The 57,671-nt window shown below is 60.7% G+C and carries 47 protein-coding genes, 4 tRNA genes and 1 pseudogene (2 of these 52 running past the window's edge); 43 read left to right on the top strand and 9 right to left on the bottom strand.

The window, feature by feature from the left end; genetic code table 11:
* Positions 1 to 476, top strand: the end of a protein-coding gene (gene gltX / locus TVD_RS10800) for a glutamate--tRNA ligase (protein ID WP_047251594.1). Its footprint begins 955 nt before the window's first position; only the last 476 of its 1,431 coding nucleotides appear in the window; the start codon falls outside the window, past its left edge; its stop codon occupies positions 474 to 476.
* Between the two features lie 50 nt (positions 477 to 526).
* On the opposite strand, the gene folD is transcribed toward gltX, so the two are convergent.
* Both folD and TVD_RS10790 read right to left on the bottom strand, forming a co-directional pair.
* On the bottom strand, positions 527 to 1,390 hold the full coding sequence (gene folD, locus TVD_RS10795; RefSeq protein WP_018144036.1) for a bifunctional methylenetetrahydrofolate dehydrogenase/methenyltetrahydrofolate cyclohydrolase FolD: 864 nt from the start codon (positions 1,388 to 1,390) through the stop codon (positions 527 to 529).
* A 122-nt stretch (positions 1,391 to 1,512) separates the two neighbouring features.
* On the bottom strand, positions 1,513 to 2,388 hold the full coding sequence (locus tag TVD_RS10790) for a GGDEF domain-containing protein (RefSeq protein WP_018938842.1): 876 nt from the start codon (positions 2,386 to 2,388) through the stop codon (positions 1,513 to 1,515).
* Between the two features lie 173 nt (positions 2,389 to 2,561).
* On the opposite strand from TVD_RS10790, the gene TVD_RS10785 reads away from it, so the two are divergent.
* The 5 genes from TVD_RS10785 to TVD_RS14630 all read left to right on the top strand — a co-directional run bounded on the left by TVD_RS10785 (position 2,562) and on the right by TVD_RS14630 (position 8,580).
* Positions 2,562 to 2,638 (top strand) — tRNA-Pro (locus tag TVD_RS10785).
* Between the two features lie 189 nt (positions 2,639 to 2,827).
* A tRNA-Arg gene (locus TVD_RS10775) sits at positions 2,828 to 2,901 on the top strand.
* 180 nt (positions 2,902 to 3,081) lie between these two features.
* Entirely contained in the window at positions 3,082 to 4,467 is a 1,386-nt protein-coding gene (locus TVD_RS14400) for a tyrosine-type recombinase/integrase (RefSeq protein ID WP_082119122.1), read from the top strand.
* On the top strand, positions 4,464 to 7,880 hold the full coding sequence (locus TVD_RS14635; RefSeq protein WP_156167550.1) for a hypothetical protein: 3,417 nt from the start codon (positions 4,464 to 4,466) through the stop codon (positions 7,878 to 7,880). Before TVD_RS14400 ends, TVD_RS14635 begins: the two co-directional genes overlap by 4 nt.
* On the top strand, positions 7,861 to 8,580 hold the full coding sequence (locus TVD_RS14630; RefSeq protein WP_156167548.1) for a hypothetical protein: 720 nt from the start codon (positions 7,861 to 7,863) through the stop codon (positions 8,578 to 8,580). Before TVD_RS14635 ends, TVD_RS14630 begins: the two co-directional genes overlap by 20 nt.
* A gap of 369 nt (positions 8,581 to 8,949) precedes the next feature.
* Here TVD_RS14630 and TVD_RS10755 read toward each other — a convergent pair whose 3' ends face one another.
* Positions 8,950 to 9,192 carry a helix-turn-helix domain-containing protein gene (locus TVD_RS10755; RefSeq protein ID WP_018145164.1) on the bottom strand — a complete coding sequence of 81 codons (243 nt, stop codon included), beginning with the start codon at positions 9,190 to 9,192 and terminating at the stop codon, positions 8,950 to 8,952.
* A gap of 105 nt (positions 9,193 to 9,297) precedes the next feature.
* Between TVD_RS10755 and TVD_RS10750 the strand changes: the two genes are divergently transcribed.
* From TVD_RS10750 to TVD_RS10710, 10 genes are all read left to right on the top strand, one after another.
* The gene (locus tag TVD_RS10750; protein ID WP_047251591.1) at positions 9,298 to 10,449 is read left to right on the top strand and encodes a hypothetical protein; all 1,152 of its coding nucleotides are present in this window, start codon (positions 9,298 to 9,300) and stop codon (positions 10,447 to 10,449) included.
* 268 nt (positions 10,450 to 10,717) lie between these two features.
* Positions 10,718 to 10,939, top strand: coding sequence for a nucleotidyltransferase family protein (locus TVD_RS10745; protein WP_018145166.1), 222 nt, complete (start codon positions 10,718 to 10,720; stop codon positions 10,937 to 10,939).
* 874 nt (positions 10,940 to 11,813) lie between these two features.
* Positions 11,814 to 13,793 carry a type I restriction-modification system subunit M gene (locus tag TVD_RS10740; RefSeq protein WP_047251590.1) on the top strand — a complete coding sequence of 660 codons (1,980 nt, stop codon included), beginning with the start codon at positions 11,814 to 11,816 and terminating at the stop codon, positions 13,791 to 13,793.
* Positions 13,790 to 15,199, top strand: coding sequence for a restriction endonuclease subunit S (locus TVD_RS10735; protein WP_047251589.1), 1,410 nt, complete (start codon positions 13,790 to 13,792; stop codon positions 15,197 to 15,199). Before TVD_RS10740 ends, TVD_RS10735 begins: the two co-directional genes overlap by 4 nt.
* The gene (locus tag TVD_RS10730) at positions 15,196 to 16,149 is read left to right on the top strand and encodes a GIY-YIG nuclease family protein (protein WP_047251588.1); all 954 of its coding nucleotides are present in this window, start codon (positions 15,196 to 15,198) and stop codon (positions 16,147 to 16,149) included. The genes TVD_RS10735 and TVD_RS10730 overlap by 4 nt, the downstream gene beginning before the upstream one ends.
* Before the next feature lie 345 nt (positions 16,150 to 16,494).
* Positions 16,495 to 18,948: a DEAD/DEAH box helicase gene (locus TVD_RS10725; protein ID WP_240472312.1), complete on the top strand. Its 2,454-nt coding sequence runs from the start codon at positions 16,495 to 16,497 to the stop codon at positions 18,946 to 18,948.
* 186 nt (positions 18,949 to 19,134) lie between these two features.
* Complete coding sequence (locus tag TVD_RS10720) at positions 19,135 to 22,329, top strand: type I restriction endonuclease subunit R (RefSeq protein WP_047251587.1); 3,195 nt, start codon at positions 19,135 to 19,137, stop codon at positions 22,327 to 22,329.
* A 230-nt stretch (positions 22,330 to 22,559) separates the two neighbouring features.
* Positions 22,560 to 22,937: a DUF4160 domain-containing protein gene (locus TVD_RS14395; RefSeq protein ID WP_082119121.1), complete on the top strand. Its 378-nt coding sequence runs from the start codon at positions 22,560 to 22,562 to the stop codon at positions 22,935 to 22,937.
* A gap of 82 nt (positions 22,938 to 23,019) precedes the next feature.
* Positions 23,020 to 24,165, top strand: coding sequence for a hypothetical protein (locus tag TVD_RS14625; RefSeq protein ID WP_156167546.1), 1,146 nt, complete (start codon positions 23,020 to 23,022; stop codon positions 24,163 to 24,165).
* Positions 24,166 to 24,258: 93 nt separating this feature from the next.
* On the top strand, positions 24,259 to 27,585 hold the full coding sequence (locus TVD_RS10710) for a hypothetical protein (protein WP_047251585.1): 3,327 nt from the start codon (positions 24,259 to 24,261) through the stop codon (positions 27,583 to 27,585).
* Here the strand turns inward: TVD_RS10710 and TVD_RS14390 are convergent.
* A pseudogene (locus TVD_RS14390) lies at positions 27,525 to 29,574 on the bottom strand (ATP-dependent DNA helicase). The gene TVD_RS10710 and the pseudogene TVD_RS14390 overlap by 61 nt on opposite strands.
* Complete coding sequence (locus tag TVD_RS10695) at positions 29,571 to 30,020, bottom strand: VPA1267 family protein (RefSeq protein ID WP_047251582.1); 450 nt, start codon at positions 30,018 to 30,020, stop codon at positions 29,571 to 29,573. The pseudogene TVD_RS14390 and the gene TVD_RS10695 overlap by 4 nt, the downstream one beginning before the upstream one ends.
* Positions 30,021 to 30,509: 489 nt before the next feature.
* On the opposite strand from TVD_RS10695, the gene TVD_RS10690 reads away from it, so the two are divergent.
* The 3 genes from TVD_RS10690 to TVD_RS10680 all read left to right on the top strand — a co-directional run bounded on the left by TVD_RS10690 (position 30,510) and on the right by TVD_RS10680 (position 31,328).
* Positions 30,510 to 30,585, top strand: a tRNA-His gene (locus TVD_RS10690).
* Positions 30,586 to 30,603: 18 nt separating this feature from the next.
* Positions 30,604 to 30,679: transfer RNA gene (locus tag TVD_RS10685), tRNA-Lys, on the top strand.
* 193 nt (positions 30,680 to 30,872) lie between these two features.
* Positions 30,873 to 31,328: an RT0821/Lpp0805 family surface protein gene (locus TVD_RS10680; RefSeq protein ID WP_047251581.1), complete on the top strand. Its 456-nt coding sequence runs from the start codon at positions 30,873 to 30,875 to the stop codon at positions 31,326 to 31,328.
* A gap of 127 nt (positions 31,329 to 31,455) precedes the next feature.
* Here the strand turns inward: TVD_RS10680 and soxB are convergent, their stop codons facing one another.
* From soxB to TVD_RS10665, 3 genes are all read right to left on the bottom strand, one after another.
* Positions 31,456 to 33,264, bottom strand: a complete 1,809-nt coding sequence (gene soxB, locus TVD_RS10675) for a thiosulfohydrolase SoxB (RefSeq protein ID WP_019568063.1) — start codon at positions 33,262 to 33,264, stop codon at positions 31,456 to 31,458.
* Positions 33,265 to 33,374: 110 nt separating this feature from the next.
* Complete coding sequence (locus TVD_RS10670) at positions 33,375 to 34,817, bottom strand: M48 family metalloprotease (RefSeq protein WP_047251580.1); 1,443 nt, start codon at positions 34,815 to 34,817, stop codon at positions 33,375 to 33,377.
* A gap of 55 nt (positions 34,818 to 34,872) precedes the next feature.
* Entirely contained in the window at positions 34,873 to 35,226 is a 354-nt protein-coding gene (locus TVD_RS10665; RefSeq protein WP_018144011.1) for a hypothetical protein, read from the bottom strand.
* 198 nt (positions 35,227 to 35,424) lie between these two features.
* Between TVD_RS10665 and TVD_RS10660 the strand changes: the two genes are divergently transcribed.
* The 23 genes from TVD_RS10660 (at position 35,425) to TVD_RS10550 (ending at position 55,886) form a co-directional block, all read left to right on the top strand.
* Entirely contained in the window at positions 35,425 to 35,754 is a 330-nt protein-coding gene (locus TVD_RS10660) for a rhodanese-like domain-containing protein (RefSeq protein ID WP_019563460.1), read from the top strand.
* 136 nt (positions 35,755 to 35,890) lie between these two features.
* Positions 35,891 to 36,121: a sulfurtransferase TusA family protein gene (locus tag TVD_RS10655; protein ID WP_018144009.1), complete on the top strand. Its 231-nt coding sequence runs from the start codon at positions 35,891 to 35,893 to the stop codon at positions 36,119 to 36,121.
* Between the two features lie 187 nt (positions 36,122 to 36,308).
* Positions 36,309 to 36,983, top strand: a complete 675-nt coding sequence (locus TVD_RS10650) for a 4Fe-4S dicluster domain-containing protein (protein ID WP_017941141.1) — start codon at positions 36,309 to 36,311, stop codon at positions 36,981 to 36,983.
* A 43-nt stretch (positions 36,984 to 37,026) separates the two neighbouring features.
* Positions 37,027 to 38,433 carry a heterodisulfide reductase-related iron-sulfur binding cluster gene (locus TVD_RS10645; RefSeq protein ID WP_018168413.1) on the top strand — a complete coding sequence of 469 codons (1,407 nt, stop codon included), beginning with the start codon at positions 37,027 to 37,029 and terminating at the stop codon, positions 38,431 to 38,433.
* Positions 38,434 to 38,456: 23 nt separating this feature from the next.
* Positions 38,457 to 39,485: an FAD-dependent oxidoreductase gene (locus TVD_RS10640; RefSeq protein ID WP_018168414.1), complete on the top strand. Its 1,029-nt coding sequence runs from the start codon at positions 38,457 to 38,459 to the stop codon at positions 39,483 to 39,485.
* Positions 39,424 to 40,296 (top strand): hypothetical protein, encoded by an 873-nt coding sequence (locus TVD_RS10635; RefSeq protein ID WP_018951141.1) that lies wholly within the window; start codon positions 39,424 to 39,426, stop codon positions 40,294 to 40,296. The genes TVD_RS10640 and TVD_RS10635 overlap by 62 nt, the downstream gene beginning before the upstream one ends.
* A gap of 49 nt (positions 40,297 to 40,345) precedes the next feature.
* Positions 40,346 to 41,062: a 4Fe-4S dicluster domain-containing protein gene (locus tag TVD_RS10630; RefSeq protein WP_018938848.1), complete on the top strand. Its 717-nt coding sequence runs from the start codon at positions 40,346 to 40,348 to the stop codon at positions 41,060 to 41,062.
* The gene (locus TVD_RS10625; protein ID WP_018144004.1) at positions 41,055 to 41,966 is read left to right on the top strand and encodes a CoB--CoM heterodisulfide reductase iron-sulfur subunit B family protein; all 912 of its coding nucleotides are present in this window, start codon (positions 41,055 to 41,057) and stop codon (positions 41,964 to 41,966) included. Before TVD_RS10630 ends, TVD_RS10625 begins: the two co-directional genes overlap by 8 nt.
* A gap of 111 nt (positions 41,967 to 42,077) precedes the next feature.
* Positions 42,078 to 42,524 carry a biotin/lipoyl attachment domain-containing protein gene (locus TVD_RS10620; RefSeq protein WP_018168416.1) on the top strand — a complete coding sequence of 149 codons (447 nt, stop codon included), beginning with the start codon at positions 42,078 to 42,080 and terminating at the stop codon, positions 42,522 to 42,524.
* Positions 42,525 to 42,532: 8 nt separating this feature from the next.
* A complete protein-coding gene (locus TVD_RS10615; RefSeq protein ID WP_047251967.1) occupies positions 42,533 to 42,940 on the top strand; it encodes a DsrE family protein in 408 nt (135 codons plus the stop codon).
* Positions 42,941 to 43,015: 75 nt separating this feature from the next.
* Positions 43,016 to 43,414 (top strand): glycine cleavage system protein H, encoded by a 399-nt coding sequence (locus TVD_RS10610; RefSeq protein ID WP_018144001.1) that lies wholly within the window; start codon positions 43,016 to 43,018, stop codon positions 43,412 to 43,414.
* A gap of 105 nt (positions 43,415 to 43,519) precedes the next feature.
* Complete coding sequence (locus TVD_RS10605; RefSeq protein WP_047251579.1) at positions 43,520 to 44,701, top strand: radical SAM protein; 1,182 nt, start codon at positions 43,520 to 43,522, stop codon at positions 44,699 to 44,701.
* Positions 44,694 to 45,785, top strand: a complete 1,092-nt coding sequence (locus TVD_RS10600; protein WP_047251578.1) for a lipoate--protein ligase family protein — start codon at positions 44,694 to 44,696, stop codon at positions 45,783 to 45,785. The genes TVD_RS10605 and TVD_RS10600 overlap by 8 nt, the downstream gene beginning before the upstream one ends.
* Before the next feature lie 25 nt (positions 45,786 to 45,810).
* Positions 45,811 to 46,893, top strand: a complete 1,083-nt coding sequence (locus TVD_RS10595; RefSeq protein WP_047251577.1) for a geranylgeranyl reductase family protein — start codon at positions 45,811 to 45,813, stop codon at positions 46,891 to 46,893.
* Between the two features lie 54 nt (positions 46,894 to 46,947).
* Complete coding sequence (locus TVD_RS10590) at positions 46,948 to 48,120, top strand: radical SAM protein (RefSeq protein WP_018938853.1); 1,173 nt, start codon at positions 46,948 to 46,950, stop codon at positions 48,118 to 48,120.
* A gap of 284 nt (positions 48,121 to 48,404) precedes the next feature.
* Entirely contained in the window at positions 48,405 to 49,649 is a 1,245-nt protein-coding gene (locus TVD_RS10585) for an OmpP1/FadL family transporter (protein WP_047251576.1), read from the top strand.
* 204 nt (positions 49,650 to 49,853) lie between these two features.
* Complete coding sequence (locus TVD_RS10580) at positions 49,854 to 50,810, top strand: hypothetical protein (protein ID WP_047251575.1); 957 nt, start codon at positions 49,854 to 49,856, stop codon at positions 50,808 to 50,810.
* Positions 50,811 to 50,964: 154 nt separating this feature from the next.
* Positions 50,965 to 51,393, top strand: a complete 429-nt coding sequence (locus TVD_RS10575; RefSeq protein WP_018143994.1) for a hypothetical protein — start codon at positions 50,965 to 50,967, stop codon at positions 51,391 to 51,393.
* A gap of 3 nt (positions 51,394 to 51,396) precedes the next feature.
* Positions 51,397 to 52,440, top strand: coding sequence for a lipoate--protein ligase family protein (locus tag TVD_RS10570; RefSeq protein ID WP_018143993.1), 1,044 nt, complete (start codon positions 51,397 to 51,399; stop codon positions 52,438 to 52,440).
* Positions 52,441 to 52,479: 39 nt separating this feature from the next.
* Positions 52,480 to 52,863, top strand: a complete 384-nt coding sequence (locus TVD_RS10565; RefSeq protein WP_047251574.1) for a hypothetical protein — start codon at positions 52,480 to 52,482, stop codon at positions 52,861 to 52,863.
* A 53-nt stretch (positions 52,864 to 52,916) separates the two neighbouring features.
* Positions 52,917 to 54,122, top strand: a complete 1,206-nt coding sequence (gene proV / locus TVD_RS10560; protein WP_047251573.1) for a glycine betaine/L-proline ABC transporter ATP-binding protein ProV — start codon at positions 52,917 to 52,919, stop codon at positions 54,120 to 54,122.
* A gap of 1 nt (position 54,123) precedes the next feature.
* Positions 54,124 to 54,966, top strand: coding sequence for an ABC transporter permease (locus TVD_RS10555; RefSeq protein WP_047251572.1), 843 nt, complete (start codon positions 54,124 to 54,126; stop codon positions 54,964 to 54,966).
* A gap of 50 nt (positions 54,967 to 55,016) precedes the next feature.
* On the top strand, positions 55,017 to 55,886 hold the full coding sequence (locus TVD_RS10550; RefSeq protein ID WP_018649748.1) for a glycine betaine ABC transporter substrate-binding protein: 870 nt from the start codon (positions 55,017 to 55,019) through the stop codon (positions 55,884 to 55,886).
* A 578-nt stretch (positions 55,887 to 56,464) separates the two neighbouring features.
* Here the strand turns inward: TVD_RS10550 and TVD_RS10545 are convergent.
* Positions 56,465 to 56,782 (bottom strand): hypothetical protein, encoded by a 318-nt coding sequence (locus TVD_RS10545; RefSeq protein WP_018143988.1) that lies wholly within the window; start codon positions 56,780 to 56,782, stop codon positions 56,465 to 56,467.
* A gap of 251 nt (positions 56,783 to 57,033) precedes the next feature.
* Between TVD_RS10545 and TVD_RS10540 the strand changes: the two genes are divergently transcribed.
* A protein-coding gene (locus tag TVD_RS10540; protein WP_018168425.1) for a CbbQ/NirQ/NorQ/GpvN family protein crosses the window boundary here: on the top strand, positions 57,034 to 57,671 show its 5' portion. The gene runs 223 nt beyond the window's last position; 638 of the gene's 861 nt are visible here — the first part of the coding sequence; it begins with the start codon at positions 57,034 to 57,036; its stop codon lies beyond the right edge, outside the window.

Genomic DNA, 57,671 nt, shown 5'->3' with positions numbered 1-57,671 from the left:
CGCAGCAGCTGGATCACTGGCAGTCAGAGGCCCTGCGCAGCCTTTCGGATGCCGAGATGCAGGCCTACCTGGAGGCGGCGGGGGTGCTGGAGGCGGTGGCTGCCGAGCAGCGCCCGGCGTTGGCGCGGCTGCTGCGCGACAACATCACCCGCGCCGAGGAGGCGCCCCTGTGGGTCGCGGCGTTCGCCGCCGATCCGGCGCCGTACAGCGCGGCCGCGCGCGAGGAACTGACGGCCGCCGGCGCGGAGTTCTTTAGCGCGGGGCTGGAGGCGCTGGATGCGGCCGAGGATTTTCCCGCCCTGGCCAAGGCGGTGGGGCAGGCCACCGAACGCAAGGGGCGCAAGCTGTTCATGCCGTTGCGGGCGGCGTTGTCCGGGCAGACCTTTGGGCCGGAGCTGCCGCGAATCTGGGAGTATCTGGGGCGCGAGCGCGTGCGTTTGCGGCTGGAAGCCGCGCGTCGTCACGCAGCGGGCTGAACCTGCGAGAAGCAAGCGCCCGCCCGCAGGCGGGCGCTGGACGCCATCGTTCAGGCCGCTTCGTGGGTCCCGAAGGCGCGGGCGCGCAGGGTGTTGTCCAGCAGCATCGCCACGGTCATCGGGCCGACCCCGCCCGGCACGGGCGTGATCCAGGCGGCCTTCTCGGCGGCGGCGTCGAACTCCACGTCGCCGGTCAGGGTGCCGTCGTCGCGGCGGTTGATGCCGATGTCGATCACGGTGGCGCCGGGCTTGATCCAGTCACCCTTGACCAGGCCGGGCTTGCCGACCGCGGCGACCACGATGTCGGAGTGCCGTGCAATGGCGGCGGTATCCGGGGTGAAGCGATGGCAGATGGTCGGGGTCGCACCGGCCAGCAGCAGTTCCAGGGCCATGGGTCGGCCGACGATATTGGAGGCGCCGATCACGCACGCCGTGCGGCCCTTGAACGGTTCCTCGATATGCCGCAGCAGCTGGATGACGCCCCAGGGGGTGCAGGGGCGCAGGCGCGGCACGCGCGCCACCAGGCGGCCGACGTTGTACGGGTGGAAGCCGTCCACGTCCTTGGCCGGGGAGATGCGCTCGATCACCGTCTCGGGGTCAATGTGATCCGGCAGCGGCAGCTGGACCAGGATGCCGTCGATGGTGCGGTCGGCATTGAGCTGGTCGATCAGCGCCAGCAGATCGGTCTGCGGCGTGCCCGCGGGCAGGTCATAGGAGTGCGAGACCACACCCACCTGTTCGCAGGCCTTGCGCTTGTTGCGCACATAGACCTCGGAGGCCGGGTTGGTCCCGACCAGCACCACGGCGAGGCCCGGCGGACGCAGGTCGCGGGCGGTCATGGATTCGATCTCGGTCGCGATTCTTGCGCGGTGGGTCTGGCCAATCGCGCGTCCATCGATGATCTGGGCCGTCATGGGGTCTCGCCTCCGGGGGAACGCCCGCGATCTTCCCATGGCGGGCGCGGGGGCTCAAGCGATTTGCCGGGCGGAATCTGCATGGGGGCGAGGCGGATGCCTCGGCCAGCGGAGGTGCCTGGCTACAGGGCCGCCGAGAGGCCGCTTGCGGGCGCGCTGGCCTCGCAGCGGTTGCGCCCGTCCTGTTTGGCGCGATAGAGCGCGTCGTCGGCACGGGCAATCAGGGTCTCGGCGGTGTCCCTGGATTTCGGGTTCGCGTCGAGGCTGGCGATGCCGACGCTGACCGTGACCGTCAGGGTGTCCGGTGCGCAGGGCGGGGCGGCCTGGTGCCCGGTCAGGGTGATCGGGTGGCCGGATATGGCTTCGCGCAGCTTCTCGCCCAGCGCCATGGCTGCCTTGAGGTCGGTATGCGGGGCGACGACGACGAACTCCTCCCCGCCGAAGCGCGCGGCAAGGTCGGAGCGCCGCAGGACTTGCTGCATGCGTTCGGCCAGGGTCGTCAGGATGTAGTCCCCGATCAGGTGGCCCAGGCGGTCATTGATCGGCTTGAACTGGTCGATATCCAGCATCACGACGGACAATGGCTGGCCGTAGCGCCGGGCGCGGGATACCTCCTCGTCCAGCCGGCGATCCATGTGCCGGCGGTTGAACAGGCCGGTCAGCGGGTCGGTGATGGATTCGTGTTCCAGCCGCGTAATGTGGCGGATCTTCTCCACCGAGCTGTGGGTCAGACCGACCACGGTGCAGACGAAACAGCCCCCGAGGAGGAAGATGGCCGGCACCAGGAGGTCGGGCAGGCCCTCGTAGAGCCCCCAGTTTAGCGGGATGTAGCCGAAATAGCCGAGGATAAAGACCGGGACCAGAAAGAACATCATCTTCCAGCCGGTACGGACCCGGCTCTCGGGGAGTTCGCGCAGCAGCCGGGCGAGTGTCCATTGGGCATACAGGAGGCCGCTTGCCCCCAATACAATGGCTGTGTTGGCTACCCAGTCGAGCATCCGTCCCCTCCGCGCTCGCGACCCTGCGAACGTCCCAAGCCGACGTTAGCACGGGGCCGCGCCCGAGGGGAGGGCATTGCAGGCGGAATCTGTTGATGAATGTTGACCGCGAACCCCTCGCGGGGCTACCATCCTGCGCTCGCTGTGTAGGCCCTTTAGCGGGGACGGCTCGACGGGGTATAGCGCAGTCTGGTAGCGCGCCTGCTTTGGGAGCAGGATGTCGGGGGTTCGAATCCCTCTACCCCGACCATGGCTCCCGGCCACGGTTTTCCGGCAGGCTCGGATCAGGCGCCATGGCCTCAATGCTCGGCGGTAACGCGCTCGTAGCTCAACCGGATAGAGCATCGGCCTTCTAAGCCGACGGTTGCAGGTTCTTAGTTCTGGTGGAGTGAGTTGCGCATTAAGAGGCAGTCTCTGCGGCGCAGTCGATCGTTGCTAAGCGCACGTAGCTCAACCGGATAGAGCAGCGGCCTTCTAAGCCGCAGGTTGGAGGTTCGAGCCCTCCCGTGCGCGCACCTAACTAATTGTTTCTGCGGCAGTTTCATCCGCAGATGCCGTCCCCCTTCCCTTCGCTGTCTATCTGCTCCGCATTCTAGGGCCGACTAATACGCAACTGCCCCTTTGTTGCAAGTTGCGTATTAGCACCTATACTTCTGGATATGGCTTCTTCGAGTTGCATATTAGGAGGGATGGGTGCTGAACGTTTCACTTCTACCGGCGACAGACCAGGGAGCGCCATCATGGCGCCTGATTAGTGATACAGGCGAAGAAGTCGCCCCTTTCACCACCTTCACCAACGCATTGCTAAGCCAGCATCTCTCGTTCCGAACGCGGAAAACATACTCCGAGCGTGCTGCACACTTCATTGATTACCTCTTCGAGGCCGCTAAAGTCCTCGGGTCTGCGCCATCGAGAGCCCAGTTGTACGATCTCGTCACCGGCTACCCTGCAGTGCTCAAATACGGGACCCAGGCGTCTGAAGGATTGCCGAGGAAGGTTGCTGAGAGACTGGGCTACGAACCGCTGTCTGCGTCATTCCGAAACCAATCCTATGCGGCGCTTGAGATGTTCTTGCGGCTGTCTGAGCACAAACGTCAACTTCACGCCGCACTGGGCCGTGAAGTTGATAAAACCGCATTATTTTCGCCCCCTCAAAGGCTGACTCTCCCAAAAAACCAACGGACGGCATTGATCGCAAACTCAATGCTCGCCGGGTGTATCGCGGGCGGGCCCAAGATGATCGAGAAGCATCTCTTCTCGGGACACTACCGAGCCGCTGACCCTGAAGACTGGCCAAACAAGGCCTTCCCTTACGACCGCGTTGTCGATCTGATCACCACGCCAAAAAGCTACCGCGATCGAGCGTTATACGCACTCCTCGCGGCATCAGGCGTGCGCATTAGTGAAGCGTTACAGGTTTGCCTAACCGACATCGATGCAAGCGCCGGAACGGTTCGGATTATGGATCCGAAGAACCGTCCGGCGGGCTTCTATAAGGGGCTCACACAGCAAGAAATAGAGAAGCTTCACTACAAAGGGAGAAAGACGTCTAGGACTTTCCTCATTGCGCCCTTCGACGAACTATTCTGGCGGTACGTCCAGCTTTATATGGACTCAGAATACGTCGACTCCTGCTCCCCTTTTCTGTTTCAAAAAGCCCGTCGTTCGAATCAACCGCTCCCGCTCGCTCTCGCTAGATATAGCTCCACATGGGAGCAGTTCAAGAAATATGCAGGCAAAATCGGGTGCGCTAGTTATAGCCCACATTCGCTTCGCCACATGTACGGGACATATCTCGTCAACTATGCGCCGAACAATGAAGGTGGATACGGGTTGAAGCTCCCGATTGTTTCGCTCTTCATGGGCCACAAAACACTACGAAACACCGAACGATACGCGCTTGTTGATCGCGGCGTCGCACATGACGCAATTACGTTTGCGAATGCCTCGATCTATGATGGAGTGGATGGAAAGTCGAGTCATCAATTGAAAATCGAAATCGCTGAAAAAAACCTCGCTAGGCTACGGTCGATGGAAAACGCCCTACAGCCTGATCGCCTTCTCGAAGGTGAAGCATGAACCTGTCGGATCACCTCGCCTTTCACCGCCATGGATCTATCGATAAAGAAGTGTCGCGCGCTCTCCGTCATGCTTGTGAGGAAATCGAACAGCGCGCTGGGATCAGGGTATCCGGTTATGAAGATGTTACAGCGCGTAGTCCGAAGGCCGCTGGTGCACTTCGAAAATTCTTGGTCGTCCACCCAGGCGCAGCGAAGACCTTTGGAAAAGAATGGCTCGATACGGTTTGGGCAATTCTAAGCCAGAGGGCTGGGTCAGGCGAAAAGCCTATTTCTAGGGCTCACTTGGCCGCGCTCTTCCAATGCAAGGAGATAGACGAAAGGATTGGCGATTGGCGTAAGCAGTATGCCAGGCCACTTGAGCAAGGCCTGAAGATTATGCTTATGCTCCTTCATCTGCGTGGGCTTCTCACCTTGCCGGGACGCTTCAGGCCGCCGTACTCCTTGTCCAGAAAACAGGGGCTAAACTATTTCCTCTACGAACAAATGCCCCCCCTGTTGCAGGCCGCTCTTTCGCCTAGGCAGAACCATACAATGGCAGGCCAATCCATTCCGGTATCCCCAGGCGTGGTTAAGAACCTCGTCAGCTACGGATTTTCAACCTTGCTTGCCATAAGGGCACATGAACTCGACGATCATTCGCTCAATGTAATTCGTGAGCTGAGGGTGTTGCGAAAGAAAGAAGGGCTTTCAAAATACTCGCGTGTTGAAGAGTGCACCACCTATTTATTTTATGCTTACGCGAATGCCCAGATTCCCGCCCTGATTGAAATTGTTAGGCGCCTATTTGGCCGGCAAGGCGAAGACTTTGCTCAAAAAGCGGAAGCGTCGCGAGAACAAGACTTCAAGAAAGACCGAGTTGGTAGTCAGCCATCCATATCCATAGATTTGACAGGCGCTGAATTAAGCGAAGAAAAGATTATTGATATTGTTTTCAACTCCAAAAAGGTTGCATTCTCACCGGATAAATTGATTGAAACCGTACAGCAGGGCAATCTCGTTGACATTGATCGGGTCACAACTTGGGTCGAGCTGGAGCGTTCGTTTGCAAGGCAGCGGAGGTATGAAAGCGCGAGGTCTTTAAATCCGCTTCACTTATTCAACGCCTACCTCTTTTGTTACCTTCCTCTTTACTCAAATCTTGTTGGATCAGATAAAGAATTGGCGAAGATTCCGGAAAATCCTGCAGACTTTGAAGCGACTATCCATTGGTCTCGCCTTGGATCGGAGCGCCCAGCGGGTGCAGCACTAACGTTTTGCGAGTTCCTTGAGACTTACTACGGTGTAAGCGAAAAGGGCAGGAACAACATTTATCGTATTCACAATCTTATTAGCCACTTCTTCTCCTTTGTTGAAAAGAATTCTGAAGCGTTAGAAGGCTGTAACGGATTTTTGAATCCCGCTCAAAAGGGCGATGTCCCGCCTGTTACAAAGCGAAGCGGGACGAATAAAACACCTATTCCGAAACGCTTTTTCGGTTTGTTTGTGGCGTTTATTTATGCGCATCTAGAGTTTGTCAAGCGCATCAACCATATGGCGCTTAGAAACGAAATTGTGGTTCCCGGCCTTGCGGTTGGCTCTAGGTCATATTGGAATGATCATAATTCATATATTGGGCTGAAGTTTGACGAGATTACGGCCGCAGCGGGTACTGTCTCAGTGGATTGGCAAGGTAAGACATATCCCGTGTCAAAGGTGCCTTCGGTCTTTCAAGTTCAGTTCACGCACTTTGTTGACTATGAAGGATCACAAAAATGGGCGCGGTTGATTTTTCCTAATCGGCTTGTGATGATTTTGGTGGCACTCGAGACTGGATTGCGTCACATGCACCTTCGTTGGCTTGGCTGTGACTTTGATCGCTTCGCCGAGGAAGGCGAAGACATCACGAGTTTGTGGGTGCCTACGGATAAAGTCAAAAGCGGAGGGTGGAAACCACAGGTTTCGTCTAGAACGTTAGATCTCCTCTCTTACATGCGTGATTTTAGGGGGCGAATCGTTGCCAAAGGTTTCGAGAGTGAAGTTTTCTACCAAAATAATCCGGCCAGCAAGTTTGGGAAGTTGCTTCCGTTGTTTTCTTGGAACCTTAAGACGGGTGAGCCAGAGAGGGTAACCACAGATGACCGAATATTCCGGAAACTTCTATTGGCATTCCAGGTCTTTCTCTCCGAGCACGAGTTTGGGAACGTGCGCTTGGTTGATCTGCTGCCGTCGAACGGACGTGTTGGCGAGCTTCGCGGGAGGAGGGCCTCAGAAATCCGGACGGTTATGGGACGGGACGGCGAGTATACGCCTCTGGCGATGGTGTCTGACATAACGCCTCACTCCACGCGCGCGAGTGTCGTTAGAAACTATCTCAACTACCTTCCGCCGGAGGTCATTGGGAAGTTCATTACGGGACAGACGTCGCAAACCGTCTATTACTATGCGACGTTGCACGATGATGATTATGAAGCTTTTAAGGATGCACACCGCGCCGCGCATCAAAGTAACATGGCGCCTATCGTTGAAATGCGTCCGGAGCAGACGGCTATTGCTGACACGAAATCAAGCGCGCTGGTTCGTGCCTTTGGGGAAGACAAAAAAAAAGCGCTCACCGCGATGGGTTGTGTGGCGCTGGGCGAGGAAGGGCTTGATAAGGGGCTGGACGCGGTAATTGAGCAACCCTTGCTCGCGTTCAATAAGACACATATTTGTGCCTACAATAATATTTGCCCCCCTAGCATAGTGGGAGAGGGCATTGAGATGCGTTGCGCTATATGTCCTTATGCGATCAGAGCGCTTGATCATCTTCCTGCAATAACAGCGTGCATGCGGGGAATTATTGAGCGCCTCGGCAAGCTTACGCAGCAGCTCGGTAACAAAGAAGGGAAGTACGCTGAGGGAGACCTTGACGCCATTAACACTGAGCGTGATCGGCTTGCTGAAGATCTGGCGGGCTGGGCGATAAGTGAACACGAGTTGTGGCGTGAATATAAGCGCCGAAAAGACGGGATGGGAATGACAGCGTCTGAACGCTGGATCGGCATGGAACCTGAGATTATAAAAAGGAAATTCAGCCGGGAAGCCTTTCCAAGCGAGCAGGTGGAATATCTTTTGGCTCGGCTGGCGGAAGACGTTTCGTTTCCGCTCTTTACGTCGCAAGAGGTACAAACCCAATTCGATTACCTCAAGATGCGCATATTGGTGCTAGAGGGGCGGGCCTTGGAACTGCTTGCAAGCCGTATGCCTTTAGACGTTGATCCTGCGGCTGAGCTGCGATCGATGGTTAAGTCGTTTATGGATGCAAGAGGGCTCTCGCACCCGGAAGTCGTTGGGGTTCTGAGTGCGCCAATTGAAGAGATTCTTGGGTCTCTTGAAAGTGGCCAAAATTTGCTTAGGATGCTGGAGGAGGACGATGCCGAATGCGCCGAATAAAAACCCATTCAAGGGATATCAAGTAGGAAAGGTTTCGAAACGGAAAGACCAGATTGAACAAATTCTTAAAGCGTTGGGACGCTCGAAGTTCGATAGTGTTACAGCGCTAGCAGAAACGGTCGCCTATCATCTGACTGAGCTGGAAAGAGCTGAGTATGAGAAAGTGTTGGCTCACCATGCTTTGGCCGACGCAGACGGTGGGAGGGTCGTGAGGAAACCGCGCGCACCGAGGCCGGTTAGCAAAGTGACATTGATGCGAAACGGCGAGTACCTTTCGTTGCTCTTGCAGTTTCTTTCAAAAAAAGGCATCGTCCAACAGACGTCGAAGGGCCCGAGGTCTAAGGCGGTGGAAGACCTTTCTCATGAGTTGGAGCTGAGAAATTTGAAGGCTGAAGTGGCGCGGCTTCGGCGCTACATCGAAAAGGTGGAAGATAATAAAAACGGTGGTCAGTTAGCCAATGACGAAGGCGATGTATGGAAGGAGCAGAATTTAGAGTTAAAAGAGAAGGTCCGTCTTCTTGCGAACGCGATTAACCGTATCACGCGGTACCCCCAACTCGGGCAGTTCTTCGTTGTGGATCATGAGAATCGCATTCTCGAGGTAAGTAAGGGGATACGGCGGTCACAGCCACTGCTCAAGCAGGAAGAGGTCGAGGTGTATTTCGATGTGATGTGCGGGGCCGAGCGCTTGGATCGTTAAATGGTGCGTTTTGGGGGCGGGTGAAGTGTTGGTGGTTAAACGTCGGTTTCGGGCCAGCCTCCGGGGCGGAGTTCCAGACGGCGGTAAACTCCCGGGATCGCGACGGACGAGCCAGATCCAATGCAACACGGCGGTCGGTCTTGCGTCGATCGCCGGCCTGCTTCGGGGTCAGCGAGGGGCCAACACCTCGCACTCGTGGCGCGGGTGACGATGTGCCGGCACTGCCCATACCCGCGCGGGCCCGCCTCGTACACCCACAACAGTGGTTCATTACCGTAGCGGGCGCTGAGCCGCTCGAGCAGCCCGTTCACTTTCTTGGGCGTGTTGGCGATATCCCCGTAATGCCCCGGCGCACCCCGACCACCATGACTAGGCCTCGCAGTGTGCGAACAGGTCGGCTGGAGAGGCTGCCAACGCTCGCGCAAGCCGAAGGATATTGATCAGTGCGAGGTTCCTCTGCCCTCTCTCGATTCCGCCGACATAACTTCGGGCAAGTCCGCTCTCCAGCGCCAGACGCTCCTGCGACCAACCTTTCTGGCCCCGCAATTCCGCGATCCGCTGGCCGAACCGGCGTAGCTGCTCTTTGTCGTCGGCTGTCAGTCTGTCGGACATCCGAGCGACGCTAGCCAGCAACGCACCCGCCCGCCACGTCCTATGAGTGACAATCGGGGCGTATTCTGCGTAAAGTCTCACCGGGCTCTATAAACCGGCACCCCGATGGGACAGAACGACGCTCTTAACCACCTGACTGAGGATCAGCTCTCCGAACTGATGGCTCGGTACTACCGCGGTGATCACGTCCACGACCTGATTGAGCGGTTCGGTCTCAAGTGCAGTACCAACACACTCTGGCGACAGTTCCCTGCCAAGCGGCTTGATCAACCGTGCCACGTCTGTGGTGCTCCCCTTTGGGAGGAAAGACTGCCGCGAACCAAGCACTTGGCCGGCGTGCACCCTTCGGCATCCTGTACCCACTGCGGTCACATCGAGGGGGCACCGTGCCACTGCCCCGCCTGCGAGCGTCAAAGGGCGGACGAAGCGATCAAGGCGGCCCGGCGAGAGAAAGACGAAATCGCGGGATTTTGCTCTCGCCATTGGAGTTATGAGCGGCGCCAGATCGAGCCTGGCGACTTATCGCTAAAGGCAGCGGTGGCATTGATCGCGCTGGTGCGAAGCGGCGGGTGGGATGACAAAGAGAACGTGCGTCCCTGGGGTGCGTCTGGGGCTCCCTGGACGCCGGCCGCGATCCACTACCAGCGCCATCTCCTGAATACCTTGCTCGGCGAACAGCTCGTCGCCCCATTTCCCGACTCCGAAGCGTTTCCCGAGAGCACCCGCAAAGAGCGCACGTGGCGGCCCGAGCACGCGAGCTGGGTAGTTCTGCATCCCGCCCCCACTCAGTTCATACGCCAGATCATCGAAACAGCGGAGTCACAAGTTTGGCCGGAAGAATGGCGTCAGCACTGGATGGATGTGGGTCAATCCCTCGGTCACGCCGAGGGCTGGGAGTTCTGTAGCATGAGCATGGAGAGGCGGAACCTCCCCATGCCAGGGGAAACGGCTTTGAAGGAGCTTATTACCGATCTGCTTCGACACTTCTCCGTTTCACGCTGCTACCGACTCCTGTGGATGGGTGCTGCCCGCGCGACCGACGCGATGGCGCAGCGCAATCTGAACCGCAAACACGCTGCCAACTACATGATCGGGGCATGCCAACGGGCAGCGGATCGTGCTCGCGCAGAAGGCTGGGACTTGAAGGGCTTCGGTCGTAACCACGACCTGCCTCGGTCCGAGATGAGCCACGTACTCCATGACGTGTTCCTGAAACACGGCGAGGACGGCTTCTATCAGTGTGCAACCGAATGGTGAGCAGCCGATCCCCAGATACCCCTGCGGCTGAGGGCCGCGCAAGTGGGACAGCAGCGCCCCAAGGCACAAAGCACATGTACCGAAACCGGGGTAGTACCCGCCGCACGAACCGGACTGCCGAGGACGGCCCGGGGCTTATCGAAGCGCTCGCTTGACGCGAGGGCCTCGTCAGGCCTCTGGGAATCGCTAGACTGGACGCATGAAACCGTCAGCCGCACTTGAAAAACACAGGGAGGACATACGACGCATTGTCGAGCGGAATCACGGGGTGAATCCCCGTGTTTTCGGGTCTGCCCTTGACGGAACAGATACGGAGCATAGCGACCTGGACATCCTCGTAGACACCACTGAGGAAACGTCGCTCTTAGACATCGGCGCCATGCAAGTGGAGCTGATGGAGCTGCTTGGGTTGAAGGTCGACGTGCTGACGCCCGGGGCGCTGCCGGACCGGTGGAAATCAGACGTACTCAAGACGGCTCAAACGATCTGAGAGCCAAGCGTGCGGGTTTTCCGTTTAGCCAAGAAGAGAGGCAGCGCCCCGTCAATTCGCGCATCGCGTCCTGCCAGTGATGGGATTGCTACACTCGGGGCATGTGCATGTGTTTCGTCGAATCTCCCTGCGTCGCCCCCCGGGTACGGCAGAACCGTCTGGGTTCCTTTTACAGGAGTACCGCATTGGCGTACTTGTCAGAATCCTCGTACTGGCACCCCTGCGTGTCCGCCACGAAGCGGGTCAAGCCATGATTTGGCTCCTGTTCGCGCTTGTGGTCGTGGGTGTAGCTGGCGTGATCGCCCTGGCTTTGTATCTGGAGCGCAAGGACCGCGCCTTGGCACGCCAGAGGCGCCGAACCTCCTCGGGCGATAAATCCTGAAGAAAGTCAGCCTGTTCCTGTAGATAGAAAATAGCCCTCGCGAAGAGGGCTATGCCGCAAACCAGGCCGGTCCTTCATCGAACGTGTCCTGGCTTGGCTGCGCCGGACAGACCTTGGACGCAGTCTCGAATGCCCGATACCAGCGGTAGAGCGGGAACAGCGGAACTATAGCGAATCCAGCCTTTCGGTGGTAACTGAATCCACCGGGTGCGGAGGTTCACGGGGCCTGTCTTCCAACTATGGATGTTGGATCGTACTGTGTGCCAGAGGATCACACCTTGCTTCTTGCCACCCTGGCGGGCCCAAGACAAAAAGCAAGGTTGGACCGTGGATCCGCAGGGCTGCCCCCTAGGTGCGGTGTCCGACCCAAAGGGGCACGTGCCGTACGCGGTTGTCTTTCCGGTGTTCGCCGCCGGCCTTCGTTTACTGCAACAATGTTCCCATCACTGGGACTTGGTCCCGGGCATGGGAAAAAGAACAGGGGAGCAGGGCTTGAACACGGAGAATCATTCGGAGACGGCGGCGTGGATCTGGTCGGTGGCGGATCTGCTGCGGGGGGACTTCAAGCAGTCGCAGTACGGGCGGGTGATCCTGCCGTTCACGCTGCTGCGGCGGCTGGAGTGCGTGCTGGAGCCGACCAAGGACGACGTGCTGGCCGCCGCGAAGGAGCACGAGAACAAGTCGGAGACTGTTCGCGAGCAGCTTCTGCTGCGTAAGGCTGAGCAGCCGTTCTTCAACACCTCGCCGCTATCGCTGGGAAGTCTGTCAGACACGCAGACGGCCGAGGACCTGATGAGCTACATCGAGTCCTTCAGCGCCCATGCGCGCGAGATCTTCGATCACTTCCACTTCGAGGACTTCGTCGAGCAACTCGCGTCCAACAACCTGCTGTACCAGGTGGTGCAGCGCTTCGCCGCCATCGACCTGCGCCCGGCGCGCATCTCCAACTTCGGCATGGGCCTGATCTTCGAGGAGCTGATCCGCAAGTTCGCGGAGAGCTCCAACGAGACGGCGGGGGAGCACTTCACCCCGCGCGACATCGTGCACCTGACCACCTCGCTCGTGCTTACCGGGCAGGGGCACAAGCTCAAGCCGCACAGTATCGTCACCGTGTACGACCCCACCTGCGGTACCGGCGGCTTCCTGTCCGAGAGCGACGAATACGTCCAGCAGATCAGCCAGGACGTGACCGTGTCCCTGCACGGGCAGGAGCTGAACCCCGAGTCCTACGCCATCTGCAAGGCGGACATGCTGGTCAAGGGCCAGAACGTCGAGAACATCAAGCTCGGCAACACGCTCTCCGACGACCAGCTCGACGAGCTAGAGGCCGACTTCATGCTCGCCAATCCGCCGTTCGGCGTGGAGTGGAAGAAGGTCCAGAAGCAGGTCACCGACGAACACAACCACCAGGGCTTCAACGGCCGCTTCGGCCCCGGCCTGCCGCGCGTGTCCGACGGCTCGCTGTTGTTCCTGCTGCACCTGGTCAGCAAGATGCGTGACCCGCGCGAGGGTGGCTCGCGTATCGGCATCATCCTCAATGGCTCGCCCCTGTTCACCGGCGGGGCCGGCAGCGGCGAGTCCGAGATTCGCCGCTACCTGCTGCAGCACGACATGGTCGAGGCCATCATCGGCCTGCCGACGGACATGTTCTACAACACCGGCATCGCCACCTACATCTGGGTGCTGAACAACAACAAGCCGGCCGAGCGCCGCGGCCGGGTGCAGCTCATCGACGCCACCGACCGCTACGCCAAGATGCGCAAGTCGCTGGGCTCCAAGCGCCAGTACATTGACGACGCCAACATCGACGCGATCGTGCGCACCTACGGCAGCCTGGAGGAGAGCGACCAGAGCAAGTTCTTCCCCAACGAGGCCTTCGGCTACCGCCGCATCACGGTCGAGCGTCCGCTACGCCTGAACTTCCAGGCTAGCCCCGAGCGCATCGAACGCATGCTGGCCGAAAAGCCGATCCAGAAGCTGGATGAGACCACCCGCCTCGGCGTGCAGGCCGCCTGCGAGCGGCTGGACGCCGAGCGCGTCTATACCAACCGCGAGGCCTTCCTGAAAGACCTGAAGGCCGAGCTGAAGGACCTCGGCATCAAGCTGGGCACCCCGGCCCTCAAGTCCATCTGGAATGCACTGAGCGAGCGCGACCCCGAAGCGGACATCTGCACCGACAACAAGGGCAACCTGGAGTCCGACAGCGACCTACGCGACACCGAGAACGTCCCGCTGGGCGAGGACGTGTTCGAGTACTTCGAGCGCGAGGTGAAACCGCACGTCCCGGACGCTTGGATCGACGATAACAAGCGCGACGAGCAGGACGGCGAGATCGGCATTGTCGGCTTCGAGATCCCCTTCAACCGCCACTTCTACGTGTTCCAGCCCCCGCGCCCGCTGGAGGAGATCGACGCTGACCTCAAGGCCGTCACCACCCGCATCAAGCAGATGATCGAGGAGCTGTCGGCGTGAGCTTTCCGAAGTATCCCGAGTACAAGGACTCCGGTGTCGAGTGGCTCGGCGAGGTGCCGGCGCATTGGGCTGTCGTGCCAGTCCGCGCATTTGTTGAGGAACGTGATGAAAGGAATGACCAAGGTATTGGTGACTATCTTTCATTGATGGCTGGTCGTGGCGTGCTCCCCTATGCTGAGAAAGGAGACGTCGGAAACAAAAAGCCAGAAGATCTATCCAAATGCAAGATTGTTGAAGAGGACGACCTTGTAATTAACAGCATGAACTATGGGATTGGGTCTTATGGCATATCACGATATCGAGGGGTTTGTAGCCCGGTCTATATAGTTCTTACTGCGGTTCCCGGCGCTGCATTGCCTCGGTACGCGCTAAGGGTGTTCGAGGAGAAAACCTTTCAAAGGCTCGCGCAGTCCTTCGGGCAAGGAATTCTTGCTCATCGAGCTGCGATTGGTTGGCACGATATAAAGAACCTCAGGATCGCTTTGCCGCCTTGGGATGAACAAGAAAGATTAAGCCAGTTCCTCGACCACGAGACCGGGAAGATTGATGCGCTGATCGAGGAGCAGCGGCGGCTGATCGAGCTGCTGAAGGAGAAGCGGCAGGCGGTGATCTCCCACGCCGTCACCAAGGGCCTCGACCCCAACGTGCCCATGAAGGACTCCGGCGTCGAGTGGCTGGGCGAGGTTCCGGCGCATTGGGGCGTTGTATCGTTATCCAGGGTCTTGTCGGGTATCGATCAAGGATGGAGTCCGGCTGCCGAAGCATTTCCCGCTCTCGCGGGGGATTGGGGGGTGATAAAGCTAAGCGCAATTCGAACAGGGCAGTTTGTTGAAGGAAATAATAAGAAACTGCCGGATGATGTGGTTCCGGATTCGGGTATAGAAATCCACGCAGGCGACTTACTCGTTACACGTGCCAATACCCCAGAGTTGGTTGGCGATGCGTGTGTCGTGCGGAATGAGCCAGAAGCGCGGCTTATTTTTTCGGATCTCGTGTATAGGCTCAAAATCTCAGGAAACGTGACCTCGAGATTCCTGTGCTACGTGCTTCTGAGTGACGTAGGTCGAGCGCAGCTTCAAGCTGATGCTCGCGGGTCGAGTATGTCGATGGCAAAGATTTCACATGGCCACATCAAGAGCTGCCTGATCCCGCTTCCACCCGTAGAGGAGCAAAATTCGATTTCATCGAGGATCGATCAAGAACTTGCTGCAATTTCGACTTTGACATCGGCCGGCGAGCAATCGATTGGCTTGCTAACCGAACGGCGGTCTGCCCTTATCTCCGCCGCAGTCACCGGCAAGATCGACGTGCGCGGCTGGGCGACCGGTACCGGGCAGGAGGAACACGAGTTGCCGATGGTCGCCGAGGAGTCGGTCGGGTATTCGGCGCAAGGCGGTGCGGCATGAGCCAGGGCCGCAGCATCCGCCTGTTCCTGGTCGATGGCTCGCCGCACGGGTTGCTGACGGCGGAGATCATGAACTGGACCGGGCATGTGCTCACCGGGCCGCGCGGCAAGCTGAGCGAGCTGGTGCAGCGGCCGGAGTGCGGTCGCACTGGGGTGTACTTTCTGGTGGGACCGGATGCGGAGAACAGCGTGCGCCCGCAGGTGTACATCGGCGAGTCGGATGATGTCGGCAAGCGGCTCAAGCAGCACAACCGCACCGAGGATCAGGGCGGCAAGGACTTCTGGGAGAAGGTCTGCCTGATCACCAGCAAGGACCAGAACCTGACCAAGGCCCACGTGAAGGTCCTGGAGAGTCTGCTGATCCAGCAGGCCCAGCGCGTGGGCCGCTGCACCCTGATCAACGGCACCCGCCACGACTACATCGGCCTGCCCGAGGCCGACCAGGCCGACATGGCCTTCTTCCTGGAGCAGATCCGCACCGTCCTGCCCGTGCTCGGATTCGAGTTCCTGCGCGACTCCAGCCGGCCCCCATCTAGGGGAGTCGCAACCAGCCTCAAGCCTGCCCCCACTTCAGACGATGCCTCGCCCCGCTTCCGCATGGTGCTGTCCAAGAGCGGCATCACGGCCTACGGACAGGAGATGGACGGCGAGTTTTTCGTCCTGGAAGGATCACAGGCTCGCGAGGCGTGGGTGGGGCCGACGCCCCACGGCTATCAGCGCTTGTTCGAGCAACTGGTGGAGGAAGGCGTACTCGTACCGGATGGCAATGGTCCCATGCGGTTTTCACGCGACTACGCATTTTCCAGCCCCAGTGCGGCCGCTGCTATGGTGGTCGGAAGAACCGCAAATGGCCGCAAGGAATGGCAACGCGAGGACACCAGCCAGTCCTACGGCGAATGGCAGGAACAATTGGTCGCCGAAGCGGCGGAAGTAACCCCCGAAGAACCCTAAGAACGAGAAACGGAATGGCGGACAGCAAGGAAGCACAGTTCCAGCAATGACATCATTGACGAGATGACGTTAATGGCCCGGCCGGTGGCTATTATACCGCCAACGCCCGTTGCACTGAGGTTATTCTTGGCTTCATGGTTCGGGGCACTAACCACTCTCAAAACCCGCTCTGGGAGCGCCTGGAGCACCCGCTTATGACGAGGCAGTATGGCGTTTAAGAAACCTTCTGCGCAGGTCCCTGTCCCGGACAGTCCTGACCGACTCTTTGGGGACCTGCCCCGGCGCAAGCATCCCAGCTTGTATGACCATTAAGGACAGGTCCTTCGCACATATGCGTCCAAGGCCCTGACCGCTCCGGACGTCGCATTTCAGCTCCCAACCGGGAGTGGGAAGACCCTTGTTGGACTCCTGCTAGCCGAATGGCGGCGCAGGAAGTATGGGGAGCGCGTAGTTTATCTTTGCCCCACAAAGCAGCTCGTGAATCAAGTTGCCGATGAAGCCGCAGAGAAATATGGGTTGTCTGTTCAAGCTTTTACTGGACAGGTGAGCACTTATGCGCCCCCCTCGAAATCCGCCTACCTGGATGTGAGGAAGATCGCGGTAACTACCTATAGCAGCTTGTTTAACTCCAATCCATTTTTTAACAATCCCGACGTTATTCTTGTCGACGACGCGCATGCGTCAGAGAACTATATCGCAAGCCAATGGACAGTCCGGATCTGCAAGCTTGGCGAAGACGAGCACCTATTCAATGCCGTCGCCGGCGTACTCAGGGGTATATTGAATGACACAAGCTATTCTCGCCTGATTGGGAAGGGGGATGGTTTTGAGGACGCGACATGGGTTGACAAGATTCCAAGCCAGACCCTCGCTTCCATTGCCCCGGAGCTACAGGCTGTCGTCTCGGAAAACATAGGTAATAGCAATCAGCGCTTTGCTTGGAGAATGGTTTCGGAGCACTTGGCAGCGTGTCAGCTCTTCGTTGGGAACTTAGAGGTGATGCTCCGGCCATTGATCCCTCCGACTTGGACGCACTCGCCGTTTGACAACGCGAAACAACGAATATTCATGTCCGCCACCTTGGGGCAAGGAGGGGATCTGGAGCGTCTCACCGGCCGCCCTAACGTCACTCGCCTGCCGATTCCAGAAGGATGGGACCGGCAGGGCATTGGTCGCCGATTCTTCATATTCCCCGAAAGATCTTTGAAAGAAGATGATACCGTAAAGTTACGCCGGGACCTGATGAGAAAAGCCGGTCGTAGTCTTGTTTTGACCCCAACCAAGAATTCCGCTGATATGATTAAAAGCGATGTAGAGGCTTCGCTCGGATTTAACGTATCTCTGGCGGATGAACTCGAGAATAGTCGAGAGTGTTTCGTTGGTAAGGAGCAGGCGGTTGCGGTGGTGGCCAATCGCTATGACGGAATAGATTTCCCGAACGACGACTGTCGACTGTTGTTTGTTGAGGGACTGCCGAGAGCCATGAATCTCCAAGAGCGCTTCCTTATGAGTAGAATGGGGGCAAACCTTCTGTTTAATGATCGAGTTCAGACTCGGGTCCTTCAGGCGGTCGGGAGGTGTACGCGTGGTCTGAACGATTATTCGGCAGTAGTGGTGACCGGAGAGGACCTGGCAGGTTATCTGACGGATCGACGCAAGCGGAAGCATTTCCATCCTGAGTTGCAAGCAGAGCTGGAGTTCGGGGTTGAGCAATCCAGTGAGATTGATGTGGAAGAGATTTTAGATAATTTCCGAATATTTCTTGAGCATGAGGCGGATTGGGAAATAGCCAACGAGAGCATTCTAAAGGCAAGGAGTAACGCCGCGCAGGAACCGTTTCCGGCAATGGACGAGTTGGCATCGGTTGTGAAACAAGAGATCGAGTGGCAGAAAGCGATGTGGGCTCACGACTATTCGAGAGCTTTTGACGCCGCCAGAGAGGTTTTGGGTGGTATGGCTAGTTCAGAGCTGCGGGGTTATCGGGCCCTTTGGCATTACCTGGCGGGGAGTGCGGCATCGCTTTCATCCGTAGAAGAATATGGCGAATTGGATGGGCAGGCCCGAGAGCACTTCATGAAAGCAAAAGAAGCCGCGTCGGGTATTCCTTGGCTTGTTGCGCTGGCTCATAACCGTGATGAACGTCCTACGGTAGAAGACCAAGAGAAGACGACTTGTATGCTTCAAGTAGAGCAATTAGAGGCATATTTGCAGAAACAAGGGACGCTTCACAATCGGAAATTCTCAGCAAGGGAGAGGGAGATCCGAAAGGGGCTCCAGGGAGGCAAAGAGTTCGAGCGGGCTCAGGTACTGCTAGGTGAGCATCTTGGGTTTGAGGCGGATAAGAGGGAGAGTGATGCTTCCCCTGATCCGTGGTGGAAAGCGGGGGATGTGGTTATTGTGTTCGAAGATCACGCGAATGCTAATAGCACGGCCGTGATTGATGCGACGAAGGCGCGTCAGGCCGCTTCCCATGTGGAATGGATCCGAGACCACGTAGTTGGGGCAGCCGACGCGCGGGTTATCCAGTCTGTTCTTGTAACCCCTGCGACGAAGGCGAGGCCGGGAGCGATGCATTCACTTGGGTCTGTGGCGTATTGGGGATTGGACGAATTTAGGGAGTGGGCAGAAGAGTGCTTGAAGACGGTCAGGGAACTACGGCGCAGTTTCCAGGAACCAGGGGATTTGGCTTGGAGGGCGCTTGCGATAGAGGCTCTCAAGTCTGTCATGGCAGATGGTCCAGGATTGATCGGTTGGCTTGAGAATAGGCCGGCGCGCGACTATTTGATCGAAACTCCGTAGCTCTGCGCGGTTGGTGGAGAGTAGGCGTTTGGCATAAAAACGGAGCGCGTTGTCGGATCTGACACAATGGGAGCCGCAGATTGGGGTTTGGACTGGGGTATCCGGGTTGGGCGCAGCTTATCGACCGTGCCTTTCAGGTACGGTGTATCGCGTCGTCAGTAGCGAATATAAGTAAAGGATGTATGAATGGCGGACAGCAAGGAAGCACAGTTCCAGCAGGACATCATCGACGCGATGACCGCCGACGGCTGGCTCACCGGTCCGGCCAGCGGGTATGACGCCGCGAACGCGCTCTATACCGAGGATCTGGTCGGCTATCTGCAAGAGGCCTGGCCGGAGCATTGGGAAAAGTTCGCCGCGAAGAATGCACAGGATCCGCAACGGGCCCTGGTGCGTGCGGTGACCCGCGAGCTGGATCGCCGCGGGACGTTGGACGTGCTCCGCCATGGGGTCAAGGACCGGGGCTCGAAGCTGGATCTGTGCAGCTTCAAGCCCGACCACGGCATGAACCCCGAGTCCCAGGCCCGCTACGGCGCCAACCGCCTGCGCGTGGTGCCGGAAGTCTCGTACTCGCCGCATGCGCGCAGCGGGGAGTACAACCCGCGGCTGGATCTGGTGCTGTTCGTCAACGGCATCCCCACCGCCACGCTGGAGCTGAAAAGCGAGTTCAAGCAGTCGGTCGAGAATGCCAAGCGCCAGTACCGGCGCGACCGCCCGGTAAAAGACCCAGTCACGCGCAAGCCCGAGCCGCTGCTCACCCCCAAGCGCGGTGCATTGGTGCACTTCGCGGTCAGCCAGAACGAGGTGGCGATGGCGACCCGCCTGGCCGGCAAGGACACGGTTTTCCTGCCCTTCAACCAGGGCACCGAGGACGGCGGCGCCGGCAACCCCGCGCCCCCGAACCCGGACAGCTACGCCACCGGCTACCTGTGGCAGCAGGTGTTCCAGCCGGATGCCTGGCTCAAGATCATCGGCCGCTTCCTGCACCTGGAGGACAAACCGGAGGAAGACTTTCACGGAAAACGGCGCAAGAAAGAGTTGCTGGTTTTTCCGCGCTTCCATCAGTGGGAGGTGGTGAACCGCCTGATCGGGGCCACGCGGGAGGAAGGTGCCGGCCAGCGTTACCTGATCCAGCACAGCGCGGGTTCCGGCAAGTCCAACTCGATCGCCTGGATCGCGCACCAGCTCGCCTCGCTGTACGACGAGGCGGGCGGCAAGCTGTTCAACTCCGTGGTGGTGGTCACCGACCGCACGGTGCTGGACAGCCAGCTCCAGGACACCATCTACCAGTTCGAACACGCGCACGGTGTGGTGCGGCCGATCACCCGCGACGTTGGTAACCAGAGCAAGTCGGAGCAACTGGCCGAGGCGCTGGCCGAGCAGACGCGCATCATCATCGTGACGATCCAGACCTTCCCGGCGCTGTTCGACGCGCTGGATAAGCGCCCGGAGCTGTCCGCCGGGCGCTACGCGGTGATCGCCGACGAGGCGCATTCCTCACAGACCGGCTCCTCCGCCACCAAGCTCAAGGCCATCCTGGGCACCGACAAGCCGGAGGGTGAAGAGATCAGCGCCGAAGAGCTGATGGATGCGGCCGTCGCCTCGCGCAAGCCGACCGAGCGCATCAGCTACTACGCCTTCACCGCCACGCCCAAGGCGAAGACCCTGGAGCTGTTCGGCCGTCCGCCGGATCCGGACCTGCCGGCTTCGGCCGAGAACAAGCCCGAGCCGTTCCATCTGTACTCCATGCGACAGGCGATCGAGGAAGGCTTCATCCTCGATGTGCTGAAGAACTACACCACCTATTCGACCGCCTGGAAGCTGGCTCACCCCCATGGCGACGACGAAGAGGTGGAGTCGCGCAAGGCCTCGACCAAGATCGCCCGTTGGGTGCGGCTGCACCCGTACAACATCAGCCAGAAGGTGGAGGTGATCGTCGAGCACTTCCGCGCCAACGTGCGCCACCTGCTGGACGGCCAGGCCAAGGCGATGGTGGTGACGGGCAGTCGACAGGAGGCGGTGCGCTACGCCCTGGCGATGCGCGAGTACATCCAGGACAAGGGCTATGACGACGTGCACGCACTGGTGGCCTTCTCTGGCTCCGTGCTGCCGGACGAGGTGATCCCCGAGGAGGTGAACGAGCACAGCTCGCTGCTGAACCCGGGCCTGAAGGGGCGCGATCTGGCCGACGCGTTCAAGACCGCCGAGTACAACGTGATGATCGTGGCCAACAAGTTCCAGACCGGGTTCGACCAGCCCAAGCTCTGCGCCATGTACGTGGACAAGAAGCTGCAGGGCGTGGAATGCGTGCAGACCCTCTCCCGCCTGAACCGCACCTTCTCGGGCAAGGAGGACACGTTCGTCCTCGATTTCTTCAACGACGCCGAAGACATCCTCGAAGCCTTCCGCCCGTACTACAACAAGGCCGAGCTCGCCGACGTCTCCGACCCGAACGTGGTCTACGACCTGCAGCATAGCCTGGACGCCTCAGGCATCTACCACTGGGACGAGGTCGAGAACTTCGCCCGCGCATTCTTCAATCCCAAGGTCAACGCAAGCCAGCTCAGCTACTACTGCCAGCCGGCAAAGGAACGCTACACCACCCGCTACAAGGCCGTGCTGGAACAGATCCAGACCTGGAAGGCCGCCTACGCCCAAGCCGAGCGCAATGGCGACAAGCCCGGCCTACACCGAGCCGAGCAGGAGCTGAAGGACGCCCACACCACCCGCGACGAGCTGGACCTGTTCCGCAAGAACCTCCAGAGCTTCGTGCGCAGCTACGAGTTCCTCTCGCAGATCGTCGACTTCGAAGACCGCGAGCTGGAACAGCTCAACGTGTACGCCCACGAACTGTACCCACTCCTGCGCCCCGAAAACCTGGAAGAAGACGCAATCGACGTCTCCGAACTGGAGTTGACCCACTACCGCCTGAACAAGCGCGCCGAACACCAACTGAACCTCGGAGAAGAGGGTGAGGACTACGACGGCCTCAAGCCCGTCTCCGACGTCGGCTCCGGCAAGCCCCACGACCCGGAGAAGAAACGCCTCTCCGAGATCATCGACCAGCTCAACGACCTCTTCGGCGCCGAAGTCAGCGACGAAGACAAGCTCCAGTTCTACAATGGCATCGCCGACCGCATTCGCCGCGACGACGCCGTCATGGCCCAGGTCGAGAACCACAGCCCCGACCAGGTGATGCACGGCCTCTTCCCCAAGCGCGTCACCGACACCGTCCTCGACGCCATGACCGACCACGAAAAACTCTCCATGCAGGTCCTGGACGACCCCGAACGCCAACGCGACTTCGCCCTGCTGATCCTGCGCCTGCTGACCGCCGGGGCAGGCGACCAACGCCCCACCCCCACAAGGCCCGCTCAATGAAACGTCCCAGGGCATTGGCGCACGCCCCGCCACCCCGGGGGCCGAACCGCACCACGCCGCAATCCGGCCTTTCGGTCCGCCAAGCGTGCTCCCATCCGCGCGTTGGCAACCGAACGGTATGGCGCGCCTTGCTTGCGGGATATCACGGCCATGTCGGTGTTATCCAGAATCTGTATAGCGCCAATATCTCAGATTCTGTCTAATACACTGTTACACGTTTTGGATGAAGTATGAGTTTTGAAAAAGAGTTTGACGAGTTGCAAAGACTCTTTGCTAAGAAAGATTTATTGACTGAGCCAAGGCGGTCGTCTGGGAATGGCTTCATGGAAATCCTCTTGGCAGAGAGAAAAAACATGAAGATAAAAATTTACCAAGAAAACGGGCATCATCTACCACATATCCATATTGACTATGGAAGACAGCACCATGCCGCCAGCTATGCCATAGAGTCAGGTGAGCGAATTGAGGGAAGCTTATCTAAGAAATACGATAGCGACGTCTCAGGTTGGCTAGATCGGAATCGAGAGAAGGTGCTAGAAATCTGGAACTCGTTGCAATCCGGTGTACCACATGAACAGCTATTGGCGGAGCTGGCAGGTGACGTGTAACAAGTCAATTAACTTCGCGCCTACGGCGCCGGACACGCTAGCGCGCGTCGGTTATTGAGGCGTTAGCCACACAGTGCAACCCATGCAAGAACCCACCACTCCTGATATAGCGGCTTCATTCGAATTCCACAGGCGACATCCTGAGATTTCTATAGATCAATACGTCAAGGCAAAAGCACTGGAGCTTGCTGAGTCAATTCAGGGCTTGGAGAAGATATATCTCGATAAATGCTTTTGGGTGCAGCTTCGTGATGCCCACATGGGTCGGTCAAAAAATCAGGCTGTCGATGAGTTGCTCGGAAAGATAAGAAGCGCTGTAAGGAGCGGAAAAGTTCTCTGTCCGATTAGTGAGGCCGTGTTTCTAGAGTTACTAAAACAGCAAGATCTAACAACTCGGCAAGCCACAGCAGAGCTGATTGATGAATTTAGTCAAGGCACAACGCTGGTTCCGTACGAACAACGGGTCGCACAGGAGTTGGTTGGTGTCATTTCCGTGCCGACACCCAACGGTCCTCAGTATCACGAGCCCAAAGACTTGGTGTGGTCGAAGCTCAGCTATGTGTTGGGCGTAGTGCACCCTTCAGAGACAGCCTTTCCTCCGGAAGAGGAACTCGTCGTTCAAAAGTCATTTTTTGACCATATGTGGCAGATTCCATTGGTTGAAGTGCTTTCCTATCTGGAGGACGGAGGTGATTTTCCACCAGAGAAATTCGGTGAAACGGCAGGCAACCTGAATGAGCTAAATCGAAATCATCAACATGAGGTGAAGAACTTCAAGCAGGTCTATCTTGACGAAATCCGCGGTGCGATGAGTCTTTTCATGCATGTGCCCCGCATGTGGTCGGAAAATGAATATGAGAGGGTATCGGGCGTTTCGGCTGCGTGCTCGGACCATGAAAGGCAGGAGCGCGAACAGAAATGGCATACAGTATTCGGAAACTTAGTTACAAAGAGGTCCGTGGCACTGAGATTGCCAAGTCTGCATGTTTCTGCTCTATGTCATGCTGCGGTTCGCTGGGATAAAGGGAGGAAATTGGTAGCGAATGATTTCTACGATTTTCAGCATGCGGCAGCCGCAGTTGGATACTGTAGAGTTTTTATGACGGAGAAACCGTTAAGGTCGCTTCTTCAGCAAAAGCATCTCCAATTGGCGAATGATTATCCATGTGTAATCATTGCTGACATCAATGAAGCCGTAGAATGGGTGGGGGAGCGAGTTGGTGGCTAACGAGTGCATCCACGGCGACCCAAAAACCGCTACGCGGTTTTCGGTCGCGTGATGCTTGGTGTTGGCCGGAACGCGGACTTACGGAGAGTATGAATGGATGATCTCGGAGCACCGAACGACTCGCTAAATCAGAGCCCAAATGCCAGTCTGCTGTTCTCACCTAAGCATTTCCTGAAAATGCGGCGGCCTGAGCGATTTTCAGATACGGTGTCCAGCGCCGTGCCAGCGTTGGACCGCGCGATGCTTGAGTATCATCTCAGTACGCTGACAAACCGTAACGAAGAACTGCTATTCGAAGAGTTTTCCAAGGCACTGCTCCAAAGGACGGTGTGCCCAAATCTACTGCCGCATACAGGCCCCAGTGGAGGCGGCGACAGCAAAGTTGACTCCGAAACCTATCCGGTGGCTCCGTTACTCGCGTTGTCCTGGTATGTGGGGAAGCCTGATAAAGCGTCTACGGAACGCTGGGCGTTCGCTTTTAGTGCCAAAGAGGATTGGCGGCCGAAAGTTCGGTCTGATATTGGCAAGGTTGTTGCGACGCAACGCGGATACTCGAAGGCGTTCTTTGTAAGTAACCAGTTCATTCGCGATAAAGTCCGGGCCGAAGTCGAAGACGCTCTCGCGAGGGAGCATGGTATCGATGTCCGAATTTTCGACCGCACATGGATTCTGGATCAGGTCTTTGATAACAAGCTTGAGTTGATTGCCATTGATCGGCTCCAGATTAAGACTGAACTCCGGCAACAGGAGCGCAAGGGCCCACGCGATACGGAGCGCCAACAGGAATTCGATTCGGTAGAGAGGGAGATCAGCGCGGCGATCCAAGAGGGGCGTCAATCACTCGCTCTGGTTGACAATGGCCTCCTGTCAGCCGACTTGGCTAGATGCATGGAGCGACCCCGTCAAGATGTCGAGGGTTTGTACGCGAGAGCCGAGCGTCTGGCGAATGAATACGGCACCGCACACCAGCAGTTGCTCTGCGCCTACGAGCACGCCTGGACATCGTACTGGTGGTACGAGGACTACAACTCCTTCCTTCAGCAATACGATGAGGTTGAGCGCCGAGCGCATGGGAGTCAGAACCCGTACGAGTTGGAACTCTGGTCCAATCTTTTCTCGTGCCTTAACGTGATCGCTCAATCGCAGGCCTTCGCAGATCAAGTTGACACGAAGCCGCGAGCGAAGCTGTTGCTTGAATCGCTTCTGACGGTTGCACAGCAAGATGACCGCCCCAGTGCAGCCCTCCACGCGCAGAGTCTGGCTGTTCTGGTGCAACTGCTCACAGCGAAGCCGGGTGAGCATGATGATCTGCTTGGCCGCCTGGCGGATGTTGTGGAGAAGGCAGAGGGGCTGATCGGATATCCGTTTGAACCACTTTCGAAGATCGTGACTGAACTTGGTGCCATATTCGGCGAGCTTCCGGGATACCAGAGATTGTTCGAAGAGACTGTCGCGGCCTCCACGCGGCGGGCAGGTGACGTATCTGGAGCTCGCATGATGGTGCCACGGGGCACGCAGCAGTTGGATTCTGGGCATGCGTATGACGCCATCCGCATGTTTGGGCGAGTCATGGGAAAACTGTTCAAGCACGAGAGTCGAGAGGACGCGGTTCATGCGCTATACCTCTGCTCACATGCCTATGAACGGGTGGGATTGCTATGGGCAGCGCGAGGAACGGCTGTCGCAGCCGCAAGCATCGCCACAAATGACTACTGGACCTACGAAAGCCTTACACCCCAACAGGCGGCCTGCTACAACCGCATCAAGTGGATGGAACTTCGGCTTGGGCGATTGGGCCCAATGCTTGCGTGGCATGAGGTTGATCACCTGATTCGCGGAGTGCTGAACGATCGCGGATGCACGATCAAGTGGGTGACACAGGACGACATGTTCGATCCGATTGCGGGGATGCTGCTGCTCAAGGCCAATCTGGAAACGCTTCGTGCCCTGACTCAACTACCTGAAGTACTCGACTCCACGGGGCTTCCTATGGCTGCGGTCGCATTGCTGTTCGCGCTTGGTCACGAGGATGAGGTGCCGTCAGCGCTAATAGGAGAAGAAGCTGACGAAGAAGACAGACGCAATTTTTTCAGAATGTGGCGAGACCAACCCGCAAAGGGTGATCTTCCGCCGGCACCCAAGATTGACCTCGCGCAGACCATTCGATTGGAATCCTCCGTTGCGGGATGCAGCATCGATGTGACCTGTCGGAACGAGTCCCCCTTCATTGAGCTTGGCGAATCATTGTTGGCATGCCTAGAGGCACTGCTGGCAACCGCCATGAGTGACCGCATCATCGCTCGTGAGCCGTCAGTCAAGGTTAAGATCAAGGCAGGGGAGTTTGCCGAGTCACCATTTACATTTAATGCTGGAGATGTAGATGGTCGGCCGTCTGTCGAAATCCGATGTCGTCCGTTCTCGCCTCACAAGCTAAGCATTGATGAGCAAACGAAGCTCAAGGACCGCCTATTCGAAGTGGTCGCCCATATCCTCGCCAGAGCATTTCTGCTTCAGAATGCGGAGGCGCTGTTGACCAGACTCTTTCGTGACGATCTGGCGCCTCAACGAGCCCTCGACTTCACCACGTCCTTTGTCGTGGTGGGCAACGTGCTGGGACACGACGCCAAGACGAACTTGGACCAGAGGATCGATCCGAAGGCCACGAACTACCCGCTGCTTCGGACGGAAGTGTGGGACAAGGTGGATCGACATGCGAGTCCGCCCGAGCAGAATATGACAGACTTGAAGCCAGCTCCCGCCGACAGCGAGGTACCGCCGGAAGTGGGTGATCTGGATCATGTGTCACACCGCGAAATTCGGACCGTATCTCTGATCCGAGAGGCGATCTGGAATGAGGCCGAATGGCGGGGAGTGGTGTTTGCCACCGCCCCCGATCCTTCAGTGCCTCCGATCCTTGCACTGCTATTCGAGAACGCCGATGCCGGCCTAAAGATATTCAGGGGATGGCACGACGAACTTGGCGACGTCGATGAAGGTGATAGGCTACGTATAGCGATACTTCGCAATATCCGTCGAGACAAACCGCACTGGTATCGCATCGTGATCGGGAGTGATCCAGCGTCCGACTTGGTCGCAGATGGGGTGAAGAACATCATGATTGTGTCACGCATTCACACGATGACTCCTGATTCAAGCGAGAATCTGGAGCGTTTCATTGCCGCTTACGAGAAGGCCGGAAAGTACATTCTTAGCCAGGCGAAGCTGAACAGAGGCCAGATTCATTGGGCGGCAAAAAACGAGATTGAAAAGAAGCGAATCGTCATCAGAGAAGCGTGGGAGGTTGGGCCGCACGATCCCGACAGTGTGGGGATAAGGTTGGACGACGATCCGATAATCCCTCAAGGCGTTGAAGACCCGCCGGTGGTGAGAACGCTCGAACGGATCAGGCAAGCTCGATGATCTACAGCTATACGGGCCAACAACAGCATGCAGCGGACGGCACTACGCGCCGCCGCTGATGCTGGGCGTAGGGCGGCTCGGAACCTATACCGTTTGTGCCCTTTGGCTCGACTTATCGAAATCCCTTTTCGGGTAAGCCCCTTGCCCTTCTTCATGCCATTCCCTTCCCGAGCCTTTCCCTTTTGCCCTACGCGTCGTTCGACCAGCCGGTGTAGCCGCGTCGCATCTTGGCGGCAGCCCTTTGGGTGAGCGTCGCCTCTGCCTGGTCCGCGGTGCTGTTCGTGCAGGAGTTGGTTGAGGTGTCGGGAGCTACCTAGGCCACTGCGAGTTGTGGACAGAATTAGCACACTGAAGTCCTGCGCACTTCCCCCCAACTCACCGTAGATGCGTTGGACGGTTTGGTCGAGGGCGGTCTCCTGGCATTCAACGAACGAGACCCCTATCCCGCGGCCGGCATATTCGGAGAACTCCGGGATTGTGTGCATTCCGATAGCAAAGGCGGCACGCGGGATCCCGCTAGTCTCAGACCATTGCTGGAGCACAGTCAGTTCGGATTGCGGAATGGCAGGGTTGTCGGCGAGCGAATGGAGCACGAGTCCCGGCCCGGTGGGTGGCAAGAGGCTGGGGTCGCCGACCAGGACGAGGCGCATTCCTGGGGTCATATATCGTATGAGACGATAGAAGAGAATGGTGTCGACCGTGGACATCTCGTTGACGACGACCACCGTGCCGGGGCTGAGGGGGGGCGCTTTCAAGCGATGCTAGGAACGCGGTAATGGTGGATGCCGGGCGCCCAGTAGCTTCGGACATGCGCTGTGCGGCGTTGCCGGTAAGAGCGATCTGGTGGATGACCGGTCGCTCCTGAATGGTCTCCAGTACATCGTAAAGGGTCTTGAGAACGGTGGCCTTGCCCGTGCCAGTTCCGCCACGGAGCAGACTAAGATGAGCTTGCGCGCTGCAAAGCACCGCTTGCCGCTGTTCTGGAGATAGCCTGAATCCTTCTGCGCGCTCGTGGCGGGTAATGGCGGATTCAACGGCTTCTTGGTCAGGCCTTGCGTGGAGTGACGACGTTCCACCTTCCGGTGTCTCGCCACCCAAGATATCCAGCAGCCGTTCGGCGATCTCGCGCTCCATGAGTTCCATGCCGACGGATTGATATAGGTCGCCAGTCTCGTAGTACTGTGTGCTTTTGCCGATCTTCATTGCCTCGTCGACCAGTACAGGATTACGAAGCAGTGTCTTCAGGCGGGCCTTGATATCGTTCCTCGGAAGGCAGGTGTGGCCGTGCTTAAGGCCCCGGTAAAGTGCTTCCTCGACGCCTGCTTCCAGCCGGCGCGGATCGTCCTCCGAAATATTGAAGCGCTCCCGCGACAAGCGATCCACCCATTTCCACTGGGCTTCGAAAGCGAGCAGAGAGTACGGGTTGGCCTCCACCTTTGCTCGCGCCTCATGGCGGTAGATATCAACGACCTTTCTTGCGATTGGAGGAGGGGTGCCGATCTGACGCAGCCAAACCAGGCTTTCGCCGAGACGGTACTGCTCGAAGGCGTAGCAGATGAGACCAGCCGCTTCTGCGCTCAGCACCGAAGTCAGTGCGCCGAGATCTCGTTGTGCGATCAGGTCGATCAGTCGGTTCCCATAATGATCGAAAAGTCGCTGAGCCTTGACGACTCCAATCCCACGGCAGGCACTGCTTTGCGTGATCCAAGCGACGATGTTATCGCTAGAAGGCGGTACCAGCTCCGCGTGAGCGGCTTCAATTTGCCACTCACGCTGTTGGTTAACACCCAGCGTGCCGCGAACTGCCCATATCTGTCCGACATCCGGAAAGCTGCTGTCTGGGATTAATGCCCAGCTACACCGAGCCACATACAGACTCTCTGCGGAGGTCCGGCCGGATACGATGACCCCGCCGCGCCGGCCGCGGCTACGCACCGCTGAGATGGTGATCTCGACGGCCACCTCTTTTCCAGCGGTCTCTTGGCTCATGGGCGCACCAACCTGCCGGTTTGTGCCAGGTGCTCACCGATGCGCTGGTACCGCTCGAGCTGTTCGTTCAGATCCCGGACACGATCGCGGAGCGCAGCGTTTTGTTCCTCGAGGATCTGGATGCGCTGCTCGGTTTGACGGTCGACTCCGGCGGTCCTCTTCTTGATTGAGCCGATTCGGCTGGCCACGGTCGAAGCCGTTCCGGCTTCGACGGAAGAAAGGACACCGTCACACCGTAACTCTGCCTCCAGTCCTTCTAGGGCGGATTTCACGGCCGGGTTCTGTCGTAGGACGCTCTTGGCAAAGTTGCACGCTTTGGCCATCTCCGTTCGGTTCAGTTGACCCCGCCGGACGAATTGATCCCAGTCCCCCTTGGCTCGGCGTTCTTCGACCCATCGGTTAAAGGTGTCGACATTGGTCTTGGCTAATTCACGTCCGCTCGCCACCTTCAGTCTCCGTCCCTGTATCTGACCCATAACCTTACCGCCAGGGCATATGGCCTGGCGCCGCCGGAAGGATCTTTCCAGCCCTTCCACGGTTGAGGGAGGGGAGCCGGGATTCTGCTCGTGGCCTACGTCCCTGTTGCCGTTTTCGACCGTGGTGCTTTTCACTGGCGGCCGACCATCGCTATCGGGGTCTTCCCGGCGGTCCGCAGCGCCTGCGTATTCCGGATTTTGAAAAATCTCCGTCAGGAGAACCTAATATGCAATAGGTGCATATTGGGTCTCGCTCAAAGCGAGGGGGTGCTGCTGGGATTGACGACAACCAGCAACGGTGCTGTAATAGCGCCGCTCTAAGGGTAGGTGTGGGTGCTAGTCACTCACTCACTCACTAACCCTTCGGCCCTTTGTCCGGCTTACCCGATATAAGGGTTCGAGTCCTGCCGGGCGCGCCAGGGCCGCCCTTCGCGCAAGTAGCTGTACAGTGACACGGTGGTGACCGTAGCTCAGTTGGTAGAGTCCCGGATTGTGACTCCGGTTGTCGTGGGTTCGAGTCCCATCGGTCACCCCACCCCCTTTTTTGTTCCGGGGGCCGTTAGCTCAATTGGTAGAGCAGTGGACTCTTAATCCATTGGTTGTAGGTTCGATTCCTACACGGCCCACCATTTTCTTTCCCGCTTTTCCCGATTGATCTCAAATAGCGCCGCAGGCGTGTAGCGGATCCCTTTGCCGTTTTCGGTGTGGCGAAGGATGGGGCGGCATATCTCCAGTTCTTTCACCTTCCGTTCAGATGCGCGGGCGTAGTCTGTTTGCGTGTTCGTGTATCAGTGCGGTTTGTGCCGTCGGGAGGCTGGAAAGATGACAGGCAGAATTTTAATGATCCTGATGCTGGCGGGTTTGGTGGCCCTCCTGGCGGGGTGCCAGACGGTGAGCAAGCAGCAGACCGGGGCCCTGATCGGGGGTGCGGCCGGCGGTGTCATCGGCAGTCAGATCGGCGGCGGGCGCGGGCGTACTGCGGCGATTATTGCCGGGACCCTGGCGGGTGCGGCGGTTGGCGGTTCGGTGGGACGGAGCATGGATGACGTGGACCGGATGCGCGTGTCGCGTACGCTGGAGACGGTCCCGGATCGCCAGAGCTCGACCTGGCGCAACCCGAATACCGGGCATCAGTACCACGCTACACCGACCCGGACCTACCGCTCCTCGGGGCAGGACTGCCGCGAGTACCAGGTGCAGGCCGCCATGGACGGCTACCCCGAAACGATTAACGGCACGGCCTGCCGTGATGCCAGCGGGCGCTGGGTGGATGTTTAGAGAGAGCCCCAGTGCCCCGGGCGACTTGTCCCGAGACGGGTCACCCGGAAGACGGCCATAAAAAAAAGCCCCGCATGAGCGGGGCTTTCTCGTTCCGGGGTTGCCCCCGGAAGGGGGCGCGAACCGATCAGGACCTGCGGTACATGTCCTCGGTGGTCGGGACGTAGCCGAGGTTGTCCTCGCCGATGCCCTTGACCTTCGGTTCGTTGAGGTCGCTGATGCGCACATTGCCGTCCTGGCTGCGCAGGTAGTCGGCGACGCCGTCCCAGATGTCGACCCCGACACCGCCGGGCACGCTCTGCTGCACGCTGGCCCAGCCGGCGACGACGTATTCCTTGTCGGCGTCCAGCTTCTTGCCGTCCAGTTCCATTTCGGAGATCCGGTTGCCGGCACTGGCGCTCGGGTCGATGGCGTACTTCAGGCCGCCGACACGGACCATGTCGCCACCCTGCTGGTAGAACGGGTCGGCGTTGTACAGGTTGTCGGCCACGTCTTCCAGGATGTCCTTGATCTGGGCCCCGGTAAAGGCGTTGCGGGTCATCTCCGGGTAGGTGAGACCGGTCTGGTCCATCACATGCTCGAATGTGATCGGCATGCCCGGCAACACGGTGGTGCCCCAGCGGAAGCCCGGGGAGAACGAGATCTGCGCATCGTTGTATTCAATCAGGCCATCGCAGATCAGCTGGTCGAAGGTGCCGTTGAAGTTGCCGCGGCGGAACAGCAGGTCCTCGGTGACGGCCAGTTCCTCGGACAGCTTCTCCTCCATGTTGAAGGTCTCGCCCTTCCAGGTGACCTCGCTGTTGCGCATGTTGTGGATGTAGGTCGCCATTGCCGGGTCTTCCGGCAGCATCTCGGCGAACACCGGCACCAGGCGGTATTCCCAGTCCTTGATTGCGCCGTCCCGGAAATCGAAGTCCAGCACGCCGACGAACTTGGCGTTGGAGCCGGCATTGGTGACCAGGCAGGTTCCGCCGTCGGGGCGCTCGATTGGCATCGGCTGCGGCACGGCGTCATGGGTATGGCCGCCCATGATGGCGTCCAGGCCCTCGACCATGCCGGCCATCTTGATGTCCACGTCCATGCCGTTGTGCGACAGGGCAACGACGATCTCGGCGCCTTCGGCACGCGCGTCGTTGACGGTCTCCTGCATGTCGTCCGGACGGATGCCGAAGGACCACTGCTCGACCATCCAGCGCGGGTTGGCGATCGGGGTGTAGGGGAAGGCCTGGCCCACCACCGCCACGTTCACGCCGTTCATCTCGCGGATCACGTAGGGCTTGAAGATGCGGTCACCCCAGTCCACGTCGCGCACGTTCTGGGCGACGAAGTCGATGCCGGCATCGGCGAAGTCGCCGTTCACGACCTCTTCCACGCGGTCGGCGCCGTAGGTGAATTCCCAGTGACCGGTCATGACGTCGATGCCCAGCAGTTTCTGTGCATCGACCATGTCCTGCGCGTTGGTCCACAGCGCGGAGCCGGAGCCGCCGCCCCAGGTGTCGCCGCCGTCCAGCAGGAGGGCGTTGGGTCGCGAGTCACGCAGCTTGTTGATCAGCGTCTTCAGATGCGCAAAGCCGCCTACGCGACCGTACTGTTCGGCCGCTTCCATAAAGTTCAGGTTGGTATAGGCGTGGGCGTAGATGCTGTCGCGTTCGATGTCGTAATGCTTGAGGAAGTGCTCGCTCACGATGTGCGGCGGACGGTTACGCATGTCCGCCACGCCGAGGTTGACGTTTGGCTCGCGGAAGTACACCGGCTTCAGCTGGGCGTGGCAGTCGGTGTAGTGCAGTAGGTGCACATTGCCGAAGCGATCCAGGGTGTCGTAGGGATCACCCGCAGTGCCGCCCTTGTTGTTGCTGCAGGCGGCGGTGCCCAGGGGGAAACCGGCGGCGCTGGCGGCGGCCAGTAACTGCATGAATTCTCGGCGTGAGATGTGCATGAGGAGTTCTACCTCTCTTGTCCGGGTGTATTGGTGGTGGGTTTTCGGGCAGTTCTATGACTGTCGGTAGACGAATGGTCCTGCGGGAACATTCCCCGCGTGCGCGGTTTCTATCGCCGGTCCTCGCGCGCCTCGCGTGCGGTCTGTCGGGCCGTGTCGCGCTTGTCTTCGATGCGTTGACGGTCGCGCTCGCTGGCATCCGAGGCGTCCATTCCCGCCTCGAACTGGCGCACGGCCTCCTCGTACTGGGCGCGATGAAAGAAGTATTCGGCCATGGCCTCGCGGCTGATTGCAATATACCCGGCCGCGTCCGCGATGTCCGCCTGCAGGCGCAGGAGCTCCGGATTGGGGGCCGCCTCGCGGCGGATCATGTCGGACAGGATGCGAATGGCGCGGTCGGGCTGCCCGAGGTCGCGGTGGACCCGGGCCAGGCGTTCGCGGATCACCGGGTGGCCGGGGTACACCGCGTCCAGATCCTCCAGCCGTTCCAGCGCCGCGCTGTGTTCGCCTTCCTCGCGCAGCAGTGCTGCGAACGCGAGTTCGAGGGTCAGTCCGGGGGCGTCCGCTGCATCGAGGCGTTCGAGCTGTTCGCGGGCGCGGCCGGGTTCTCCACGTTCGAGATAGGCGACCGCCGCCCCGTAGCGCTGCTGGGGCGAGGGGGTGTCCGTTGCGCGGAAGCGTTCCAGGGTTCGCCGGGGATCCTGCAGCGCCTGCATGCGCGCCTGCATCCACTGGAATTCGGGGCCGCGGTTGCGGGTGTCGCTGGCAGTCATCTGGTTTGCGCGGTTGCGGGCGTCGGTGATCCGGTCGAGGGTGACCGGGTGCGTGCGCAGGTACTCCGGCACCTGGTCGCCGACCCCGCGCGAGAGCTCTTGCAGGCGTTCGAAGAAATCGGCCATCGCATTGGGGTCGAAGCCGGTGCCTTGCAGTATCTGCATCCCGGCCCGATCCGCCTCGGCCTCGTTTGCGCGGGTGAAGTTGATCTGTTGCTGGATGCCGCCGGCCACACCCCCGGTAATGATGGCCGAGCCCAGGGTCGGATCCACCGCCGAGGCAAGGATGCCCGCCAGGATGGCGAGGCCGGTGGTGAAATTGATGTCGCGCCCGCGCGCGAACATGCGCGCGAGGTGACGTTGGGTAACGTGGGCGATTTCGTGTGCGACCACGGCGGCCAGTTCGGCCTCGTCGCGGACCTCCAGCATCAGACCCGCATGGATGCCGATAATGCCCCCGGGCATCGCGAAGGCGTTCACCTGGCTGTTGTCGATGGTCAGGAAGTAGAACGGCCCATCGGCGCTGGGTGCGTTGGCCAGCAACTGGCGTCCCAGGGAGTCGACATAAAAGACGATCTCGGGATCGGTCACCAGGGGGGCGCTGCGGCGGACCTCGCGCAGCAGGGAGCGGCCGAGCTCGCGTTCTTCCGCCGGGGTCAGTACGCCGCCGGAGGCCTCGCCCAGGTCGGGCAGGGAAACGCCACTGGAGTGGGCGGGTGGTACCGCCAGGCTCGCCACCACCAGAAGGGCGGCGAGCAGGAAATGGACAATAGAAGGCATGCCGCGAGGGCCGGCGGGCGCCGGCCCTCTGGTGTGGGCATGCCGGGGGCGGTCGTTACTTGCCAAGCCCCGGGGCCGACGAATAGGTGCGCATGCTGTCGCGGGTTTCCCACAGCTTCGGCTTGAGCATCGCCGCAGGCACCATGAACTTCTTGCGGTCCAGCACCTTGTGGGTGCGGACGAGCTTGATGACGTCGTCATAGTCCATCTTGAACAGCAGGCCCACGTCGCCGCCGGAGGTACGCCGCGCGATCATGTAGTTGTCCTGCATGTCGTGCACGTAGATGTTGGCAGGGCGCAGCTTGCCGTTTTCGTCTTTCAGCGTGACGGCATAGTGGCCGTCGACCTGGAATTCGCTCTTGTCCACCGGGATATCCTCCGCGAAGCAATGAAGCTGATGTGTCTGCATCAGCGTTTTCTAAAGCGTGGGCGACGATAGCAGAACTTTTCGTCCCGGGCGACCATCCACCTCTCCTCGCTTGGTCTTGTTTGCATTTCCGATCGGTTTCGCTATGCTCCGCGCCCACTCTTTGCGTAGAGCGGCCGCCGGTCAGAGCTCACGCGACGAGTACGGCATCCCCCGCAAGTGAACGACCCGGAGCGCAGCGTGTACGGATTTACCGAGATCACCCCGGACGAACTGGAACAGTGGCGCAACGAGGGCAAGAGCTTTCGTTTGCTGGATGTGCGCTCGCCGGGCGAGACCGGTCGCGGCATTATCCCGGGGGCCGAGCTTGTCCCGCTGGCCACCTTGCCGCTGCGCAAGGACGAGTTCACCGGTAGTGATGCGCCGGTGGTCATTTACTGTCAGAGTGGGGCGCGTTCCGCCCAGGCCTGCGCCTTTCTCGCCCAACAGGGGGTGGACTGTGCAAGCAGCCTGCGCGGCGGCATTGTCGGATGGGCCCAGACCGGAAAACCGGTGGTAAGCCCGGATTAGAATTCGGTTGTATTCCGATGCCGATTCGCCTATAAGGGGGAATTCGGTTGATTACCGTTCGGTAATGGCTGCAGCGCACAGGGCCCAACCGGACCGCAGTACACGACTGATAAAACGCACTCAAAGGAGAGAAACGATGGCCAACTTTGACCAAGAACTCGATGCTTCCGGCCTGAACTGCCCGCTGCCCATCCTGCGCGCCAAGAAGGCGCTGGCCGCGATGGACGCCGGCCAGGTTCTGCACATCATCGCGACCGACCCGGGCGCCGTGAAGGACTTCCAGGCGTTTTCCAAGCAGACCGGTAACGAGCTGATGGAGCACAAGGAAGAAGGCGGCAAGTTCTACTTCCTGATCAAGAAGGGCTAAGGCGCTTCAAGTGCTTGATTCGGGGCGGCAATTCGCAAGGGTTGCCGCCCCGAATCCTGAATAACGATGGTTGCCATGCGGTAACTGGATTGGTGCCTGGACGAGGTCTAGGCTGGCTGCGCAAGGTTCACAAGAAACCTGCATCGCCTAAAGCGAAGAGGTGTGAGATATGGCGACATACGCTGAGATGCAGCAAATCTTCGACGATATTCGTGGAGATTTTCGCTACGACCACGAGCTTAACGGCTGCCTGAACTGCGGCATCTGCACGGCCACGTGTCCGTCCGCCCAGTTCTACGATTACTCGCCGCGCGAGATCGTGCAGCTGCTCTGGACCGAGAACGTCGAGCAGATCTACGACGCGATGCAGGAAAAGATCTGGGCCTGCGCCCAGTGCATGACCTGTGCGGCGCGCTGCCCGTTCAAGAACTCCCCCGGTGGCCTGGTCGCGATCATGCGCGAAGTGGCCATCAAGCACGAGATGCAGTCCGCCAAGGACGTGCTTCGTCCGTTCGGCCGCGTCATGCTCAAGCTGATCACCACGGGGAACCAGCTGTCTCCCGATATGATCCAGCCCGATCACTTCCCTGACTGGGGCCCCAACATCCAGAAGGTGGAAGGTGATCTGCGCATCCTGCGCAAGGCGATTCCGGTGAAGACGCTGCAGACGGTCGAGACCGCCTGGGAAGTGTCCCTGAAGACCTCGGTGGAGATGTACACCATCTGGGAAATGACCGGAGTCCTGAAGTCCCTCGAGCTGATGGACGAGAATCTCTTCGACGTGATCGAAGACTTCATCGACGAGAAGCGCGAGGACTACGAAGACTGGCTCGAGGAGCAGGAAGAGGAAGACGACGAGTAAGTCGTCCACCGATTCCCGCATCCAAGACATCAGGAGAAGCGTTATGAGTGAACAGACCCCAGGCAATCACAACCAGAATGGTGAAGGCGCTGGCGCCGGCACGATGAAGCCCGGTTCCCACAACACCGACGGGCAGGGCATCGCCGGTCACGGTTCGTTCTTCCAGTCGACCGATCTGTCGAAGGAAGACGCAGTCAAGGCCACCGACTGGGTGCGCAAGCACGTCGACCGCCGCACCGTCGACCTTGGCGACCGCATGGACGACGTCCGCGAGCACATGTACGAGCTCGAGAAGGACGGCCAGATCATCATTCATCGCATCAACGATGAACACGAGCCGATGTCGGTGAAGACCCTGTTCGGCTGGGATAAGAAGATCCCGACCAAGCAGCTTTGGCACCACAAGTCCTGTGGGCAGTGCGGGAACATCCCTGGCTACCCGACCTCGCTGCTGTGGTTCATGAACAAGTTCGACTTCGAGCCGGGCAAGGACTACCTCGACGAAACCGACCAGACCTCCTGCACCGCGTGGAACTACCACGGCTCCGGTATCGGGAACGTCGAATCGCTCGCTGCCGTGTTCCTGCGCAACTTCCACCAAGCCTATGTCTCCGGCAAGCAGCACGGCCACGAGCTGGGTCATTTCTTCCCGCTGGTGCATTGCGGCACCTCCTTCGGTAACTACAAGGAGATCCGCAAGTACCTGATCGAGTCCGCCGAGCTGCGCGAGAAGGTCACCAAGATCCTCGGCAAGCTGGGTCGCCTGGTCGACGGCAAGCTGGTCATCCCGGAAGAGATCATCCACTACTCCGAGTGGGTGCACGTGATGCGTAACCGTATCGCTTCCGAGCTGCAGACCATCGACGTCTCCCACATCCGCACCACCGCCCACGTGGCCTGCCATTACTACAAGATGGTCCACGAGGACGCGGTGTACGATCCGACCGTGCTGGGCGGCAACCGTACCGCGATCATCACCTCCACCGCCCAGGCTCTGGGTGCGCAGGTGATCGACTACTCCACGTGGTACGACTGCTGCGGCTTCGGCTTCCGCCACATCATCTCCGAGCGCGAATTCACTCGCTCGTTCACGATGGATCGCAAGATCCGCGTGGCCCGCGAGGAAGCCAACGCCGACGTGATGCTGGCCAACGATACCGGCTGTGTCACGACCATGGACAAGAACCAGTGGATCGGCAAGGCACATAACCAGAACTTCCAGATCCCGATCATGGCGGAAGTCCAGTTCGCGGCCCTGGCCTGCGGTGCGGACCCGTTCAAGATCGTCCAGCTGCAGTGGCACGCGTCGCCCTGCGAGGACCTGGTCGAGAAGATGGGCATGTCCTGGTCCGAGGCCAAGAAGACCTTCCAGGAATACCTGAAGGAAGTCGAAGCCGGCAATATCGAATACCTCTACAATCCTGAACTCGCTTACGGGGGCAAGGTCTGATGCAGCAAGATACCGTTCTAGTAGTGGGTGGTGGGCCGGCCGGTCTGGCCGCTGCCGCCAATGTCAACTCGGCCGGCTACAAGGCCGTGGTGGTCGAGAAGGAAGACGTCCTCGGCGGCGCCCCGATCCTGTCGGGTTACGCCAAGCTGGTGCCTTCCGGCGAGTGGGCCAAGGACGCCATTGGTCGCATGGTCAAGCGCGTGGAAGACGACGCCAACTCGACCGTGCACAAGAGCGCCAAGGTCGAGAAGCTGGAAGGCGAGGCGGGTAACTTCACCGCCACGCTGACCAACGGCGAATCCGTCCAGGCGGGCGCCGTGGTCCTGGCAACCGGCTTCACCCATTTTGACTCCATCAACAAGCCGGAGTGGGGCTTTGGCACGTATGAAGACGTGCTGACCACCACCCAGATGGAACAGATGGTGGGCAGTGGCAAGATCGCCTGCCCGTCCGACGGCCGTGTGCCGGAGCGTGTCTGCATCCTGCTGTGCGTGGGCTCCCGTGACCGTCAGATCGGTCGCGAATGGTGCTCCAAGATCTGCTGCACCGTCTCCGCCAACCTGGCGATGGAGATCAAGGAGATCTCGCCGGAAACCGACGTGTTCATCTACTACATGGACATCCGGACCTTCGGCCTGTACGAAGACAAGTTCTACTGGAAGTCCCAGGAAGAGTTCAAAACCAAGTTCGTCAAGGCCCGTATCGCGGAAGTGACGGCCTCGGGCGACGGTCGCCTGCTGGTCAAGGGTGAAGATACCCTGGTAAAGCGCCCGATCATCATCCCGTTCGATATTGTCGTGCATGCCATTGGCATGGATCCGAACGCCGATAACCCCGAGCTTTCCCAGGTGTTCGGTATCGGCCTCGAGAAGCACGGCTTCATCGAGAAGGCCGAGCAGTACACCAACACCTGTGGCACCACCCGCAAGGGAATCTACTCCTGCGGTGCGGCCTACGGTCCCGAGACGATCGACGACTCGATCGCCCAGGGTGCCGCCGCCGGTGGCCGCGCGGTTGCGGATCTGCATGCGCTGGTTCAGAAAGCCGGCTGAGGTCGTCAGCGACGAGGCGGCTTCGGGGCTCGCCCCGGAGCCGCTTGAGGTTACCTTTGACAAGGAGATCCTCGCGTCCAAGCTCTCCACCCTGAAAGGGGCCATCGCCGAAGCGGGCGGGGTCGATGGGTTGGAGACGTTCATCGAGGCCTTGCGTTCGAAGCACGAAGTCTTTGCGGCGATCGTGGCCAAGGGCGACGAGATCGATGCAGAGGATGTTCGGGCCCTTGGGGGGCTGGTCTTTTCGGTTCGCCGGAAGCTGGTCACCCTGATGGCGGAACGGCAAGGGGCCCTGGTGGACGGGGTACGTGCCCTGGTCCACCCGGATGTGGATGTCAACGAACGCCTGGCCGCATTCGCGGACCTGGCGGCGGATGACAAGAAGCTGCGCCGGGCGATCTGGGACTTCGGTGCCGAGATCCTGCATTTTGCAGATCCCGAGGCTGTGCCACTGGCTTGCCGCTGGGTCTGGGATACGTCGACCACGACGGGGTCGTTGCGTGAGTTCATTCGCGCCAACGACACGCTTCGGTCAATCCCGATCGGGGAGTCAGTCGGTGCGATCGAAGGGGCGCGGCGCTGGTTTTACGAGGCGCTGGCGGAAGAGGGCTTTTACCGTGACCTGCCGTTTGTAACGGATCTGGTCTGGGTCCAGGCCTATTCGGACTACGCCCGATCGCTGTCGATGAGTTTAGGGATGATCGACAACCAGTTTGGTGGCAAGCAGGATCCGCTCGAGCTGGCGGTGAAGATGCTGGGGATCGATTCCCCGGAAGGTCGCCTGAAAGGAACCGATGCGTCGCTGCATTGAATAACGGAACGAACTTGAGCCTGGCAAGACAGGTTTTCGGAGAGACGTCATGGCAATACATGAAAAAGCACTGATCGAGGACGAACGACTCCAGCAGCACGACGAGCTGGTGGTCGACGGGGTGGATGTTTCCGGTCACTGGAACACCATGATTGCCCCGCGCACGGTTCGCGATTACGACGACGATTTCGAGGCGAAGATCCAGACCTACACGGGTGCGGAGAACGTGCACCGCTGCTGGCAGTGCGGGTCCTGCACCAACTCCTGCACGATGTACGCGCAGAATGTGCAGTTCAATCCGCGCTACTGGATCTACCTGACCCGGCTTGGCATGAAGGAAGAGCTGGTCAAGGACAAGGACATCATCTGGCAGTGCGTTTCTTGCAACAAATGCACGAACATCTGCCCGAAGGACGTGAAGCCGGAAGGCGTGATGAAGGCGCTGGCGCACTGGATGGAAGAGGAAGGGATCACCGAAAAGACCCCGTCCAGCATCTTCGATGAAGAGTTCGCCGACCAGATCTACAAGACCGGCCGCATCGAAGACGGCAAGGTGATGCAGAACTTCTTCAAGAAGACCGGCCAGCCGCTTCTGCAGGAATGGCTGAAGGTGTTCGTCTTCCGCATGATGAAGCACCTCCCGGTGAAGCACCTGATGGCGATGGGCTTCAACACGATTCATACGCCGCGCACCAAGTCCTGGGGCAAGACCGGGGACGTGCTGAAGAGTTACGTGCGCGAACAGAAGGAGGCCGCTCATGGCTAAGGTTGCTTACTATCCGGGTTGCGCACTAGAGGGCTCCGGTGGGCCGTACGATCGCTCCACCCGCGTGCTGGTGAAGGCGCTGGGGCTCGAGATGGAGAACCTGCGCGACTGGAACTGCTGTGGCGCCATGGAGGTGAAGAACGTTCACCCCATGCTGCAGACCTACCTGTCCGCACGGAACATGGCGATCGCCTCCGAGCAGATGGGCATGGACACCGTGATGGCCCCCTGCAACGGCTGCTATCACAACCTGAAGAAAGCCGAGTTCGAAACCGCCACGTCGGAAGACGCGATGAACACCGTGCAGGATCTTGCGCGTCAGTCGGATGATCCGGTCTACAGCGGCGACGTTCGTACCCTGCACCTGCTCGAGTGGCTGATGGAAGAACTCGGCCCGGAAGGCATCAAGCAGAAGATGACCAAGAGCCTGAACGGCATCAAGGTCGCGAACTACTACGGCTGCATGTACACCCGTCCGCGGCAGATCTTCCCGGAGAAGGACAATGGCCCGGGCTCCGACTCCAGCTATCAGCCGCACTTCATGGATGACCTTCTGGGCGCCGCGGGTGCCGTGAACGTCGAATATCCGTTGAAGACGTCCTGCTGTGGTGGTGCGCACACGTTGTCCGATTCCGATACCTCGACCCAGCTGGTGCTGAACCTGCTGCAGTCGGCGGAAGACTCCGGTGCGGAAGTGATCGCCACCGAGTGCCCGACCTGTCACTCCGGTCTGGAGATGCACCAGGTTCGTGCCGAGACCGAGTTCGGCATCAAGACCGATGTGAAGGTGCTGTACTTCACCCAGTTGCTGGGTCTGGCCATGGGCCTGTCCGCGCGGAAACTGGGCATTCACGAGAACGTGAGTGACTCGATTGGCCTGCTGAAGGAGAAAGGGGTCATTTGATCCCTGGACCCATGCCCGGCATGGCCCATCGATGAGTTTGGAAGACGGGCGCCTGGCGCCCGTTTTTTTGTGGAGGCACGGGTCCCCGCGGTCCCGGGAATGAGGCGAAACATGGATTGCAACGGCTGCGAGTTTCACCCTGAACTGTTCTACGACGACGAATTCCAGATCTGGCTTCGTCGCGAGGACGACGACACCCTGACCGTGGGGATGACCGACCTGTCGCAGACGATTGCGGGCAAGATCATCCACGTGCGGGTGCGGCGGCCGGGTACGCGGCGACCGCCGGGCAAGCCGGTTGCCACGATCGAAAGTGGAAAGTGGGCGGGTCCGATCCCCAACTTCATCGACTGCAAGATTGTGGAGGGGAACGAGGAAGTGCTGGAGAACCCGGTGCTGCTGAATTCAGATCCCTACAATGCCTGGATTGCCCGAGTCGAGCCCACCAACGGGATCGAGGCCGCGCTGGAGGTGTTCCTGACCGGGGACAAGGCCGAGGAAGGCTACTGCAAGCGGGCCAAGGACGATGACATCCAGTGCCAGCGCAAGCTGCGGTGAGCGGGACCATGGCTGATATCGACGACGATTATTACCTGGACAACGACGAGCAGACGGTCGTGATCATCATGACCTCGGGCCCGTCGACGCCCGGCCGTTGCGCCACGCCGTTCTATCTCGGCGCGGTCATGGCCTCGATGGATGTGCACGTGCACATCTTCTTCACCATGGAGGGCGTGCGCCTGATGGAGCAGGGTGTAGCGGATGATCTGCGGGCCATGGAAGACGGCAAGTTGATCAAGGACTTTATCCAGGACGCAAAACGCGCAGGCGTGCGCTTGCACGTTTGCCAGCCCGCTCTGCCGGGGTATAGAATCGACGCGTCTTCGGATCTCATCGACGATGTCGATGAAGTGAATCGGGCGAGCGAGTTAGCCGACCTGATACTACGCAGTGATAAAACGATAACGTTTTAATTTTCCCGCTTTATTTGAATATTCCTGGAGGAAGACATGGGTGCAGTTCGGGGTTGTGATATTCCGGAAGATCTGATGTACAACGTTGAAAACAACGTTTGGGTGCGCAAGGAAAGCGACGGTACCGCCACCGTCGGTCTGACGTCCTACGCCTGTTCGCTGGCGGGCACGATTGTGTCCTACACCCCGAAGAAGGTCGGCAAGACGGTCAAGAAGGACAAGTCCTGCACCACCGTCGAATCCGGCAAGTGGGTGGGTCCGGCCAAGACCCCGGTCACCGGTGAAGTCACCGAGACCAACGACAAGGTTGCGGGTAACCCGGGCCTGATCAACGAAGATCCCTACGGCGAAGGCTGGCTGATCAAGCTGAAGCCGGAAGACTGGGATGGCGAAATCGGCGATCTGAAGACCGGTTCCGACGCCCATGCGGCCTTCGAAGCCAAGATGGAAGCGGACGGTTTCGGCGGCTGCTAAGCCCCGATCCGGTCCGGGCCGCTGACCCGTTGCGGTTGGCGGCCTCTTTTTTTCGGTAATACCCGAGTAAAACCTTCAAGAAATGCGCCGACCCGGAGACCGCCGATGACAAGCTGGAACGATGTAATCCAGCGGGTAGAGCCCCTCGAGGACGTCCCCGTCGATCCGTTGCTGGTTGATGACCTCCAGCATAGCCTGCAACACGCCGGGGATCCGGGTTCGGTGCATTTTTATACCCCGACCTTCAAGTCCTACCAGTCCAGCGAGCTGGCCGATTGTGGCAAGAGTGCGTGGCCTGCGATGTCCATCACCGGTGGCGATTGCAAGCTGGCCTGTGATCACTGCAAGGCCAAGATCCTGGACCCGATGATCCCCGTCCGCACCCCGGAGGATCTCTGGCGCCAGGTGAATGGCGTGATCGAGTCCGGCGCCCAGGGCATGCTCCTGACCGGTGGCTCGAATCATCGCAACGAGGTGGAATACGACCCGTATTACTCCACCATCCGGCGCATCAAGGACGAGTTCCCCGAATTCCGCATTGCCATGCATACCGCACTGGTGGACGACGACATTGCGCTGTCCATGGAACAGGCGGGAATCGATGCGGCGATGATGGACGTCATCGGTGCCCAGGACACCATCACGCAGGTCTATCACCTGCGGCGCAGCGTGGACGACTTCGAGCGCACGCTCGAGAGCCTGGTGAACACCAACATGAAGGTGGTCCCGCATATCGTGATCGGCCTGCACTACGGCAAGCTGCTGGGCGAGTGGAATGCGCTCGAGATGCTGACGCGCCACCTGCCGGATGCCGTGGTGCTGGTGGTGGTCATGCCGTTCTACGCGCCGGCCAGTCGCCCGTTCGAGACCCCGGACGTGCATGCGGTGGGCCGCTTCTTCCACGACGCCCGCGCGCGCTTGGGTGATACCTCGCTGCTGCTGGGCTGCGCCCGTCCGCCGGGCGAGGCCAAGAGCCAGATCGACAGCTACGCCGTGATGGCGGGCCTGTCCGGGATCGCTCACCCGGCGGAAGGGGTGGTGGAACTCGCCGCGCGCCTGGGCAAGAAGGTGCGCGTGACTCCGGCCTGTTGCTCGATCGCTGTCGGGGACGAGGTGATGGCCGAAGACGCCGGCGCCGCCAGTGGCGTCGAACTGGACCTGGACACCATCGTGGCCGAGGAAGCCCGCCGTCGCGAGCAGGAGCGCAAGGCGCGCCAGGGCCTGGGCGGTATTCGCATCGTCACCGAGGGGGGCGAGGTTGCAGCCGGAGGTGGATGTCATGCCTGAGCGTGACCAGACGACCCTGCGCATCCTCGACACCGGGCTGCGCCCGGCCGCCGAGAACATGGCGTTCAACCGCGCCCTGCTGGAATGTCATCAGGAAGGCGCATCGCCGCATACCCTGCGCTTTTTGCAGTTCCAGCCCTGTGCCCTGGTGGGGTTCCACCAGAACGTGGACCAGGAGATCAACACCGAGTACTGCCAGGAGAACGGCATCGCCATCCAGCGCCGCATCACCGGCGGTGGTGCGATCTATTTCGATGCCACCCAGCTCGGTTGGGAATTGTATCTGGACAAACGCTTTCTCGGTTCGGCCGACATGGGGCAGATTGCCGCGCGCATCTGTAACGCCGCGGCGGCCGGCATGCGTTCGCTGGGCGTGGACGCGCAGTTCCGCCCGCGCAACGATATCGAAGTGGATGGTCGCAAGATCTCCGGTACCGGCGGCGCCTTTGACGGCGATTCGATCATGTACCAGGGCACGTTGCTGATCGAGTTCGATGTCGAGGACATGCTGCGCATCCTGCGCATCCCGGCGGAGAAGCTTTCCAACAAGGCCATCGAGTCCGCCCGCGACCGGGTGGTGAACCTCGCCACGCTGCTCGACGAGATGCCCGCACTGGATGTGGTCAAGGAGGCCATTGCGCGCGCCTTCGCCGAGGAGTTCGGGGTGCGCACCGAAGCCGCCGACCTGCTCCCGGAAGAACGCCGCGCCTTCGACGAGGCGCTGGCCGACATTGATACCGAAGAGTGGGTGTATCAGCGCAACCGTCCGGCGACCGATGCCCCGATGTTCGAGAGCATCTCCAAGTCCGATGGCGGGCTGATGCGGGTGGGCGTGGCGCTGGACCCGGAGCGCAAGCGTCTGAAGCAGCTGTGGATTACCGGGGATGTCTTTGTGAAGCCGGCCCGCACGATCGCCGATCTCGAGGCGGCCCTGCGGGATACGCCGCAGGCGGAGATGGAGGAGCGCGTGCGCGCCTTCTTCGCCGAGCGCGACGTCGAGATGCTCCAGCTGAGCGCGGATGACTTCATCGCCGCGATCCAGTCTGCGCTGGCGCAGGCCGAGGTCGAAGCGGTCGCGGAATGATGAACGGAACGCGAGGTTTTCGCTAATGCTGCCCGCCGCGGTGGATGTGCTGGTCGTTGGTCTGGGCCCGGGCGGGGCCTCGGCCGCGCGTGTGTGTGCCGAGGCCGGGTTGTCGGTGCTTGCGGTCGAGCGTAACAAGGCCTTCGGCGAGCCGGTGCAATGCGCCGAGTTCATCCCCAACCCGATGGGCGCGTACGCGCAGCCCGACGGCGTGTTGCTGCAGCGGATCGACGCGATGCAGAGCTTCCTGCCCTCCGGCGCGGTGGAACATTCCGACTTCCCGGGCCTGATGGTGGATCGCGGCGAGTTTGATCGCGCCATCATCCGTGCCGCCGAGGCGAACGGGGCGCAGCTGGTGACCTCGACTCCGCTGGTGGCGGTGGACGCGGAACGTCATACCGCCCGGGTGAAACACGCCGGTGCCGAACACGAGATCGGCTACCGCGTGCTGATCGCGGCCGATGGGCCGCATTCGCCGGTCGCCGAATCACTGGGCCTGCCGGCCCTGCCGACGGTGCAGACCCGCCAGTACACTGTGCCGCTGAACAAGCCCTACACCGCCACCGATGTCTGGCTGTCCGATGATTACCCTGGCGGCTACGCCTGGCTGTTCCCCAAGGGCCAATGGGCCAATCTTGGCCTGGGCGCGGACAAGCGCATTGCCGGTGATCTCAAGGCGCCGCTGGAGTCCCTGCATGCCCAGCTGGTCGATCAGGGTCTGCTGGGCGAGGAGATCCGCTACCGCACCGGCGGGGCGATCCCGGTCGGCGGCCTGCGCGACTCGCTGATCGCGGGAGACGTGCTGTTCGTCGGCGACGCGGGTGGCCTGACGCACCCGATTACCGGTGCCGGTATTGCCGCCGCGGTGGTTTCGGGCGAGGCCGCCGGCGAGGCCGCGATCGGCCACCTGGAAGGCGACGCCGAGGCCCTGGCCGACTACGACGAGGACATGCGCGACCAGTACGGGCCGGCGCTCGATCGCGCCTGTGAGCGGCGCGCCTTCCTCAACGAACACTGGCGAACCCCGCGGGCGCAGGAAGATGCCACTCAGCGCCGCGGATGGATTGCATTTTCCGAGTATTTCAACGATGGTGACCGGGCCGCGTAATCGGCCCCGGTCGACGGATGCCTGACATCCCCGAGACAACGCTGGAGGAATTCCATGAGTGCAAGTGCAGAGGAGATGGTCGCGCCGATCAACTTTTATCGGCCCGACTATCACATCAAGACGCCGGACATGCGTTCGCCGGAGTACGTGCAGATGTCCACCGCGGCCGCGATCACGCTGGGCCTGGTGCCGGGCACCATGCATCGCACGTCCTGCACGCACTGCCTGAATCTCCTGGTCACGTACCCGGAAGGGTGTCGTGCCAACTGTTCCTACTGCGGCCTGGCCCGCCACCGCGAGGAATCGCGGGATTACGCCGACCGCAACTTCATCCGCGTCGACTGGCCCACCGCCAAGTACGACGAGGTGATCGAACGCGTGAAGAACCACGCCGACGGCGGCCAGTTCGAGCGCATGTGCATCTCCATGATCACGCACCCGAATTCCGATGCCGACACCGTCGAGCTGCTGGAGCGCTGGGTCGCCGAGGTCAACCATATCCCGGTGTCGATCCTGTCCAACCCGACCACCATGAGCTATGAAGACCTCCAGCTCCTGCGCGACAAGGGTGCGGACATCTTCACCGTCGCACTGGACGCGGTGACCCCGGAGATCTTCGAGCGCACCCGCGGCAAGGCGGTCGAGAGCCCGCATAGCTGGGACAAGTACTGGCAGTCCATCGAGTGGGCCGCCGAGATCTTCGGGCCGGAGAAATTTGGCGCGCACCTGATCTGCGGCATGGGCGAGACCGAGGAAGAGATCCTGCAGGTCTGCCAGCGCATCCGTGACCTGGGCGGCCACAACCACATGTTTGCCTTCTTCCCGGAAGAGGGCTCGCTGATGGAAGACTGGAACCCGGTCCCGCGTGACCAGTGGCGCCGCGTGCAGCTGGGTCGCTTCGTCATCGACTACGCCGGTGGCCGCATCGACGACATGAAGTTCAATGCCGACGGTCAGGTCGTGGACTTCGGTCTGCCGCAGGCCGAGGTGGAAGAACTGATTGCCTCCGGCAAGCCGTTCCAGACCTCCGGCTGCCCCGGCAAGTCGGACGAGGAGGTCTCGGCCTGCAACCGCCCGTATGGCGATTCCAGCCCGACGGACATCCTGTCCTTCCCGTTTGCGCTGAACTCGACCGATGTCGGCTTCGTCCAGCGGCAGATGGCCGGGGAGGATGTCGGCACCTTCGACTTCGACGCCGACGAGGCGGAAGACGAGAAGACAGCCTGAAATCGATAGTGGTAGTATCCAGCGAAAGCCCCGGAACCCCCGGGGCTTTCGCACGTCAGGGGATCAATAAGACTTTTTGAATATTCAGGTTTCGAGCAGGGTTATCAAGGCCATTCGTTCGAGTGCCCTTGAACACACCTGCCGAAAAACTCGCGCCACGGTCGGTCACCGGGACGCGGGCCGTGGGAACACCACCAAGACCGGACCGGCGGCGATACAAGGGGGCCGCGCGGAACCGGGGTGTTTGCACAACACAACAAGAAGACCACCAAAGGAGATACAAAATGGAAGCACGCATCATTCGCCGCAGCTTGGTGACGATCGCGGTCGGCCTGGCCATGGGCTCCGCCGGCGTCGCGCACGCCACCAACGGCTACTTCGCCCACGGCTACGGCACCAAGGCCAAGGGCATGGGGGGCGTCGGCATGGCGATCTCCCAGGATTCCTACGCACCCGCGATCAACCCGGCCGGCATTGCCGGCATGGAAACGCGCATCGACGGTTCTCTGGCCTACTTCCGTCCCGAACGTTCGGTGACTATAGATAGCCAGATGGGTTCGATGAAAGTGGATTCGGATAGTAAGAATTTTTTCATCCCGTCGCTCGGCTATGTGCAAAAGATTGACGAGAACCGCTCCTGGGGCATTGCTCTGATGGGGAATGGGGGCCTAAATACAGACTACGCGGCCCCGCTTTTCGATGAAACGGGCCAAGCCACTAGCACGGGCGTCAACCTGGAACAGATCGCTATCATTCCCACGTATGCGCAGAAGTTTGCCGATGGTCGGGTAAGCGTCGGTTTCAGCCCGATCATTAGCTACCAGCGTTTTGAGGCAAAGGGGCTGGAGGACTTCAAGAATCCTGTGGCCTCGGTCGATGAGACTCGAGTCAGCGATAATGGCACTGACAGTACCTGGGGCTATGGGGCGCAAATTGGTTTCCAGGCAGAAGTCGCCGATGGCGTCACCCTGGGTGGTAGTTATCGGTCCAAGATCCGAAACAGTGATTTTGATGACTACAGCGGTTTGTTCGCGGATGGCGGAAGCTTCGACATCCCGTCTACCTATGGTCTCGGTATCTCAGCGGAGGTCACGCCTGCCGTGACGCTTAGCGCCGACTACGTTCGGATCAATTACTCCGACGTCGATGCGATCTCCAACCCCAGTACCAATCAGACCCAGTTGGGTTCGCCGAACGGTCCAGGTTTTGGCTGGCGTGATATCAACATCATCAAGCTGGGTGCGCAGTTTGAAACCGGCAATGACTGGACCTGGCGTGTTGGCTACAATCGTGGTCAGAATCCGATTCGGTCCCGAGATGTTGCGTTCAACATCCTGGCGCCGGGTGTGATGGAAGATCATTTCACGGCCGGCTTCACCAAGAGCTTTGGTTCGCAGCATGAACTGAGCTTCGCGGCCATGTACGCGCCTTCCAATAGCGTCACCGGTTTCATTGATGAGCAAGGGACCACTGCGAAGATTGAGATGAAGCAGTACGAGCTCGAGATCGGGTACGCGTACCGGTTCTGATCGGGAGGCCCGGGGCGGTCGCCTGACCGCTGCGGGCTTCGGTGTTGTGCGCCCGGGAGGGGCGCCTGGCCTTGAGGGGAAGGCCGGAGCCGCCAGGGAGGGCGGGCGACCCCGAGGTTCGTGACGCACTGGGGGTGCGTTCCGGGCCCTTCTTCCTGTCGAGCATTCCGCTCGAACCTATTAGTGAATTCAAAGGAGGATGCCATGCGAGCAATCCACGCCTTGCGCGGGAGCGTCCGTGCGGTCGGCATGGTCGCGGCGGTTGCGCTGTTCGCGGCGAGCCAGACCGTGGCGGCCGAACCCTATCGCCCGTTTGTACTGGCCTACACCGAATCGGGGACCGATGTCTCCGGCGAGGCTGCCAGTGTGCGGGAACGCCTGGAGGGGGCCGATTTCCGGTTCCTGGGCGAATACCCCGTCAGTAATGACCGACACGTAGTCGTGGTCACCCACGATGATCTGCTGTCCGTCGCCGGCTCGGAGGCGCGGGGCGGCTATATCGCCCCGATCCGCGTGGCCGTAACCGCGGTCGATGGCGAGCTGCAGGTGAGCTACAACAACCTGGAGTACTTCCGTCACGCCTATCGCCTGGATCGTCCGGTGACGAGTGTCGCCAACCGCCTGTCCAGCACCCTGGGTGCCGAACGCGAGTACGGTTCCGAAGGCGGACTGAGCGAACGTGATCTCGGCCGCTATCGTTATACCTTTGGCATGGAGCGCTTTGATGCCCCGTACGAGCTGGCCAGTCATGGCTCCCGGCGGGCGGCGCTGAGCGAGCTGGATGGCAATCTCGCATCCCGGGTCGCCGGGGTCAGCGAGGTCTACCGGGTGGACATCCCGGGGCAGGACGTCACCGTGATCGGCGTGGCCGTGCGCGAGGCCGACGGGGCCGACCAGGACTCGGCCGACCTGCACCAGCTCGGCATCGTGGATGTGGGCGAGTTCCGCCATACCGCGACCGTGCCGCTGGAGATCATGGTCCGCGGGGGCGAGGTGGAGGCGCTGCACATGCGCTTCCGCAAGGCGCTGCATTTCCCGGATCTGCGGATGCTGGGGGACAACAGCTTCATGCGTCTGCGCAGCTCGCCCGGCGCGCTGGAGGAGACCCTGAAGGCGGTCGCCGGCTACCAGGAGCAGGAAGATAGCGGATTCGAGTGGTAACCCCGCTATAATCCGTTCGCGCCAAGGAACGGCGCAAGGGGTGGCGGAATTCCCGCGTACCCCACTCAAGAACCCCGGTCTGCCGGGGTTTTTTTACGGCCCGGGCACGCAGTTGTTTTATGCTCCCGCAACACTCGCGGCAGGATGTACATCCATGAAATCGATGAAGATCGCCAATATTGGCGAGATCCGCAACGAACTCAACAAGTACAAGAAGGGCAAGAAGCTCGATATCCATCAGTTCAACCAGGTCGCGCGCCTGGCCTGGCTCGGAAAGATCGTGATGCAGCCGCTGGATCTGGAGGATGCCGAGTGCAAGTCCTTCCTGGTCTACATCCAGGAGCCGGAAGAGCTGGCCGCGCACTTTCTCGACACCGACCAGGAACTGTCCGGCGGCATCCATATCATCGATGGCGAGCAGGCCATGGCCATGGTCGAGATCATGCGCAGTGGGGTCGAGGAGCGTGCCAAGCTGTACGAGGATCTCTCACGCAGTGACTTCTATTTCCGTTACTTCTACCAGCCCGGCCAGGAGGACAAGGCGGACGATCCCGCTGCCGGCCAGGACAAGACCGAGGGCTGACATTTGGTCGCATCGACGGTGACCCCGGAGTGGATCGACGCCGGGGCTCGCTCCGCCGAGGAACTCCACGCGCTGTATGCGGGGCTGGCGAGCATGACCTCGCCGGACGCCCCCCCGCGCGTACTCTGGACGCACGCCCGCGAGCCACATATTTCGGTCGGCGCCAGCCAGGATGCTGCGTCCGATCTGGACCTTGCGGCCTGTGCGGAGCAGGGCGTCCCGGTGGTGCGGCGCCCGCTGGGCGGTGGCTCGGTCTGGGTGGATGCCGATCAGGCCTGTTTCTTCCTGATCCAGCCGCGTCATGTCCTCGCTCGGGGGCATCGCCACTTGTTCGCGATGGGCCTGGGCATTGCGATGGATGTCCTGCGCGAGCTTGGGCTGGAGGGCGTGGAGGCGCGGGGTCAGGATGTCTGGGTCCAGGGGCGCAAGATCATGGGCACCGGCGCGGCCACGCTCGACGAGGGCTGCGTGTTCGGGGCCAGCTTCCTGCGGCACTTCCCGGTCGAGCGTTTTCTCGCCTGTGTCCATGCCCCTAGCGAGGGCTACCGCGACTGGCTGCGCCCGGCGCTGGAGACCGGCATGACGGATTGCGCCCGTCAGTGCCCGGAGCCGCCCGAGCCCGCGCAGGTCGAGGCCGCCCTGCGCGCGGTCCTGGAGCGCCGTTTCGGCGTGCCGGTGCGGGTGATCGAGCCGGACCAAGACACCATCGAACAGTGGCTGGCGGCCGGGCGCGAGGAGCTCGAGGATCTGGCCGACGGGCAGGGGTCGCCTGCGGTGCGCGACGGGATTCGGGTGAACCGCGACAACCACGTGTTCGAGACCCGCGGGGCCTGTGGGCGCCTGCGCCTGCACGTCGAGGGCTCGCACATCGCACGGGTCTGGTGCGAGGACCCGGCGACCACCGCCATCCTCGAGGAGCACCTGATTGGCGAGTCCCCGGAGCGCTTGCGCGTGCGCTCGCGCCTGAACGGCCAGCTCGACGCCCGCATGGTCGACGAGATCAGTGCCCGCATCGACGGGCTCTATCGCGGAATCGCGGCGGCCTGACCCGCCCATTTCGTTACCCACGAACGCCGGAGATGCCCTATGTCCGAACCGACGATCGAACGCCGCCTGGAGAAACGCGTCATCCTGATGACGCAGGATGACGGCTTGACCGAGCGCATGCAGGCCCACCTGCCGCAGGGCTGGCAGTTACACCGTGTGACCGACCTGGATGAGCTCGGTCCGTGGAACGAGATCCTGCTGTATCGCTTCCTGCTGCTGGATCTGGACGAGATCGAGGCCTTCGACCCGCTGGACGTGATCCGGATGCTGCGCATGGAATACCAGATCAATCTTCCGGTATTCTGCTTCGGCGGGGATCAGGACATCCAGGACGAGATGCGCCTGGCCCGCGCCGATCGTTTCTTCGGGCGCGACGAAATGATCGACAAGCTTCCCGAGTTCATTCGCCAGTACGACTGGTAACGGGCCCCGGTCCGGCCCGAGGGTCGGACGCAGCGTTACAGGGAGATCGTGGCATGGAACCCATCATCCGGGTGCGCGGGCTGTACAAGGTCTTCGGGCCGAACCCGCAGGAAGGCCTGCGCCTGATCGAGGACGGCCTGGACAAGGACACCATCTTCGAGCGCACCGGCAATACGGTGGGCGTGAAGGACTGCAACCTCGATATCGCCGAGGGCGAGATCTTCGTGGTGATGGGGCTGTCCGGATCGGGCAAGTCCACCCTGGTGCGCCTGCTTAACCGCCTGATCGAGCCCACTGCCGGCACCGTGGAGGTCCGTGGGCGTGACGTCACTCGTATGAGCCAGCGCGATCTGATCCGGTTGCGCAGCGAGGATCTGGCGATGGTGTTCCAGTCTTTCGCCCTGATGCCGCACAAGACCGTGATCGACAACGCCGCGCTGGGTCTGGAGATCGCCGGGGTCGGCCGCACCCGGCGCCGTGAACGCGCCCAGGAGGCGCTGGACCAGGTGGGTCTCAAGGCCCATGCCCGCAGTTATCCGGATGAACTTTCCGGCGGGATGCAGCAGCGCGTGGGCCTGGCCCGTGCGCTGGCCACCGACCCCTCGATCATGCTGATGGACGAGGCCTTCTCGGCGCTGGATCCGTTGATCCGCACCGAGATGCAGGACCGCCTGCTGGACCTGCAGCGCGAGCACCGACGTACGGTCGTGTTCATCTCCCACGATCTCGACGAGGCGATCCGGATCGGGGATCGCATCGCCATCATGCAGGGGGGCGAGGTAGTGCAGGTCGGTACGCCGAAGGAAATTATCACGCACCCGGCCAACGAATACGTGCGCTCGTTCTTCCACGGCGTGGACATCACCCAGGTATTCCAGGCCTGCGACATCATGGACAGCGAGAACATCCCGGTACTGGATGCCGATACCACGGCCGGTGAGGCGCGCAACCGCATTGCCCACGTGCCGGGTAACGAGGCCGTGATCGTCGATGCCGGCGGGCGCTTCCAGTCCGTCGTCCAGGCCAAGCGTCTGGGCGAGCTTACCCTGGATCGCGCCGCCAGCGAGGTCGCGGTGGAGGTGGAGCCGGTCCCCGAGGATACGGCGCTGGCCGACCTGCCGCGGCGTGCTGCGCAGAGCCCGGTATCCATCCCGGTGGTGGATGGCGAGGGCCGGTTCCGCGGCCTGGTAACCCTGCAGCGCCTGGTCGAGGCCCTGGACCGCAGCCGCAACGCGGCCGCCGCGAACGGAGATTACTGACATGGAGGGGCGCATCAATATCCCGGTGGGCGACTGGATCGAGAGCGGAGTCGACTGGATCCTCGATAACCTGGAGCCGGCGCTGGACGGTATTGCCTGGTTCCTGGGGCTGCTGACCAATTCCTTCGAGGGGGCGTTGCTCGCGATCCCCGCCTGGCTGCTGGTGCTGGTGCTGGTGGGGCTTAGCTGGTGGCGGGTCAGCTGGCGCTTCGGCATCTTCGCCATCGTGGCGCTGGGCCTGATCCTCGGGATGGACCTGTGGGAGCCCACCATCAAGACGTTGTCGCTGGTGCTGGCGGCCACCGCCGTGGCACTGGCGATCGGTATGCCGGTCGGGGTCGCGATGGCGCGCAGCGACTGGCTCGAGGCCTCCATCCGCCCGGTGCTGGATCTGATGCAGACCATGCCGCCCTTCGTCTACCTGATCCCCGCCGCAATCTTCTTCGGGCTGGGCACGGTGCCCGGCGCGATCGCCACGGTGGTGTTCTGCATGCCGCCGGTGGTGCGTCTGACCAATCTCGGCATCCGGCAGGTGAATCGCGAGCAGATCGAGGCCGGGCTGGCCTTCGGTTGCAATCGGCGCCAACTCCTGACCAAGATTCAGTTGCCTCTGGCGATGCCGTCGATCATGGCCGGCATCAACCAGACCATCATGCTGGCGCTCTCCATGGTGGTGATCGCGTCGATGATCGGTGCCGGCGGGCTTGGCAACACCGTGCTCACCGGTATCCAGCGGCTCGATGTCGGGCTGGGGTTCGAGGGCGGCCTGGGGGTCGTGATCCTCGCCATCCTGCTCGACCGGATCACTCAGAGCGTAGGACTGCGGCGCAAGGCGAGCCGTTGACCGGCCCTCGCGTCGCGCTATCCGTTTCACTCGAAGGAAGGAGTAGCACGATGAACAAGACACTGACTTCAACCCTGCTGGGCGGCGTGCTGGCCGCCTCCATGGGGCTCTCCACGGTCCAGGCCGACGATATCCAGATTGGCTGGACCGCGTGGTCCGACGCCGAGTTCGTGACCCGGCTGGCCGAACGCGTCATCGAGGACGAGATGGGCTACTCGGTCGATCTGATTCAGACCGATATCGCCCCGCAATACCAGGGCCTGGCCTCCGGCGACATCGACATGATGCTGATGGCCTGGCTGCCAGGGACCCACGCCGACTACATGGAACGCGTGGGCCAGGACGTGGTGAACCTGGGGCCGCTGTACGGCAACGCCCGCCTTGGCTGGGTGGTGCCGGACTATATCCCCGAGGACGAGCTCGGTTCCATCGAGGACCTGAAGAAGGACTCCGTGCGGGACAAGCTGAATGGCCGCATCACCGGGATCGACCCGGGCGCTGGCCTGACGCGGCTGTCGGAAGAGGCCATGGAGACCTACGGCCTGGATGGCTACAACCTGCAGATCTCCTCCGGGGCGGGCATGACCTCCGCGCTGGAACGCGCCATCCGTCGTGACGAGTGGATCGTGGTGACCGGCTGGAGCCCGCACTGGAAATTCGGCGCCCATGATCTGCGTTACCTCGAAGACCCGGAAGGGGCCCTGGGCAGCTTCGAACGGATCCATGCCCTGGCGCGTGAAGGCTTCGCCGAGGAGTACCACGACGTGGCGATGATGATCTCGCGTATGCACCTGGATCTCGAGGTCCTGGAAGACGCGATGTTCTACGCCCAGGAAAACTCCTACGCGGAGGCCGTGGATCGCTTTATCGAGGACAATCCGAAGTACGTGCAGTACTGGGTGACCGGCGTGATCGACTGATCACCGCAGGCCATGGCCATGCCCGAAAGCCCCGCTCCGGCGGGGCTTTCTTCGTCTGGGGCCCCGACTCCATTGTTAACCACGAAGCGCACGAAGATACGAAGAAGGGCCAAGGCGGTTGCACCGCGGAGGACACAAACAGTTCGCAGAAGCGCGATTAGGGGGCGGGCGACGGGTCATTCGGAACACCTTGTCGGCATTCTCCGATCACCATGAAGACGCCCCTCCCTCGGCATCCCGGAAACCGCGCAGCGGTTATCCGGGATCGCCACTGCTGGAGATCACCCGGACGTCCGGGGGCTCGCCCGGGAGATCCCGGCTCTCCGCTTCGCTGCGGCCGGGATGACGAGGGGGTATGCGGCCGGGATGACGAGGGGGTATGAGGCCGGGGATAACGAGGGGGTATTTGGCCGGGGATGACGAGGGGCGTGCGGCCGGGGATGACGGGGGCGTGTGGCAGGAGATGGCAAGGGACGGTTGTGGCTGGACCCGAAACGCGAAAGGCCCCGGGCAGGTTGCCGCGGGGCCTTTCGCTGTTGCCGTCCCCGATGGAGCGGGGCCGCGCTAGCCGGACTGGATCAGCCGATCCAGGCGTGTTCCAGCACGTCGATGCGGACCTTCTCGTGGAAGGTCTCGCCATTGCCCTCGATCACCAGGTCGCCAATGCGGGTGCCGGCGGTGTCGTAGCTGAACTTGCAGTCGAAGGTGCCCGGCAGGGACACGCTGCCCTCGCACAGGGTCTCGCCTTCCACGGAGAACGAGCACTGGGCGCTGCCGGAGCCGTTCAGCACGGCCTGCAGCCGGAATTCCTCGTTGACCGGACGACGGTAGAAGTTCGGGTCGCGGTTCGGGTTGTACTGCAGGTTGTTCAGCTTGACGAGCTTGACAAGTTTCATACCGGGTCCTCTATTGAAGCGCTGAATCCGAGTGACGGGCGCATCCGCAAGACCAACCCCGCAGCCGTGGGGCGTTTGGTTCATGCAAGTGCGCAGGTTCGATAGAATAGAAACAGAGAATGATACAACAAAGCCTGCGGGAACACGATTGGCGGCCCGCCCAACGCGCAGCAGGGTAACGCCGCCCCCGCGCATACACCAGTCCCGGCCCCGCGGTCAGTCCCGACCGCGCGGTCGACATCGGAGATCCCATGAAGAACCTGATCAACCGCATCCGCGGTGTGGAACGCGACGTCATCGAGAAACCGGGGGACGCGGGCGACGCCCCGTTCTACAAGCCCCAGCGCGACGAGATCGAGATCTTCAAGGCGGCCTACTCGAAGCGCCTGCCGGTGATGCTCAAGGGGCCGACCGGTTGCGGCAAGACCCGCTTCCTGGAGCACATCGCCCACGTCCTGGGCCAGCCGCTGGTGACGGTGTCCTGCCACGAGGACCTGACCAGTTCCGACCTGGTCGGCCGCTTCCTGCTGGAGGGCGAGGAAACCGTCTGGCAGGACGGCCCGCTGACGCGCTCGGTCAAGGAGGGTGCGATCTGCTACCTCGACGAAATCGTCGAGGCGCGCACCGACACCACCGTGGTGATCCACCCGCTGACTGACCACCGCCGCCAGCTCCCGCTGGACAAGAAGTCGCAGATCATCGATGCGCACGAAGACTTCATGCTGGTGATCTCCTACAACCCGGGCTATCAGACCGTATTGAAGGACCTGAAGCCCTCCACCAAGCAGCGCTTCGTCGGTATCCACTTCGACTACCCGGAGGAGGACGTCGAGCGCGAGATCGTCGCCAAGGAATCCGGTGGCCTGGATGCCGATCGCGTGGAGAAGCT

It is taken from the genome of Thioalkalivibrio versutus, assembly GCF_001020955.1.
GTDB lineage: Bacteria > Pseudomonadota > Gammaproteobacteria > Ectothiorhodospirales > Ectothiorhodospiraceae > Thioalkalivibrio > Thioalkalivibrio versutus.
Note: the sequence above shows the minus strand (reverse complement) of the source record. Positions and strands in the feature narration are given on the sequence as shown.

Coding starts and splice junctions, on each gene's coding strand:
- TVD_RS10555 (WP_047251572.1), top strand. CDS start 54,124: ATGGAGGGGCGCATCAATATCCCGGTGGGCGACTGGATCGAGAGCGGA.
- TVD_RS10730 (WP_047251588.1), top strand. CDS start 15,196: ATGAGCCAGGGCCGCAGCATCCGCCTGTTCCTGGTCGATGGCTCGCCG.
- TVD_RS10650 (WP_017941141.1), top strand. CDS start 36,309: ATGCAGCAAATCTTCGACGATATTCGTGGAGATTTTCGCTACGACCAC.
- TVD_RS14635 (WP_156167550.1), top strand. CDS start 4,464: ATGAACCTGTCGGATCACCTCGCCTTTCACCGCCATGGATCTATCGAT.
- TVD_RS10645 (WP_018168413.1), top strand. CDS start 37,027: ATGAGTGAACAGACCCCAGGCAATCACAACCAGAATGGTGAAGGCGCT.
- TVD_RS10670 (WP_047251580.1), bottom strand. CDS start 34,817: ATGCCTTCTATTGTCCATTTCCTGCTCGCCGCCCTTCTGGTGGTGGCG.
- TVD_RS10590 (WP_018938853.1), top strand. CDS start 46,948: ATGAGTGCAAGTGCAGAGGAGATGGTCGCGCCGATCAACTTTTATCGG.
- TVD_RS10605 (WP_047251579.1), top strand. CDS start 43,520: ATGACAAGCTGGAACGATGTAATCCAGCGGGTAGAGCCCCTCGAGGAC.
- TVD_RS10600 (WP_047251578.1), top strand. CDS start 44,694: ATGCCTGAGCGTGACCAGACGACCCTGCGCATCCTCGACACCGGGCTG.
- TVD_RS10550 (WP_018649748.1), top strand. CDS start 55,017: ATGAACAAGACACTGACTTCAACCCTGCTGGGCGGCGTGCTGGCCGCC.
- TVD_RS10585 (WP_047251576.1), top strand. CDS start 48,405: ATGGAAGCACGCATCATTCGCCGCAGCTTGGTGACGATCGCGGTCGGC.
- TVD_RS10625 (WP_018144004.1), top strand. CDS start 41,055: ATGGCTAAGGTTGCTTACTATCCGGGTTGCGCACTAGAGGGCTCCGGT.
- TVD_RS10665 (WP_018144011.1), bottom strand. CDS start 35,226: ATGCAGACACATCAGCTTCATTGCTTCGCGGAGGATATCCCGGTGGAC.
- TVD_RS10620 (WP_018168416.1), top strand. CDS start 42,078: ATGGATTGCAACGGCTGCGAGTTTCACCCTGAACTGTTCTACGACGAC.
- TVD_RS10720 (WP_047251587.1), top strand. CDS start 19,135: ATGGCGGACAGCAAGGAAGCACAGTTCCAGCAGGACATCATCGACGCG.
- TVD_RS10615 (WP_047251967.1), top strand. CDS start 42,533: ATGGCTGATATCGACGACGATTATTACCTGGACAACGACGAGCAGACG.
- TVD_RS10565 (WP_047251574.1), top strand. CDS start 52,480: ATGTCCGAACCGACGATCGAACGCCGCCTGGAGAAACGCGTCATCCTG.
- TVD_RS10790 (WP_018938842.1), bottom strand. CDS start 2,388: ATGCTCGACTGGGTAGCCAACACAGCCATTGTATTGGGGGCAAGCGGC.
- TVD_RS10545 (WP_018143988.1), bottom strand. CDS start 56,782: ATGAAACTTGTCAAGCTCGTCAAGCTGAACAACCTGCAGTACAACCCG.
- proV (WP_047251573.1), top strand. CDS start 52,917: ATGGAACCCATCATCCGGGTGCGCGGGCTGTACAAGGTCTTCGGGCCG.
- TVD_RS10575 (WP_018143994.1), top strand. CDS start 50,965: ATGAAATCGATGAAGATCGCCAATATTGGCGAGATCCGCAACGAACTC.
- TVD_RS14395 (WP_082119121.1), top strand. CDS start 22,560: ATGAGTTTTGAAAAAGAGTTTGACGAGTTGCAAAGACTCTTTGCTAAG.
- TVD_RS10580 (WP_047251575.1), top strand. CDS start 49,854: ATGCGAGCAATCCACGCCTTGCGCGGGAGCGTCCGTGCGGTCGGCATG.
- TVD_RS10610 (WP_018144001.1), top strand. CDS start 43,016: ATGTACAACGTTGAAAACAACGTTTGGGTGCGCAAGGAAAGCGACGGT.
- TVD_RS10680 (WP_047251581.1), top strand. CDS start 30,873: ATGACAGGCAGAATTTTAATGATCCTGATGCTGGCGGGTTTGGTGGCC.
- TVD_RS10755 (WP_018145164.1), bottom strand. CDS start 9,192: ATGTCCGACAGACTGACAGCCGACGACAAAGAGCAGCTACGCCGGTTC.
- TVD_RS10630 (WP_018938848.1), top strand. CDS start 40,346: ATGGCAATACATGAAAAAGCACTGATCGAGGACGAACGACTCCAGCAG.
- TVD_RS10710 (WP_047251585.1), top strand. CDS start 24,259: ATGGATGATCTCGGAGCACCGAACGACTCGCTAAATCAGAGCCCAAAT.
- TVD_RS14625 (WP_156167546.1), top strand. CDS start 23,020: ATGCAAGAACCCACCACTCCTGATATAGCGGCTTCATTCGAATTCCAC.
- soxB (WP_019568063.1), bottom strand. CDS start 33,264: ATGCACATCTCACGCCGAGAATTCATGCAGTTACTGGCCGCCGCCAGC.
- TVD_RS10655 (WP_018144009.1), top strand. CDS start 35,891: ATGGCCAACTTTGACCAAGAACTCGATGCTTCCGGCCTGAACTGCCCG.
- TVD_RS10595 (WP_047251577.1), top strand. CDS start 45,811: ATGCTGCCCGCCGCGGTGGATGTGCTGGTCGTTGGTCTGGGCCCGGGC.
- folD (WP_018144036.1), bottom strand. CDS start 1,390: ATGACGGCCCAGATCATCGATGGACGCGCGATTGGCCAGACCCACCGC.
- TVD_RS14630 (WP_156167548.1), top strand. CDS start 7,861: ATGCCGAATGCGCCGAATAAAAACCCATTCAAGGGATATCAAGTAGGA.
- TVD_RS10750 (WP_047251591.1), top strand. CDS start 9,298: ATGGGACAGAACGACGCTCTTAACCACCTGACTGAGGATCAGCTCTCC.